Source organism: Porphyrobacter sp. MBR-155 (assembly GCF_040547625.1).
Classification (GTDB): Bacteria; Pseudomonadota; Alphaproteobacteria; order Sphingomonadales; family Sphingomonadaceae; genus Erythrobacter.
Map to the genome: position 1 here is coordinate 277,813 of NZ_JBEPQB010000002.1, position 54,923 is coordinate 332,735.

Here is a 54,923-nt window from a genome sequence, read left to right on the forward strand (position 1 = left end):
ATAACCTGCACGATACCTATTATGTGGTCGCGCATTTCCACTACGTGCTGTCGATGGGCGCAGTGTTCTCGCTGTTCGCGGGCTTCTACTACTGGTTCCCGAAGATGAGCGGTCGGATGCATTCCGAACTGCTCAGCCACCTGCACTTCTGGACGTTCTTCATCGGCGTGAACGTGATCTTCTTCCCGCAGCATTTCCTCGGGATGCAGGGGATGCCGCGCCGTTATCCCGATTACCCTGAGGCCTTCACCTTCTGGCACGAAGTCAGCACCTACGGCTATTACATCATGGCCGGGTCGATGATCTTCTTCTTCGTCAACATCGGCTATGCGCTGCTGGCAGGCCGCAAGGCGGGGGCCAATCCGTGGGGCGAAGGCGCGACGACGCTTGAATGGACGCTGTCGAGCCCGCCGCCCTATCACCAGTTCGAAACGCTGCCGGTGATCGAGGATCACCACGACTACCACGATCACCGCCCGGCAACGGTTTGATCGCCATGCGGTGGCGGGGTGCATAGGCTCCCCATACCGAACGGCACAACAATCGGCAGGGGCGCGGCGGCAATGCCGCGCTCTTCGCCAATGAGACACTAGAAGATTATGGACACCGCCTCGCCCCCGATCAGCCCGACCAGCGCCGCCGCAACCGCGGCTGCGCTCCCGGCGGAATGGCGTGATTTTTTCACGCTGACCAAGCCGCGGGTGATGACGCTGGTGATCTTCACCGCGATCTGCGGCGTGCTGGCGGCGCCGGGCAGCATTCATCCGGTGCTGGGCTTCACCGCTATTCTAGCGATTTCGATGGGTGCGGGCGGTTCAGCCGCGCTCAACCATTGGTGGGAAGCCGATCTTGATGCCGGGATGAAGCGCACCATGAACCGCCCGCTACCCGCCGGGCGGATGCGGCGTGAGGATGCGCGCGATTTCGGGGTTTTCCTGTCTGCCGTGTCGGTGTGCCTGATGGGCGTCGCCATCGGCTGGCTGGCAGCGGCGCTGCTGCTGGGCGCGATCATCTATTACGCGGTGATCTACACCATGTGGCTGAAACCGCGCACTCCGCAGAACATCGTCATCGGCGGCGGCGCGGGCGCGTTTCCGCCGCTGATCGGCTGGGTCGCGGTGACAGGTGAGATTACCGCGATGCCGGTGCTGCTGTTCGCCATCATCTTCTTCTGGACGCCGCCGCATTTCTGGGCGCTGGCGCTGTTCGTGCAGTCTGATTACGCCAAGGTCGGCATCCCGATGCTGCCGGTGGTCGCGGGCGAGAAAGTCACGCGCCGCCAGATCATGATCTACACCCTGCTGCTAACCCCGGTAGCGATCGCGCCGTGGGCGATTGGCGGGACGGGCTGGATCTATGGCTCGGTCGCGGTGGTCTTGTCGGCCTTGTTCATCGCGCTGGCGCTTCCGGTGGGATCGCGGATGAAGGCGGCGGACGATAAAATGCTGCCCGAAAAGCGCTTGTTCAAATACTCGATCGTCTATCTGTTCGTGCTGTTTGCCGCTTTGGTGGCAGACCGCGTGGCGGCCTATCAGGGATGGATCGCATGACACCCGAAGAAGAAACCGAATACCGCCGCCGCCAGAAAAGCCGCAATCTTGTGGTCGCGGGTACGCTATTGTTCTTCGTGGTGTTGTTCTACGCAATCACCATGGTGCGGATTGGAGACGGTTGATGGCAACGCACCCGCCCGTAATGCAGGCAAATGAAACCACGCGGAGCAATGTGCGTGTCGGCGTGCTGGCGTTCTTGGGCGCGGTGTTCATGCTCGGCCTCGGCTATGCATCGGTGCCGCTCTATCGGCTGTTTTGTCAGGTCACCGGGTTCGGCGGCACCACGCAGGTGGCAAGCGAGGCCGAGGCCGCGCGCGCCGCTGTGAATGCGACCGGGCAGAAAATCTCGATCCGCTTCGATGCCTCCACTTCGAGCGATATGCCGTGGACGTTCCGCCCGAGTCAGGCGACCGACACCATCACCATTGGTGAACGCGACATCGCCACCTATGTCGCCCGCAATGAAAGTTCGCGCTCCATCACCGGGATGGCGACCTTCAATGTGACACCGGTGCAGGCGGGCCAGTATTTCAACAAGATCCAGTGCTTCTGCTTCACCGAACAAACCCTCGCGCCGGGGCAGGAAGTGATCATGCCGGTATTGTATTACGTCGATCCGGCGATGCTGAACGATCCGAATATGCAGGGCGTTGAGCAAATCACGCTGAGCTATACTTTTCACCGCACGGATGATCCGGTAACTCCGGCGTCTGCGCGCACCAACTGAACCTTTACGCAACCCAGGGACGGGACCGACCAATGGCTGGCAAGGCAAACCACGATTATCACATCCTTGAACCCGATATCTGGCCGTTGATCGGCTCGATTTCGGCGCTGACTTTCACTAGCGGCATGGTGCTGAGCTTTTACCCCGATCTGTTCGGGATGGCATCCAAAGTCGTGGTGTGGGCGGGGCTGGCAGGATTGCTCGCTACGTTCTTCATGTGGTTCCGCAATGTTGTGATCGAAGCCCAGCGCGGCGATCATACTCCGGTGGTGCAGCTGCATATGCGGTATGGGATGATCTTGTTCATCGCGTCCGAAGTGATGTTCTTCGTCGGCTGGTTCTGGAGCTTTTTCGATTTCGCGCTGTTCCCGACTCCGCTGCAATTCGATCATGAAACTGGCGCGACGACGAGCCTGTTCGGCCAAGCGGGCGCTGTTGCGGCCTTCATTCCCGAAGGCATGGAAGTGCTCGATCCCTTCGCGCTGCCGCTGCTCAACACGCTGATCCTGCTGTGTTCGGGCACCACGGTTACATGGGCGCATCATTCGCTGATCCACGGTGATCGTGAAGGGCTGAAGCAGGGCCTGTGGGCGACGATTGCGTTGGGCGTGCTGTTCAGCTCGATCCAGGCCTATGAATATGCGGTCGCGCCGTTCGGCTTTGGCGGCAACACCTATTCATCCGCGTTTTACATGGCGACTGGCTTCCACGGGTTCCACGTGCTGATCGGCACGATCTTCCTCAGCGTGTGCCTGTACCGCGCCTATATCGGCCACTTCACCCCGCGCCAGCATTTCGGTTTCGAAGCCGCTGCCTGGTATTGGCACTTTGTCGATGTGGTGTGGCTGTTCCTGTTCGTCGCCGTCTATGTGTGGGGCGGCTGGGGCGCTGAATTCCATTGATGGATGCGGATGACAGTCCGAATGAAACGAAGGGGCAGCCGGGATTATTCTCGGCTGCCCTTTCCGGTTTGTGCCCCCGCTGCGGCGCGAGGACGCTGTTTGCCGCGCCTGCGCGGCTGGCTGGTGAATGCACGGAGTGCGGGCTGAATTTCCTCAGCCTTGAACGCGGCGGGCGGTTTATCGGCGTGGTGACGATGCTGCTGGCGCTGGCGCTGATCCTCGCTGCGCTGGGCGTTGACGAATGGCTGCGCCCGCCCTTGTGGGCCTCGCTGCTGTTCTGGGTGCCGGTGACGGCGGGTGCGGTGATTTTTGCGCTGCGGTTTTACAAGGCCATGTGGGTCTATCACCAATACGAGGAACGCCAGCCATGAACGCCCGCCTGCCGATTATCCCGACGATTATCGTCTTGGCGGCGGTCGCCACCATGATTGCGCTCGGCGTGTGGCAGCTGGGGCGCAAGGCCGAGAAAGAGGCACTGATCGCTCGATACGAGGTGGCGGCGGGTGAAGGCGAGGTGGCGCTGTTCCCGCTGGAGGGCGAGGGCGAGGAAGTGTTGTTCCGCCGCAGTTTACTTGGGTGCAATGCGGTCGAGAGCATCGAAGCGGTCTCCGGCACCTCGGCTGAGGGCCAGAAAGGCTGGGTGCACCGGGCGAGGTGTGTGGAGGGCTTGCACGCTGTTGTTCCCGTTGACCTTGGCTTCAGCCGCGATCTTGCCAAGCCTGCCTTCACCGGCGGTCTCATCAGCGGCGTGATCGCCCCGGGGCCACGGCTCGTGGCAGATCCTCCTATGGCCGGGCTGCAAGCGATGGCCAAGCCCGATCCGGCTGACCTGCCCAACAACCATCTCGCCTATGCCGGGCAGTGGTTCTTTTTCGCGCTGACCGCGCTGGTCATCTACGTGCTGGCATTGCGCCGCCGTCGCCGCTAGGCGCTGTTCGCATATGCAATACGTATCGACACGCGGCAGCGCACCGGCGCTCGATTTCGAAGGGGTGACGCTGGCGGGGCTCGCCAGCGATGGGGGGCTGTATCTGCCAGCCGAATGGCCGCGGTTCAGCGCAGCCGAGATCCGCGATATGCGCGGGCTCGCCTATCCCGATCTGGCCGCGCGGATCATGGCACCCTTCGTCACGCCCAGCCTTTCCGAGGATGAACTGCTGGCGCTGTGCCACACGGTTTATGGCGATTTCGGCCACGCTGCCGTTACCCCGCTGGTGCAGCTGGATCAGCAACACTGGCTGCTCGAACTGTTCCATGGCCCGACGCTGGCGTTCAAGGACGTGGCGCTGCAATTGCTCGGGCGGCTGTTCGAAACCTTCCTTGAACGGCGCGGCGAACGCATCACCATTGTCGGCGCGACCAGCGGGGATACCGGCTCTGCCGCGATACAGGCGGTCGCGGGGCTTGATCGTGTGGAAATCTTCATGCTCCACCCCAAGGGCCGGGTCAGCGATGTGCAGCGCCGCCAGATGACCACGGTGCGCGCGCCCAATGTCCACAATCTTGCGATTGCTGGCAGCTTTGACGACGCGCAGGCCCATGTGAAGCGGATGTTCAACGACCCGCAAGTGACCCATGCGCTGAACCTCGGCGCGGTCAATTCGATCAACTGGGCGCGGCTGATGGCGCAGGTGGTGTATTACTTTGCGTCCGCGCTGCAACTCGGCGCGCCGGATCGGACTGTTGCTTACTCTGTGCCGACCGGCAATTTCGGCGACGTGTTTGCAGGCTATGTCGCGGCGAAGATGGGCCTGCCGATTGAACGGCTGATCGTCGCCACCAACATCAACGACATTCTCCACCGCGCCTTGACCAGCGGCGATTATTCGGCGGGCGGGGTCACGCCCACGATCACCCCGTCGATGGATATTCAGGTGAGTTCCAATTTCGAACGGTTGCTGTTCGATGGCGCGGGCCGTGACGGCGCGGCGCTGGCGGCGCAGATGCGCGGGTTTGAAGCGTCCAAGGCAATGCAGCTCACCAACGCGCAGGCGCAAAGCGCGGCGGCGCTGTTCACCAGCGCGCGCGCCGATCAGGTCGAAACCGCGCGGGCGCTGCAATGGGCGTTCCGCCACGCCGGGCAGGTGATCGATCCGCATACCGGGGTCGGGCTGCACTGCGCGCGGGCGGTGGCCGATGCCGGGGTCGTGCCCGCTGGCGTGCCGCTGGTGACGCTGGCGACGGCGCATCCGGCCAAGTTCCCCGACGCGGTAGAACGCGCCATCGGTGTGCGCCCGTCGCTGCCAGCGCGCGTGGGCGACTTGTTCGGGCGGGCGGAAAGCTTCACCGAACTGGCGGGCGATTATGCCACCACCCGCGATTATGTGCTGGAGAACGCTGCGGGATCGCAGGCGTAATGGACGCGCAATTCTCGCTCATGCTGAGCCTGTCGAAGCATGGACAGGGCCGAGCGAGCGTCCTTCGACAAGCTCAGGACGAGCGGGGGACGGATCGTGGCTGACCTCGTCCAGCAGCCGCTGGTGATGGAATGCACCGGTTGGCCAAATGCAGAAGGCGCGTACCGCCTGCTCGACAGCGGGGCCGGGCGCAAGTGGGAGGCGTTTGGCCCCCACGCCTTCATCCGTCCCGAACCCCAGGCCCTGTGGCAGCCCCGCGTAGCCGAATGGCCCGCAGCGGGCGAATTCATCCCAGGATCGGACGAGGATGGCGGCGGGCGCTGGCAATTCAGCGAAAACTTGCCCGAAGACGGCTGGCCGCTGGCGTGGGATGATGTGCGCTTCACCGCCAAGCCCACACCCTTCCGCCACCTGCAATTCTTCCCCGATATGGCCCCGGTGTGGGAATGGATGCGCCAATGCGCGAGTCCCCGCGACGGCGGGGATCCCAAGCAACCAGCGCCCACGCCGCCGGAGGCTCCCGCCTTCGCGGGAGCGCACGAGTTTCTCAATCTGTTCGGCTACACCGGCCTTGGCAGCCTCGCGCTGTCGCGGCACGGCAAGGTGGCCCATGTCGATGCCTCGAAGAAATCCGTGGCGCAGGCGCGGGAAAATGCCGTGCTTTCGGGGATGGAGGATCGCCCGATCCGCTGGCTGGTGGACGACGCGGCGAAGTTCACTGCGCGCGAAGTGCGGCGCGGGCGGCGTTATGACGGGATCATCCTTGATCCGCCGAAGTTCGGGCGCGGGCCGGATGGTGAGGTGTGGCGGCTGGAAGAACACCTGCCCGGCCTGATCGCGGATTGCGCCAAGCTGCTCGATGCCGACAGCCGCTTCCTGTTCCTCACCGTCTATGCCGTGCGGATGAGCAGCCTTGCGATTGCGGGCCTGCTGGCCGAGGCATTGGCCCACCTGCCCGGCCAGATCGAACACGGCGACCTTGCCGTGCGCGAGGAAGGTGAGGGCGGCAGGCTGCTCCCCACCGCAATCTTCGCGCGCTGGAGCAATCCCGGCTAAAGGCGGCGCACCATGACCGATTCGCTCACCCTCGAAGTTGCCGACCTTGAAGCCGATGTCCTCACCGGCATCTATTCCGAGGAGACGGGCAAGCCGCAGCCGCTGCGGATCACCATCACCGCGCGTTACACGGTGGCCGATCACTACGATCCTGACACCCCGCTTGATGCGTCCAAGAATTACATGGATCTGAAATTTGCCGCCACTGACGGTCTGCCGCAGGGCGTGCATTTCAAGCTGATCGAGGCGGTGGCCGATCACATCTGCGAAACGCTGTTCGTGCAGGACGCGCGGGTTGAGGCGGTGACGGTCAAGATCGTCAAGCTCGCGATTGCCGAGGCGAACGAGAAGATCGGCATCACCCTCCACCGTGAACGCCCCACCGGCCCGGCGGTGTAAGGCGATGATGCGGCAGATCGTGGTTGGCCTGCTGCCCGATGCTGCGCTGGATGCGGCAGGCGCGTTCATGGCGTTCCACCTCGAACCTGCGCGTGCGTTGCTGAATCAGCCCGATTGCACCGCGCTGGCGATCATCCTGCCGCCCGCGGCGCATGATCACCGTGATTGGCGGCTGGCGCTGGCGCGCGATCTGGCGCGCGAGGCCGCGCCCCGGCGGGTCAATGTGGTGGCCGGGTCGCCCGGAGAGACTCTCGATCAGACGCTGCGTTTTTTGGCAGATGCGCCCGGCGTGACGGGGCAGTATATGGTGTGCCATGACTGACAGCCTGCAATCCGCTCTGCTGCGCGACCGCGCTACGGCTAGGCCGCTGGTCGACAGCTTTCAGCGCCGGATCACCTATCTGCGGCTGTCGGTGACTGACCGCTGCGACCTGCGCTGTTCCTACTGCATGCCCGAACGCATGACCTTCCTGCCCAAGGCCGATGTGCTGACGCTGGAGGAACTCTACGATCTCGCCACAGGCTTCATCGCGCGCGGGGTGACGAAGATCCGTATCACTGGCGGCGAACCACTGGTGCGTCGTGACATCATTGATCTGTTCAGCGCGCTGGGGCGGCGCTTGGGGCATGGTCTGGACGAATTGACGCTGACCACCAACGGCACGCAGTTGGCACAACACGCCGAGGCTTTGGCCAAGGCCGGGGTGCGGCGGGTGAATGTGTCGCTCGATACGCTCGACCACGCGAAGTTTGCGGCGCTGACCCGGCGCGATGCGCTGCGCCAAGTGCTCGAAGGGATCGCCGCAGCCAAGGCGGCGGGGCTGAAGGTCAAACTCAACGTCGTGGCGCTGAAGGGCGTCAACGAGCACGAACTGCCCGATCTGATCGGCTGGGCGCATGGGCAAGGCCACGATGTCACCCTGATCGAAGTGATGCCGCTGGGCGATGTCGAGGAGGAACGGCTCGACCAATATCTGCGGCTGGATGATGTGCGCGCGCGGTTGGAGCAGCGCTGGACGCTGACCGAAAGCCAATACGCCACCGGCGGCCCGGCGCGCTATGTCGATGTGGCGGAGACCGGCGGCAGGCTTGGCTTCATCACCCCGCACACCAGCAATTTCTGCGCAGGGTGCAACCGGCTGCGGGTGACGGCGACCGGGCAGCTTTACCCCTGCCTTGGCGGGGGTGAGCAGGTTGACCTGCGCGCGGCATTGCGGTCCGGCGATCCGCAAGCGAACCTCACCGCCGCGCTCGATGAAGCGCTGAGGATCAAGCCTGAGAGGCACCATTTCCGCATGGATCAACGCGGGGCCGATCCGGCGCTGCCGCGCCATATGTCGATGACGGGGGGTTGAGCGTGATTACAGTGGTTCTGCTCGGCAAGCTGGCCGATCTGGCGGGCGCGCCGACGTTGACGCTGCCCGCACCATCTTCTGCGCCGCTTGACTGGGACGGGGTGATTGCCGCTTTGCCGCCCGCGCTGGCCGCAGCGGCGGGCGATCCGCGCAACCGGGTGGCGCTGAACGGCGCGCTGCTGGCGGACAAGCTGGCCTTGCACGCCGCGGACGGCGATGAAATCGCGCTGCTGCCGCCGGTATCGGGCGGCTGATCCGATGCGCGACATTCGCTTGCTCACGCAAACTTTTTTCCCCGGCACGCTGATCGGGCCGTTCACGCAGGCCAATCCGGGGCTGGGCGGGGTGTGCACCTTCGTGGGCGAGGTGCGGCCCGACAGCGAAGTCGAGGCGCTCGAACTCAGCCATTACGAACCGCTGACCCTGCCGGGGATGCACGCGCTGGCAGACCGGGCGTTTGACCGTTTTACGTTGATGGGCCTGCTGATGGTGCACCGCGTCGGCGTGCTTCATCCGGGCGAGCCGATTGTCTGCGTTTCGGCCGCCGCGCGCCACCGCCGCGATGCGATCGACGCGGTCGATTTCTGCATGGATCACCTCAAAAGCGCCGCGTGGTTCTGGAAGCGTGAGAAGCGCGCCGATGGCTGGCACTGGATCGAACCGCGCGCGGATGACACCCGCGATCTGGCGCGTTGGTGATGGCGGTTTGATTCGGGTCAAAGCAGGCGTGCTCGCCGCCCGGTAATCTTCCTTCCAACAGCAAGGAGGATCACGAATGAGCCACATCGTCCATGATCGTATCGCGCGCGGTGATGCCCGCGTTGTGGTGCAGCCCGCTGGAGCCAATCCGCGCCATCAGGTTGAGGCTGATCGCAATTTCGGTCTGCCTTCCGCGCTCTATATTGCGACGATTGCCTGCTATTTCGGGTTTCTGGTGATTGTCGGCAGCGCCTTTGCCAATCCGGTGCTGGTGATCCCGATGGCGATTATTGTGGTGCTGATTGTCGCGGCTTTTGGAGTCCCAGCGGTGTGGGCAAGGCTGCGCGATAATTCGTCAGCGCCGCAGACTCTCGGCGAATTCGAAACGCGCGGGATCATGACCAATACCGGACGGCTGCGTCCCCGCGATGCGACCATTCAGGTGCTGATCCTGCCGGTGCTGCTAGTGGTCTGGGGGCTGGCCGTGGCGGTGGTCGCCGCGATCGTCACCTGAGGCGCCGGGTCAACAATTTCTCCCCGACTGGGGCGGTGAGTTTCGGCTTACCGCCCCGATATTTCGAGCAGCAGTTCCGGGTTTTGCAGCGCGATGCCGCGTTTGCCCTCACGCCGGATCGCACCCATGTCTTCCAATTCTCCCAGCTTGCGGCTGACCGTTTCGATGGTCAGGCCCAGCATATTGCCGATCTCACCTCGGGTGAGCGGCAGTTCGAATTGCTTTGCAAGGTGGCACGAGCTTTCACTCGCTGCCACTGCGAAATCGTGCAGCAGCGCCGCCAGCCGGGCCTCTGCGCTGGCATGGCCGGTCAGTTCAAGCAGGCTGCGGGTCGCCAGCAAATCGGCCTGACTGCGGCGTAGCAGCGCGCGGGCGAGCGCGGGGTATTCCTCAATCGCACGCTCGATGTCGCGCCGGGCAAAGGTGCACAACCGGCTTTCGGTCAACGCCACCACATCATGATGCGCAAACGGCGCAAACAGCTCGCCGATGAAGCCCGACGGATGGACCAGCGCAAGGATCTGTTCGTTGCCATCCTGATCAACCGCTGACACTTTCAATGCGCCGGTTTGCAGCGTGGCGCAGGCGGCGTCTTCGTCGCCCGCGGCGAACAGCATCTCACCGCGTTTGAGCACGCGGGTGCGCCCGGCGGCGGCCATCGCGTCGCGTTCTTCGGGGGTCAGCACCGCGCAAGCGGCGGTTTCCCTTACCGGACAGGTGTTGCACGCAAGGTTCATGATCCGATAATATCCCACAATTGTGCGATGCCTGCGTCTTGCCGGGCGATTAGCGCCGCCACGTCTGTCTGCGTTGCCACCAGCGCCGGATCGGGGGAGAGCGATGTGGCAGCATCGGCGGCGAGCAAATCAAGTTCGGCGAGCACCGCCGATGTCGCACCGCGCTGCGATGTCAGATCGGCCATCGCCACCAGCGCGGCGGCGCGGGCATTGCTTTCGACCGATTGTCCAGCGGCAGCGGGCGCGATTTTGGCGATGTTCGCCTCACGCTGCAAAAACCCGGCATGCGCCGTTGCCGCTTTATCGCGCAAGGAGGCGAGGGTGGCCGGACTGGTCGCCGGGCGAATCGGGGTGGGTGCGTCAGGCGCGGCCGTGACCGGCAACGCCCCCGTTTCAAACGGGCGCAGCGCCAGCGAGGGATAGCGCGTCTTATCAGCGGCACAGCCAGACAGGACTGCAATCAGCCCGAACAGCATGGAAATGTTGACAAGAGCGCGCATCATGATCCCATGTCGCGTTACCACACCGCCTGCAAGTGGCAAAGGCGACTGTCGGAATCTGTCATCATGCGTTTTGGTGAGGTTTGAAGCGCTGAGGCGTTGACTTGCTGGTGCCATTCCCCTAACGGCACCCATCTTTCCGGGGCTGCATTGTCGCACGCCTCGCACTGCTGTTCGGTTGGCGTGGCGTTTGTCTGCCCACCCGGTCACTGCACCAGATTGAGAGTATATAGCATGTTCGCGATAGTGCGCACGGGCGGCAAGCAATACCGGGTTGCCGCCGGAGACAAGATTGCCGTTGAAAAGCTTGCTGGCGAAGCCGGTGAGACCATCACCCTGAGCGATATCCTGCTCGCCGGTGAAGGCGAAGAACTGGCCGATGCTGCCAAGGTGACCGTTTCGGCGGAAATCATCGCGCAGGCCAAGAGCGAAAAGGTGATCGTCTTCAAAAAGCGTCGCCGCCACAATTATCGCCGCAAGAACGGCCACCGCCAGCAGATGACACTGCTGCGGATCACTGCCGTGGGTGCGGGCGAAGCCAAGGCTCCGGCCAAGAAGGCCGCCGCCAAGAAGACCAAGAGCGAAGCACCGGCTGAAGCCGCTGCCTCGGCTGAATAAGGAGCACCCGAACCATGGCACATAAAAAAGCAGGCGGTTCATCGCGCAACGGTCGCGATTCGGCCGGTCGTCGTCTCGGCGTGAAGAAGTTCGGCGGTCAGGAAGTGATCGGCGGCAACATTATCATCCGTCAACGCGGCACCCGCGTGTACCCGGGCGTGAATGTCGGCATCGGCAAGGATCACACCCTCTATGCGCTCGATGCGGGCGTGGTGCGATTCCATGCAGGCAAGCTTGGCCGCAAATACGTCTCTGTCGACGTGATGGCCGAAGCCGCCGAATAAGCGGACGATTCGAAAAAGGGATCGTCCGGCAAGGATGGTCCCGGTTGGTGAAACACCAGCCACGCAGAGGGAGATGGGACCGTCCTCAATTTTGAGGGGGTTCGTCTCCTTTTTTGCATTCTCCCTCGCAATTGCCGTGGAATTGCCAAATTTCATGGCCATAGCCTGCCTTGCGCAGCTTTTGGTGGCGGCGCGGGGGGCGAGGAAGGAATTGCTCGTGTTCTACCGTAGTCACAGGTTGCTGCTCCGGCCGATCTGGCCCGAAGATACGCAGGCGCTGTTCGCCGGCATCGCCGATGAAGGCGTGGTGCGTAATCTTGCGCGCGCGCCCTGGCCCTATGAAGAACGCCATGCGCGCGACTTTGCGGAGCGTCCTGTAGATCCGTTCCACCCGCGTTTCCTGATCACCCGCGCCCGCGATGCGGCGGTGGTGGGCGGCGTTGGCATTGATGCGGTCGCCGGCGCGCCGGGTGTGGTTGAGATGGGTTACTGGATCGCACGCCCGCATTGGGGGCAGGGTTATGCCACCGAAGCGGGGGCAGCGGTGCTCGCCATCGCCCGCACGCTCGGCCACCGCGAAGTGCGCGCGGGCCATTTCCTCGATAATCCGGCGTCGGGCCGGGTGCTGCGCAAGCTTGGGTTTGAGCCGACCGGGCGGGTGGAGGAACGCTTTTCCTGCGGGCGTGGTGAAAGCGCGCCAACGCTGGAATATGCGATCACGCTGGCGGATGGCGCCGGGGTGCATCAGCGCGCGGCGTAATACCAAAGCACGATGAGCGCGGCTCATCGTGCTTTGGTTAAGCCCGTGCGGCGCTTGAGCATCCCAGCGCGTGATGCGTCAGCATCTTAGCGCGCTGCCATAAGTGCGGCGGGGACACGGTGTGACAGCACCTTGTTCGCAGGCGCAAAAGTGACTACGCGCTCGCACCAATGCAACCGCGCAAGCGCCTCACTCCCGAAGAATCGCGCAGTTCCGCGCTATCAGCGGCGCGCGCGCTGTTGATCGAAAGCGGGCCGCAATCGGTGACGCTCAAGGCCGTGTCTGCGCGGATTGGCCGCACGCACGCCAATCTGCTGCACCATTTCGGTTCGGCAGCAGGCCTGCAACAGGCGCTGGCCGAACATCTCACGCGATCAGTATGCGCGACGATCATTGATGCCGTTCACGCCACTCGTGCCGGGCAGGGAAGTCCGCGCGAGGTGGTGGATCTCGCCTTTGACGCCTTCGACCGCGAAGGCGCAGGGGCGCTCACCAGCTGGATGCTGCTGACCGGCAATGAAGATGCGCTCGACCCGATCATCAGCACGATCCACGATCTAGTCGATGAACTTGCCGCAGGCGAAGACGATCAGTCGGGCGACCAGAAAATCCACCGCGACACGCTGACCCTGGTGCTGATGGCGCTGGGCGATGCGTTGATCGGTGGGCCACTGGCGAAATCGCTGGGCCTGCCGCGCGATGCTGCGCGTGAACGGGCGACGGCGATGCTCGAAGCCAGTCTCGCCGATTTTCAGCAGGCTTAGCCCTCGGGCGCAAGCAACCCGGCGCTTTGCCACGAGGGCAGGGTCGCCGGATCAAGGCTTTCCACCCGCAGGTGATCGACCGCCAGCCCAAGATCGGGATAGGCCGCCCGTTGGCGCGCTTCGTCCGACGCCGCCATCGGCACTACCACCAGCCGCCGGTTGACCTTTTGCCGCCAATTCATCCGTGCGGTGTTTTCCTGCCCGACATAGCAGCCCTTGGTGAAGCTGACCCCGTTGAGTTCCACCGCGTTGGTTTCCAGCCACAGGATATCGCCCAACTCGCCGCGCCCCTCTGGCACGCCGAGCGCCAGGCGGTGGGCGAGCCACGCCGCGTCCGCGCTTGCGCCGCCATTGGCCGGGGCGAGCCAGCGGTATCCCAATGCGGGCAGGCGCGGATCGGGGGCAGCGCCGGGCTGCGCCTGCGCGCTCCAATGCACCGCCAGCGTTCCGTCGCGGGTAATCGCGATCTTGCGCCGCAGCCGATAGAGCGTCAGTCGCTTGGCGAGGTCATCCGCGCCTGCCGCCTCGCAATCGAGCAGCAGATCGGCCCCGTCGTCCCACACCAGAAAATCGAACAGATGCTTGCCCTGCGCGCTCAGCAGCGCGGCATAGCAGGGCAGCGGCCCGGTCACGTCATTGGTGACGAGGCCTTGGACGAAGGCGGCGACGTCTTCGCCTTCGCCTTGCGGGGACAGGCGGATCACGGCGCGGTTGGTGAGGAGGGTTGATGTCATGCGTGACAGATAGGATCGCGCGTGGCTAAGGGGAAGGGATGACCGACCGCTTTACGATCCGCCGCCCCGATGACTGGCACCTGCATTTCCGCGATGGCGCGGTGATGCGCGATGTGGTGCCTTTTACCGCGCGGCAGTTTGGCCGGGCGATCGTGATGCCCAACCTCACCCCGCCGGTGACGAGTGCTGCGCTGGCGGCGGCCTATCGGGATCGGATCATCGCGGCGGTGCCAGCGGGCCTGCGGTTCACTCCGCTGATGACCTGTTACCTCACCGATTCGACCGATCCCGATGATCTGGCGCGCGGGGCGGCAGACGGCGTGTTCACCGCGGCGAAACTCTATCCCGCCAACGCCACCACCAATTCCGCCGCCGGGGTCAGCAATATCGAAAACCTCTACCCGGTGCTCGCGCGGATGGAGGCGGAGGACATCGTGCTGTGCATCCACGGCGAAGTGACCGATCACGATGTTGACGTATTCGACCGCGAAAAAGAGTTTATCGAAAGACACTTACGGTCGATTATTGCGACTTTTCCGAAGTTGCGGGTGGTGTTTGAACACATCACCACCGGCGACGCGGTCGATTTCGTGATGGCCGCCGGCGCGCAGGTTGCCGCGACCATCACCCCGCAGCATCTCCACATCAATCGCAACGCGATGCTGGTGGGGGGGATGCAGCCGCACAATTACTGCCTGCCGGTGGCCAAGCGTGAAACGCACCGGCTGGCGCTGCGGGCGGCAGCGACAAGCGGTTCGCCGCAATTCTTCCTTGGCACCGACAGCGCCCCGCACCTCAAACGCGACAAGGAAAGCGCCTGCGGCTGCGCGGGGATTTTCGGCGCGCCTTTTGCGCTCGAAAGTTACCTCACGGTGTTTGACGAGGAGGGCGCGCTGGAACGGTTCGAAGGCTTTGCGTCATTGCACGGCCCGGCGTTTTACAAGCTCCCGGTGAACGAAGAGAGCGTCACGCTGGAACGCGCCGAAGTGGCGGTGCCGCCGGTGCTGCAAGTGACGGGTGAGGACATCGTGCCGTTTCATGCGGGCACCACGCTCGGCTGGCGGTTGGTGGGTTAGGCCGCAGGCACGACCCTTGCTTTGCGGTGCTTGGCCAACAGGTCGACAACAAAGATCGCCACTGCAATCCAGATCAGCACAAAACTGATCAGCTGAACCGGTTCAAGCGGTTGCCGAAACACGGTCAGGCCCAGAAAGAACACGATTGTCGGCGCGAGATATTGAATGAAGCCGAGCGTCGAATAATCCATCCGCCGCGCAGCCAGCGCGAACAACAGCAGCGGGATGGCGGTGACAACGCCCGAAAAGATGATCAGCCCGCTCATCACCGGTTCGTGGCCGAAGGATGATCCCGCAGGGCTGGCCGCATACCATGCCGCGATGCCGATTGCGGGCAGCAACAGGATCGCGCTTTCAATCGTCAGACCGGGCAGCGATCCCACCGAAACCTGTTTACGTACAAGGCCATAAAAGCCAAAGCTTAGCCCGAGTGTCAGGCTGATCCACAGGCTGGTGAGCGCGCCCGCCGCGAGCAGCGCGACCGCTGTAAGCGCAATCGCCACCGCCAGCCACTGCCAGCGCGACAGCCGCTCACCCAGAAACAGCGTGCCCAGCAGCACGTTGATCAGCGGGTTGAGGTAATAACCGATGCTGGCGGCATAGACCTCCCCCGCCATGATCGCCCAGATATAGACGAACCAGTTGACCCCGATCAGCACCGCGCTGGCCATCAGCGCGAGCATGGTGCGCGGGCTTTTCAGCGCCGTCAGCAGATCGGGAAACTGCCGCCGGAACGCGACGATGATCAGGCACAGCGGCAGCGTCCAGATGATCCGCCAGCCGACGAATTCGAACGGCGGCACGGTTTTCACCAGCAGCAGATAGAGCGGCAGAAAGCCCCAGATGATGTAAGCCCCCAGCGCTGGGAGCAGCCCCGAAGCGGGCGAGGCCGCTGATGCGGGGGAGGAAGCAGCGGCTGTCATCGGAAGCCTGCCGTTAGGGGCCGCACCCGCCCTGCGCAAGCCAAGATAGCGCCACCGCCGAATGAATGGTGGCTGTCAGCAGTATTGCACAGCCGTTCATATTTACCGCCATATAAATGAACAATACCAGCTCGCGGCCATTCCCACCAAGTGGTCGCCAGCGCGGGGCGGGGGGCTTCGCGGGAAACGCCTTCGGTTACTTTCGGGTATCCGGAGGCGTTTTCATGTCCGGCGCAGGTTGCCATGCGCGGGGGAAAATTAACCATCCTGTGTCATGGCGAACCGATGCGTCCTGCCATTCTGCCCCTGCTGTGCCTGATGATTGCCCCGATGATTGCCACCTGTTCGGGGGCGAAGACCGATCACGCGCTTGATACCACCGCAATCGCGCCGGACCCGGTGATCGCGCGCGCGCTCAACGATCCGCTGATGAGCGATCCCGATCTTGCCAGCCGCAACGAAGCCAATTCCGTGATCGGTTTTGTTGACAGTAGCGCCTTACCGGTGCTGCCCGCCACATCGCAGCAGGCCCGCGCCGCGCGTGAGGCTGCGCGGCTTGAACTGCTCGAAAGCGGCAGCATTGCTGATCTGCCCCGCGCCCAAGATGATCCGCGCGATGGCCCGCGCGGAAAGCCGCTTGGCCCGATGGCCGGTGCAGCGGACTTCATCGCCGCACTCGGCGCTCCGGCACGCTGCGCCGCGCGCCTGAACGACGATTTTGCCTTCGCGGCCAACTTGCCGCAAGTCGCCGCGATTATGCCGCGCGGGATGGTGGTGCAGGCAGCCGGAGCGGACATCGCGCCCTGCCGCATCCGTATCATCCGTTATCAGACCGCGGCCGCGCCCGAAGACCTATTGCAATATCACTATGCCCGCGCGGTGCAGGCCGGCCTTGATGCCGCGCGCCATGCAGTGCCCGAAGATATCATTGCCGCCGCTGGCAAGGATGGAGAGACGCTGATCGTCCATGTCCGTCCGGGCGTTCACGGATTGAGTAGCGTTGATCTGCTCTACCGTGCGCCCTGATTCGGGTGGCGCATCAGGGCCGCAACCCCACGCCGATATTGGCACGCGGCTGGTCGCGTTCGGTGCTGGCGACCGGATAGGCGCAGTAATCTGCCGCGTAATAGGCTGCCGGTCGGTGATTGCCCGATAACCCAATCCCCCCAAACGGAGCCTTGGACGATGCGCCGTTGGTCGGCCCGTTCCAGTTGATGATCCCGGCGCGGATATTGGCCCAGAACCGCCCGTAATCATCGGGCGTGCCGCCGATCAATGATGCCGAGAGGCCAAAGCGGGTATTGTTCGCCTCGGCAATGGCGGTGTCGAGATCGGGCACGCGGATGACCTGCAAAAGCGGGCCGAACAGTTCGATATCGGGCCGGTCAGGCACATCGGTAACATCGATGATGCCGGGGGTGAGGAACGGCAAATCGGGAACGCTGCGGCGCATATGCAGCAGCGGGCGGCCACCGGCGGTCATCAACGCGACAAAGCTTTCCGACAGGCGGTCTGCTGTATCATTATCAATCACCGGCCCCATGAACGGCTGCGGTTCGCCCAGCGGATCGCCCACCATCAGCTTGCGCGTCAGCGGCAGCAATTCGGCCATCAGATCATCATGGATGCTGTCTTTCACGATCAACCGGCGCGCGGCGGTGCAGCGTTGGCCCGCGCTGGTAAAGGCGCTTTGCACGATCAGCGCGGCCGCATCGGCCAGATGGGGCGTGTCGATCACCACGATCGGGTTGTTGCCACCCATTTCCAGCGCGAGGATCTTGCCCGGATTGGCGGATAGCTTGCGGTTGATCGCAAGCCCGACATTGGCCGATCCGGTGAATAACACGCCATCAATTCCGGGATGCGAGACCAGCGCCCGGCCTTCGTCCGGTCCGCCGATCACGAGTTGGATCACGTCTTCGGGCACGCCAGCGGTATGGAAACAGGCAACCAGCGCTTCACCCACCGCGGGGGTTTTCTCCGACGGTTTGAACAACACCGCGTTGCCCGCGATCAACGCAGGCACGATATGGCCATTGGGCAGGTGCGCTGGGAAGTTATAGGGGCCAAGCACCGCCATCACCCCATGCGGTTTGTGCCGCACTGCGGCGCTGGCATTCAGACCAGCGTCGAATTTCTTCTTGCCGGTGCGTTCGGCATAGGCCTGAACCGAGGTATCGACCTTGTTCACCACCGCATCCACTTCGGCGCGCGATTCCCACAAGGGCTTGCCTGCTTCGCGCGCGATCAGTTCGGCCAGCGGTTCGGCCTGTCGGCGGACTTCGTTGGCGAAGGTGCGCAGCACTTCGATCCGGTTGGTAAGCGGCTGTGCCGCCCAGGCGGGCCAGGCACGACGAGCGGCACTGACCGCGGCATCGACATCGCCAAGCGTCCCGCGCCACAATTCCTCACCGCTGGCCGGTTCATAGGAAATGAGGGTGTTGTCGCTCACTCTGCCGATCCCCGCCTGCCTGCTGCTGCTGCTGCAAATTTGTGGGAGCGCGGTATCGCGGATAGGCTTGAAAAGAAAGGGGGCAGGCGGATAGGGGGAATAACCGAGGTCACTAGATCACCCTGCGTGTCCGGCAGGCACAGGCGACGCGCCGTGCGCTGCGCCCATCCGGCGCAGGGCGGCGACCTTGGCATGAAGCGGTGCCCAATCATCGCTTTCGTCGATGGCGGCCCAGATCGCTTCGACATCATCGATCATCAAGGTTTGCGGGGCGGGATCGGCCCAGTATTCATGCTGCGTTTCTGCGGGCTGATAGCTGGCGAGCAGTTCGCCCAAGGCACCATCAACCGCGCCGCGCCCGCCTCTGTGTGCAAAGAAAAACGCATCGGGCTGCGCCTTGGTTTCGCGCAGGTGCGCTTCGCAGGCGGCGATCAGCTGGGTGTCGTGTTCAATCCCCTGCGGCTCCAGCCCCAGCCGCCAGCACCACCGCCGCGCCACCGCCGCCATATAGAGCGGCCCGAACCGTTCGAGCGCGGCAATCAGCGGGGCGCTGTCTGCCAGCATTCGCAGCGCGACGGCGAACTGTCCGCAATTCCAGTGCAGCGACTCGGGCTGGCGGCCAAAGGCATACAGCCCCGCATGGTCGAAATAGGCGGCGGTGAACCCCGGGTCCCATTCGGCCAGCCAGCGCCACGGGCCGTAATCGAAACTTTCGCCCGTCACGTTCATGTTATCGGTGTTGAGCACCCCGTGGACAAAGCCTGCGACCATGTAGCTGGCGGCGAGATCAGCCATGCGTTCGACGACGTGGTGCATCAGTTGCACCGCCGGTTCATCGCGCGCGGGCGCATCGTCTGGCGGGGGTGGGCCGGGGAACTGGGTGAGGCAGTAATCGACCAGCTGCGCCATTTCGCCCGGCAGTTCGAGCGCGAGCAACCGCTGGAACGTGCCGATGCGGATGTGTGAATGCGACAGCCGCACCATCACCGCTGATCGCGTGGGAGATGGCTCGTCACTCCGCCACAAGTCTTCGCCGGTCTCGATCACCGACAGGGTTTTCGATGTGTTGACCCCCAATGCCTCGAGCATTTCGGTGGCCAGAATCTCGCGCACCGCGCCTTTCAGTGTCAACCGCCCGTCACCGCTGCGGCTGTGCGGGGTGGTGCCCGATCCCTTGGTGCCCAGATCCATCAGCAGTCCCGCGCCATCGCGCAGCTGCGCAAACAGAAACCCGCGCCCGTCGCCGATTTCGGGGTTATACACGCGGAACTGGTGCCCGTGGTATCTGAGCGCGATCGGTTGCGGCAGATTGCCGGGCAGGGCTGCAAACCGCCCGAAATGCGCCGCCCATGCCGCATCATCCAGCCCGGCAAGGCCGACGCTGGCCGCTGCCCGATCATTGCGGAACCTGATTCGGGTATCAGGAAAGTCCGCCGGGGCGACAGGATCGCCCAGCCAGCCTGCCAATTCGAGGATGGCTGGGTCGGGGCAATAGTCTTTGGCCCAATCGGGGTGTTGCACAGGCTCGCTCATCCCGCGATAGTGGGGGCAAGCACAGCGGGGCGCAAGCCGCGCCCGCCAGCTAGGCAAACAACGACCAAAGGGATTAACGCCGTTCATGGCTGCACAATACGAAGATCGCTTCTGGGACAGCAGCGACGGGCTCACCCTGCATTACCGCAATTATCCCGGGCCTGAGGGGGGAACGGCGCTGCCGGTGCTGTGCATGCATGGCCTGACCCGCAATGCTCGCGATTTTGCCGGGCTGGCAGACGAACTTGCCGCCACCCGCCGGGTGATCGTGCCCGAAATGCGCGGGCGCGGGCAAAGCGATTATGCGCCCGATTCCGATACCTACACCCCCGCCACCTATGTCGCGGATGTGGAAAAGCTGCTGGCCGAACAGGGCATCACCCGTTTCATCGCAATCGGCACGTCGATGGGCGGTTTGATGACGATGCTGATGGCACCCGCCCAGCCGGGGCGCATGGCGGCGGTGGTGATGAACGATATCGGGCCAGAGGTTGACGCGAGCGGCCTTGCGCGGATTTCGGGCTATGTCGGGCAAGGGCGCAGCTACCCCACCTGGGTGCACGCCGCGCGCGGGCTGGCCGAAGCCCATTCGGCGGCAGCTCCCGATTACACGCTCGACCAATGGCTCGAAATGGCCAAGCGCACGATGGTCGTCACCCAGAACGGGCGCATCGGCTTTGATTACGACATGGCGATTGCCGAACCTTTCGCCAAACCCGGCAACGCCGCTCCGCCCAACCTGTGGCTGGCGTTTGAGGCGTTGCGCGGCGTGCCGATGTTGTTGGTGCGCGGCGGATTGTCCGATCTGCTGAGCGCGGAAACGGTCAAGCAGATGGCGGCGCGCAACCCGGCGATGACCACGATCACGGTGCCGCGTGTCGGCCATGCCCCGACCTTGGACGAGCCCGAAGTGCGCGCGGCAATTAACGCGCTGCTGGACGGGGTTGAATGACCACAGCGTCCGGGGCCGTTCCCGGAATCCGGCCCCGCATCCTGCACTGCCATTCTACGTTCGCGGCCGGGGGCAAGGAGGTGCGCTGCGCCCGGTTGATGAATGCGTTTGGCGCGGCGCTGGAACACGTGGTGGTATCGGCCCAGCCCGAAGCGATGGGCGCACGCGCGCTGATCGATACCCGCATCAAGGCCAGCTTTCCCGATGATTTCCCGGCGCTGACCGGCTGGCCCACGCCGGGGCGGCTGGCGGGGATCGCGAGGGCGTTGAAAGGCTACGACCTGATCTGCACCTATAACTGGGGCGCGATGGACGTGGTGATGGCGCACCGCGCCTTCGCGCGCGCAATGGGCCTGCCCCCGCTGGTGCATCACGAAGACGGGTTCAACGAGGATGAGGCGCACGGGTTGAAGACCAGCCGCAACCTCTACCGCCGCGCCGCCTTGATGGGGGCAAACCGCCTGATCGTGCCCAGCACCGGGCTGGAACGCATCGCTCTGGAAGTGTGGCACCAGCCGCGCGCCAGAGTGGAGCGGATTGCCAACGGGATCGACACCGCCGCCTTTGCCAAACCGCCCCAGCCGCGCGCTTTGCCGCTGGCAAAAGGCGCAGGCCAGCGCTGGGTCGGCACGCTGGCGGGTTTGCGCGCGGTCAAGCAATTGCCGCTGCTGGTTGAGGCGGTGGCGGGCCTGCCGGACGAATGGCATCTGGTCATCTGCGGCGAAGGGCCGGAGCGTGAGGTTATCCTTGCCGCTGCCGAAGCCCACGCCATCAGCCACCGGGTGCACCTGCCCGGCGCGGTGGCTGATCCGGCGCGCATCATCGGGCTGTTCGACATTTTTGCGCTGTCGTCAGCGTCCGAACAATTCCCGCTTTCCGTGGTCGAAGCCATGGCGGCCGCGCTGCCTGTGGCTGCGCCCGATGTCGGGGATATCCGGGTGATGGTGGGCGAAGCCAATCAGGCATTTATCACCGCCCCCGGCTCCGCGCAGTCGCTGCGCGCGGCGCTTACCCAACTTGCCGCTGATGCGGATTTGCGCGCCCGGATCGGCGCGGCCAATCAGGCCAAGGCGCGCGAGCAATACGACTTTGCCGCCATGCTCGCCCGTTACCGCGCGGTCTATGGCGATGCGATGGGGCGCGGGCTGTGACGCGGCGCGCTTCATCCCCGGTTCAAATCGCCTGCGCCACATCAGCACGGCACTGGCACATGGCACTGGGCATCGCCGCACCGCCGCCATTGCGCGCAGCGCGGCACCTGCCTAAAGAGCCGCACTGATCTGCTTGCCAAAGTGCAAGGCAATTCTTGAACGAGGAACACAGGCCCGGTGGCGCGCATCCCGACCAATACCCCTTCTGTCCCGGCGGCTTCAGCCGAGGATGAAGTCCTGATCCGTGAGATTGACGAGGCTGTGCGCGAAGATGCCGTGCTCGATTTCTTCAAGAACCACGGGGCCAAACTGCTGGGCGGGATCATCCTGCTAATCGCCGGCCTTGGCGCCTATCTGGCGTGGGACAGCTACCGTGAAGGTGAACTGGAATCGCAATCCGAAACGCTGATCTCGGCGCTCGATTCTGCCGACCAGGGCGATTTCAAGGCTGCCGGTGACAAGGTTGCGCCGTTGCTGGCCGATGGATCGTCAGCGGGTGCGCGCACCGCTGCGCGGTTTGTGCAGGCGGGCGCGGCGCTGGAACAAGGCGACACGGCCAAGGCGACCGCTTTGTTCAAGGCAATCGCCGCAGACGCCGATGCGCCGCCTGCGCTGCGCGATCTGGCGCGGGTGCGCGACGTCAGCACCAATTTCGACACGATGAAGCCCGCTGATGTCGTCGCGCAGCTTGGCGACCTCGCCAAGCCCGGCAATCCGTGGTTCGGCAGCGCCGGGGAACTGGTGGCGATGGCGCATCTGGAAAGCGGCAACCGCGCTGAAGCAGGGAAGCTGTTTGCCGAAATTGCCAAGGATGAAGAACAGCCCGAAACCTTGCGATCGCGCGTGCGCCAGATGGCGGGCCTGCTGGGCGTGGATGCGATTGTGGATGTCGACAAATTGCTCAAGGATGAAGGCGTGATCGTTTCCGAGGGGAATGGCGCAGTTGTCGCCAATTAACGGGTTAGGGTTGAAACGGACGGTTATGACAAACACGAAAATTGCACGCGCCGCTTTGTTGGCGGGCATTCTGGCGATGGGGCTGACTGGCTGCAAGGGCGGGTTGTTCGGCGGCGGGGGTGACAAGACCACGCCAACGGTGGGCAACCGCACGCCGATCCTTTCACGCATTGAAAGCGGGGCGGAGGTTGATCCGGCGCTGGCTGGGATCACCGTGGTGCTGCCGCCCGCACGCGCCAATGCCGAATGGGCGCAGGTCGGCGGTGCGGCGAGCAAGTCTTACGGCCACCTTGCCCTTGCGGAAAACCCGGCGAAGGCATGGACCGCAAGGGTTGCCGGGTCGAGCAATCGTATGCGCCTTGCCGCAGCCCCTGTGGTGGGCGGTAACAAGCTGTTCGCTGTTGGCACCGATGGCGTGATTACCGCCTTTGACAAGAATACCGGCGCGCGGCTGTGGATGACCGACGATAAGAACATCACCAAGGATCAGGCACCATCCGCCTTTGGCGGTGGGGTGAGCTTTCAGGAAGGCAAGCTCTACGCCACCGATGGGGTGGGCTATGTCAGAGCATTGAATGCCGATACTGGCGAAGTGTTGTGGGAGGTCAAACCTGCAGGCCCCTTGCGCGGATCGCCAACGATCGCGTTTGGGCAGTTGTTCGTGATGACGCAGGACAACCAGATCATCTCCTTGAACCTTAATGACGGGTCGCAAGTCTGGGACGAATCCGGGTCAACCACGCAATCGGGCGTGTTCGGGGTGGCTGCCCCCGCCGCCGGGCAAGGCACGGTGATCGCGGGCTATTCCAGCGGGGAACTGTCCGCCTATCGCTATGAAAACGGGCGCACGCTGTGGTCGGATGCGCTGGCGCGCACCAATATCTCGACCACGGTTGGCACTGTGACAGACATTGATGCCGATCCGATCATCGATTCGGGCCGGGTCTATGCGCTGGGGCAGGGCGGCCGGATGGCGGCCTATGAACTGGTGACGGGTCAGCGCATCTGGGAACTGAATCTGGCCGGCATTTCCACCCCGGCAATTGCGGGCGAGTGGATATTTACCCTCACCGATGATGCGCGCCTGCTGGCGATTTCGCGTTCGAATGGGCGGGTGCGGTGGATAACGCAGTTGCAGCGCTGGAAAAACGAGAAGAAAAAGGAAAACCCGATTTTCTGGACTGGCCCGGTGCTGGCGGGCGGCCAATTGTGGGTTGCAAGTTCGCGCGGTGAAGTGTGGAAGATCAGCGCAGGCGAAGGTTCGTCCGCGCTGTTCGATGACATTGGACAGCCTGTCAGCCTGCCGCCGTTGGTGGCCGATGGCTATCTGTATCTGTTGGACGATAGCGGCACGATCCACGCCTGGCGCTGATTTCCAACAGCGGTTTTGGCCGGATTCTGGCTAGACCGGGGTTAGACCCCTGCTAGACCCCGGTTAGGGTGGGGTTAGGTCGTCCTTGACCCGCCTTTGGCCGGGTTTAGGGCGGTATATACCAAGGCGTTAACCCTTATGCTGTAGGGCCGCAGCACTATGACAGCGCTGCGTCCGCCCCGTCCAACTGCGCCCGGCGCGCCGCCGCCAAACCTCCCGCCGAGCGATGTTTCGGCAGGGGTCGGATTGGCGGGCCTTGCCGGGCTGTTTGTATGGATTGCGCTGTGCCGATCCTACCCTGAGATTGCCGATGCCTTGGGATTGCAGGGCAGTGTGGCGCGCGCGCCGGGCGTGTTATCCGGCCCCTACGCCGCGCTCGCCGCGATTGTGTTTACGGCGCTGCCGATGGTGGCTTGGTCGGTGCTGGTCGACAAGGTGCACCGGCGGCCATCGACCGGAATCGACTGGGATCAGGCCCGACCGCTGGCAGAAATTCTGCCGATTTCAGTGGTCAAATTGTGCGGGTTATGGGCAACATGGGCGCTGCTCGCGGCATTTTACGGCCTCGCCCGGTGGTATTGGAACGGGTCGTACCTGTTCGCGATGGAGGTGCTGACCTTCGCCGTATTGCCGCTGGTAATGCTTTCGATTCCTTACGTTATCTGGCTCGACCGGCATCTGGTGAACCCGCGCGACGGCACCTGGTATTTCGGCGTATTTCTGCTCGGCGGCGGGGTGATCGGGCGCGAGGCATGGGACGGCGCGCAAATCGTCAAGCACTGGCGGGCATGGGCGATCAAAGGCTTTTTCGGCGCCTTCATGATCTCGATTCTGCCCCCCGGTTTTGCCCAGGTGGTGGAAGCTGATGCTGCACAAGTCATTGGCAATCCTGTGCAATTTGCGATGGCACTGGTGACGTTGCTGTTCGTGATCGACGTGCAGATTGGCACGGTCGGCTACTTGCTGACACTGCGCCCGCTGGATGCGCATATCCGATCTGGCAATCCGCTGCTGGCGGGCTGGCTGGCGGCGCTGATCTGCTATCCGCCGTTTGTGTGGGGCATAATCGGCCCTGATAATCAGGTTCTTAGCTACGAAACGGGCACGCCCGGCTGGGCGCACTGGTTTGCCGGGAGCGAGGCTTTGCTGTGGGCATGGGGCGGGCTGCTGACCGTGCTGACGGGTGCCTATGCCTGGGCAACCGTGGCGTTTGGCATCCGCTTTTCCAACCTCACCTATCGCGGGGTGCTGACCAACGGGCCATACCGGTTCACCCGCCACCCGGCTTATCTGGCGAAAAATCTGTTCTGGTGGGCTTCGGTGTTGCCGTTTCTGGTGACCTCCGGACCGGTTGCTGACGCGGTGCGCAACAGTTTTTTCCTGTTGATTGTCAATGCAATATACTATTGGCGGGCACGCACCGAAGAAGCGCACCTGCTCGCCGAAGACCCCAAATATGTCGAATATCACGCGTGGATGGCGCAGCACGGCTTGATCACCGCCCCGCTGGTGCGATTGAAGCGGATGATCAGCGGAGGCAGGCGCGCGCCGTCTGCGGCGGCTGGCCCGTTCCCGGCGGAATAGGCGCTTACATCAAGGCCGCGCCCTCATCGGTGTGATATTTGATCGCTTCGACTATCTTGATATCAAGCTGCGCAATCGCCGCGCCGAATGCCGCCATGTGGGGCGTGGCAAAATGTGCGGCAAGCGCGGCGTCGTCCTGCCATTTTTCGACAATATGTAGCACGCCGGGATCAAGCGCATCCTGCGCGAAATTGTAAGCGATGCAGCCGTCTTCGGCGTTCGAGGCCGCCACCATATCGGCAATTGCCGCGCGCGCTGCATCCACTGCGCCAGCGCCCACTTTTGCCTTGGCCAATACGATTAGCATGATGTTATCCTTCACTAAAATGATTGTTCGTAAACGCGGGTAATATCGCCGTTCCATTCCCCGTGATAGGCATCGAGCAGCCGCTGGGCCGGAACCTTGCCGCTGGCAACGATTTCATCGAGTGTTTCCAAAAAGCCCGTTTCATTATCGCCCGAGGAGTTAAACCGCGCGCGTGCTGCCAACCCTTTGTGAGCAATCGCCAAAGCCTCGCGTCCGATATCGCGCAACGTGCCGCCGCCGGGGACGGGCGCGTCCAAAGCCAGCCGCGGGGCATCATTGCGCAGCGCCTCGCGCTCTTCCATCGTCCAGCCCTTGACCAGATCCCATGCCGCATCGAGCGCGCCCTGGTCGTAAAGCAGCCCGACCCAGAACGCTGGCAGCGCGCAGATCCGGTTCCACGGCCCGCCATCGGCGCCGCGCATTTCGAGGAAACTTTTCAGCCGCACTTCGGGAAAGGCGGTGGACAGGTGATCCCACCAATCGCTCTGCGTTGGACGTTCACCCGGCAGGACAGACAGTTTCCCGTCGAGAAAATCGCGGAACGAAAGCCCCGCAGCGTCAATGTATTTGCCCTCGCGGAACACGAAATACATTGGCACATCAAGCATATACCGTGCCCAGCGCTCATAACCGAAGCCTTCTTCGAACACGAAGGGCAGCATCCCCGTGCGCGCCGGATCGGTGTCTGACCAGATGTGCGATCGGTATGACAGGAACCCGTTGGGCTTGCCCTCGGTGAAGGGCGAATTGGCGAACAGTGCGGTCGCCAGCGGTTGCAGCGCGAGCCCGACGCGGAATTTCTGCACCATGTCGGCCTCGGATTGATAATCGAGATTGACCTGAATGGTGCAGGTGCGCAGCATCATGTCGAGGCCCATGCTGCCCACGCGCGGCATATGCCGCAGCATGATGTCATAGCGACCCTTGGGCATGATCGGCAGTTCTTCTCGGGTCTTGTCGGGCCACATGCCGAGGCCGAGATAGCTCACCCCGCATTTCTCGCCGACCGCTTTCACCTGCTCCAGATGCCGCCCGGTTTCCGCGCAGGTCTGGTGCAGATTTTCCAGCGGCGCACCCGATAATTCGAGCTGTCCGGCGGGTTCGAGGCTGACGGCTCCATCCTCGCCTTTGAGCGCGATAACGTGTCCGCCTTCTTCAACCGGCGACCACCCGAATTGTTCGAGGCCTTTCAGCAGGTCACGGATGCCGCAGGGTTCGTCATAGGACGGCGCGCGGTGGTCGGCGCGCTTATACACCAGTTTTTCGTGCTCGGTGCCGATGCGCCAGTCGGCAGGGGGCTTTTCGCCGCCCACCATGGGCGCGACCAATTGGTCGAGGCTTTCGATGATTGGATCGTCTGCCGTGCTGGTTTCGCGTGTGCTCATCGAAGATGCCCTCTTTGGCCGGTTGCCATAGAAAACTGATATGCTGGTGGAAAGCGAAAACGCGTTTGCCTGCGCGAAGCGGTGCTACCAATCGCCTGCGCTCGCCATCCACACCGCGAGCGCAGCGATAGCGGCGGTTTCGCCGCGCAGGATTCGCGGGCCGAGCGTGATCGGGCGGGCTGCGGGATGGGCACGGATAGCGGCGCGCTCGGCATCGTCGAACCCGCCTTCGGGGCCGGTGAGGATGGCGGCGGGGCCGGAATGGGCCGTGAAGGCCTGTGCTGCGGGCTCACCCCCGTTCTCGTCGGCAAAGAACAGCGCGCGGTCATCCGGCCAATTGGTAAGCAGCGCGTCAAGTTTTACCGGTTCGGCGAGTTCGGGCAGCGCCGTGCGGGCGCATTGTTCGGCAGCCTCGGTGGTGATCGCGCGGGCGCGATCAAGGTTGAGCTTATCGGCAACGCAGCGCCGGGTGATCAGCGGCTGAATGCGCGCCGCGCCCAGCTCGGTCGCCTTTTCCAGCACAAGATCGAAACGGTCTTTCTTGAGCAGCGCCGGGCAGAGCCACAGATCGGGCACGGCTTCACGCGGGCGGAGTTGTTCAACCACTTCGAGCGCAACCTCGCGCTTGCCCACATCGCTGACCCGCGCGGCCCATTCGCCGGTGATATCGTCGCACAGGATCACCGTGTCGCCCACGCCTGCACGCATGACGCGGGCGAGATAATGCGCGGGCTTGCCTTCTATTCGCAACCCCGCGCCGGGACGCAGTTGCTCGGTCACGAACAGGCGCGGGGCGCTTTTCGGAGGCCATGCTGGGGTTGCGGGCATGGCTTTGCACTAGGCGCTCCGGGCGCTAGGGAGCAAGCCATGAGCGAACACATCGTCCCCGATAGTGAGCATCGCGGCATCGTCGCGCGCCTTCCGCAGCTTCCGCGTGACTTGGCGCAGCTGGCGCGGTTCGACCGGCCGATTGGGTGGTGGCTGTTGTTCTGGCCCTGCGTGTTCGGCGCGTGGCTGGCGGGTGCAGGGGCGCAATTCGCGCTGCTGGGCTGGCTGCTGCTGGGCGCCATTGCGATGCGCGGCGCGGGGTGTGTCTATAATGACATTGTCGATGCCGAACTTGACGCCAAGGTGGCACGCACCGCCGCTCGTCCGGTGGCGAGCGGGCGGGTATCGAAGAAGCTGGCATGGGGGTGGCTGCTGGCCTTGTGCCTGATCGGCCTGATCGTGCTGTTGCAACTACGCTGGCAGGCGCAGGTGGTGGCGCTGGGCAGCCTTGCGCTGGTCGCCGCCTATCCCTTCATGAAGCGCATCACCTGGTGGCCGCAGGCGTGGCTGGGGATGGTGTTCAACTGGGGGTTGCTGGTCGGGTGGACGCAATTGCGGCTGGACAATTGGGACGCGCTTGCGGCGGTCTATGCCGGGTGCATCGCCTGGGTGATCGGATACGATACGATCTACGCCCTGCAAGACCGTGAGGATGATGCGATGGTCGGCATCCGGTCCTCGGCGCTGGCGATGGGCGCGCGGGTGCAGGCTGGAATCGCCGGCTTCTATGCCGCTGCAATCGTGCTGTGGGGGCTGGCCATCTGGCTGTATCGGCCCGATCCTCTGGCGCTGCTCGCGCTGCTGCCGGTGGCGGGGCATCTGGCGTGGCAGGCGGCAACGCTCGATACAGACGATCCCGCCAATCCGCTCACCCGGTTCCGGTCGAACCGCTGGGCCGGGGCGCTGATGGCGGCGGCGTGTTTCGTGGTGGGGAACGCCTAGGTTCATTGCAGCGGGGGCTGTCCCCCACCGACGCCTGACCAGGATCGACAAACTGCACGCGCGCCGATCAACTGCGTGTGCTACCCCACCAATACAGCTTTCCCTCCGCTACTAATGCTCTAAGATCAGGTTCGCAAATATCGGTTTAACAGGGGACTATCATGCTCGAACTCAGCGGCGTCAGCCACGTCTATCCCAACGGCACCCGCGCGCTTGACGATGTGACGCTGTCGATCCCCAAGGGCATGTTCGGTCTGCTCGGCCCCAATGGTGCGGGCAAATCGACGCTGATGCGCACCATCGCCTGCCTGCAAGCGCCGACGGCGGGCAGCATCCGGTTTGGTGAGATTGATGTGTTGGCGCAGCCCGATGCGCTGCGCCGCACGCTCGGCTATCTGCCGCAGGATTTCGGCGTTTATCCGCGCGTTTCGGCCTACCAGATGCTTGATCACATGGCGGTGCTGAAAGGCATTCGTGATGCCAAGGATCGGCGCGGCGTGGTCGAGAACCTGCTCAACCAGACCAACCTGTGGGCGGTGCGCGGTAAGGCGATTGCGGGCTTTTCGGGCGGGATGCGCCAGCGGTTCGGGATTGCGCAGGCGCTGATCGGTGATCCGGCGTTGATCATCGTCGATGAACCCACCGCCGGGCTTGATCCCGAAGAACGCAACCGGTTCCTCAACCTGCTCGCCGGGATTGGTGAGAATGTGGTGGTGATCCTGTCGACCCATATCGTCGATGATGTGGCTGATCTGTGCCCGCGCATGGCGGTGCTGGCAGAGGGGCGCGTGCAATTGGAAGGGCCGCCGCGCGATTTGATCGGATCGATCGCCGGGCGGGTGTGGCAACGCACCATCGCGCATCAGCAATTGCCCGATATGCAGGCCGCGCACGAGGTGATCTCGCACCGCTTCTTTGCCGGAGAAATCGTGGTTCACGTGCTCAGCGACACGCAGCCCGAAGGTTTCGCCCCGGTCACGGGCGGGCTGGAGGATGTGTATTTCGCCACGCTGGCGCAAACCCGCCGCCCTGTCGCCGCCGCTGCTGCGGCCTGATGGGAGCGCCCGCCATGTTGACCGCCTCCATCGCCACATTTGAAATCCGTTACCAATTGAAAAACCCGGTGTTCTGGGTGGCGGTAGCGATCTTTTTCCTCATCGGTTTCGGGGTCGCGGCCAGTAATAATGTCAGCATCGGCACGCCGGGTGCGGTGCATGAAAACTCGCCGTTTGCGATCACCATTGCGCTTGCGTTGCTGGGGTTGTTTTACCTGTTCGTGATCACCTCTTTCGTCGCCAATGCGGTGGTGCGCGATGATGTGACTGGGTTCGGGCCGATGATCCGCGCCACCCCGGTGGGACGCAGCCAGTTTCTGGCCGGGCGGTTCGTGGGTGGGCTGGTGATCGCGATCCTCGGCTACATGGCGGTGCCGCTGGGCATTGCGCTGGGATCAGCGATGCCGTGGGTTGATCCGGAAACTGTGGGGCCGGGCGGATTTGCCACCTATGCCTGGCCGTTCCTTGTCATCGCCATCCCCAACTTGATCCTGTCATCGGCGCTGCTGTTCAGTCTCGCCACGATCACGCGGTCGATGCTGGCGAGCTATATCGGCGTGCTCATTCTGGTGATGGGTTATCTTACCACCAGCGCCGTGCTGGGCAATGAGCCTGAATATCAGGACGCGCTCGCCCGGTTTGAACCGATGGCGCTTGGCGCGATTGGCGAAATTTCGCGCTACTGGACGGCGGCAGAGATGAACACGCGGGCGATCCCGTTCGAAGGTAATCTGCTGATCAACCGGTTGCTGGTGCTGGGCTGTTCGGCGCTGTTCCTTGGCCTTGCCTGGTGGCGATTCAGCATGACTGAACGCGCGCCGTCGCGCTGGCGGCAGCGGCGGCTGGCGAAGCAGGCAAGCCGCGCGGCCAAGGCTGAGGCGGTGCAGCCACAGGTTCTTACAGCGCCTGCACGCCGCAGCTTTGGCACCGGCCACGCGCTGGCGAGTTTCTGGACGCGGTTGAAGACTGAAACCATGCTGGTGATCAAAAGTCCCGGCCTGATCGTGCTGCTGCTGATCGCGCTGGCGTTTACGGCCTTTGGCCTCGTGTTCTCGCAAACGACCTACGGCACGCCGTCCTATCCGCTGACCGCCAACGTTATCACGTCGGTCATCGGCGGCATGGCCCTGTTCACGCTGATCGTCGCGGTATTTTACGGCGGCGAGCTGGTCTGGCGTGAGCGTGACGTGAAGATCAATGAAATCATCGACGCCGCGCCTGTGCCCGGCTGGGTGATGTTCGTGCCCAAGATTCTGGCGATATTCGCGGTGTTGTTGGCGATGTCGCTGACAGGGATGGTGGCCGGCGTGTTGTATCAAATCGTACTGGGCGCGCCGAGCATTGATGTCGGCTTATATCTCAGCGCCTATGTCCTGCCGCAGAGCATTGACCTGCTGCTGCTGGCGGTGCTGGCGGTGTTTTTTCAGGTGCTCAGCCCCAACAAATATATCGGTTGGGGCCTGTTTCTGGTGTGGTTCGTCAGCCGCATTTTCCTGTCGAACCTTGGCTATACCAACATGCTCTATTTGTTCGGCGGCGGGCCGGGCGAACCGCTCAGCGACATGAACGGCACCGGCGGGTTCTGGGTCGGCGGGCTGATTGCGCGGGCCTATTGGGCGTGTTTCGGGCTGCTGCTGCTGGTGATGGCGCATTGGGCCTGGCCGCGCGGCACGGTGGCGGCGGTGTGGCCCCGGCTAAAGGGCATGGGGCGGCGCATCACGCTGGCATCGGGTGCCACGGCGCTGGCAGCCGTCGGCGGGATGATCGGCACAGGGCTTGTCATCCACCAAAATATCAAGGTGCTCAACACCTATCAGACCGCTGATGAGCGCGAGGCGCAGGCCGCAGATTATGAACGCAAATATCTCAAATACGAAAGCCTGCCGCGTCCGGTCGTCACCGATGTTGAATTTGCCGTGGACGTCTATCCCGATGAACGGCGGATGGAGGTGGCTGGCCATTATCTGATGCGCAACGATACTGCGCAGCCGATTGCCGAACTGCACGTGCGGCAGGGCGATGATGCGCTGGAATTCACCCGGCTGGAGATTGCCGGAGCCACGCTGACCAGCCATGACGCGGAGTTTGACTACCGCATTTACCGGTTTGATACGCCGCTGGCTCCGGGGGCGACCACGCGGCTTGATTTCAGTTCGCGGCTGTGGCGGCGCGGTTTCGCCAATGGCGCGGCGGCGACCGATATTGTCGATAACGGCACCTTTGTGAACAACGGAGCCTTCGCTCCGATAATCGGCATGGACAGGCGCGGGCTGTTGCAGGATCGCACCGTGCGCCGCCGCCAAGGCCTGCCCGATGAACTGCGCACCGCCAAGCTGGAAGATACTGCGGCGCAGAACCGTAACTACATCAGCGCAGACTGGGTCAATTCGCGCATCACCATCAGCACTGCCGCCGATCAGGTGCCGATTGCGCCGGGCAACAAGGTGTCCGATCAAGTGAAGGGCGGTCGCCGTATCGCGGTGTTTGAAAGCCCGGCCCCGATCCTCAATTTCTTCTCGGTGCAATCGGCGCGCTATGCCGTGGCTGAGGACACTTTCGGGGACGTGCAATTGTCGGTCTATCACGATCCGCGCCATGCGTGGAACGTGCCTGCGATGTTGGCGGCGATGAAGACCTCGCTTGGATACTTCACCGAAAATTTCGGCCCGTATCAGTTCGGCTATGCGCGAATTATCGAATTCCCGGGATATGCGGGATTTGCGCAGGCGTTTGCAGGGACGATGCCCTATTCGGAAAGCATCGGCTTTGCCGCCGATGTGCGCGACCCGGAAACCATCGATTATGTCTCCTACGTCACCGCGCACGAGTTGGGCCACCAATACTGGGCGCATCAGGTGGTCGGCGGCGATATGCAGGGATCGACCCTGCTGTCCGAAACGCTGGCGCAATACAGCGCGCTGATGGTGATGGAAGAACTGTATGGCGCGGACAAGATCCGGCGGTTCCTGAAATATGAACTCGATCAATATCTCCGCGGGCGCAAAACCGATGTGCTGGACGAACAGCCGCTGCTGCGGGTCGAGAATCAGGGGCACATCCATTACCGCAAGGGGGCATTGGTGATGTATCTGCTCCAGCATCGGCTCGGCGAAGATGCGGTCAACCGCGCGCTGGCCCGGTTGATTACCCGCTACAAGTTCAAGGGCGCGCCGTACCCGCGCAGCCTCGATCTGATTGCCGAATTGCGCAAAGAAGCGATCACGCCCGAAGATCAGGCGCTGATCACTGATCTGTTCGAGCGGATCACGATCTATGACCTGAAAGCGAAAGAGGCAGTGACCACGCAGTTGGTCGATGGCCGCTGGAGCACCCGCATCACCATCGAAGCAGGCAAGTTTTACGCTGACGGTAAGGGCAAGGAGACGCCGGCGAAACTGGCCGAAGATATCGAAGTCGGCCTGTTCACCGCGCGGCCCGAAACAAGCGCGTTCGATCGCGCGAACGTGCTGTCGATGAAACGCTCACCGATCCGTGCGGGTCGTCAGGTGATCGAAGTGGTGACTGCCAAGAAGCCGCTGTTTGCCGGGGTTGATCCCTACAACTTCTATATCGACCGGGATTCGGACGATAATCTGGTGCCGGTGAGTTAACTCTCAGGCCCCTAACCTTCAGGCCCCAGCGCCGGGTCAAGATCGCGCGGGCGGGCGAAATGCACCAGCTTGGCGCAGTAGCGTTTGAGATCAGCCCAGTGGTCGATATCGCATTCGAGCACGGCGTAGGTCGCGGTGGGGAACTTCACCACCGCCTCGCGGAACAGGTCGTTTTCCTTGCCCGGCGCGACCAGTTCCAGCAACACGTCTTGCAATCCCGGATTGTGCCCGCAAATCAGCAGCGCCTGCGCCTCATCCGCGCCGCTGCCAGCATGGGCCTCAATCGTTTCGGCGATGGAGTCAAAACTGGCGAGGTAAAGGCGCTGGTCGAAGACCGGGGTGACGGCTGGCAGCGCCGCGTCGAGCGTCTGTTTAACTCGCACCGCCGGGCTGGCGATCAGCCTGTCCCATGTCACGCCGTGATCGCGGATATGATCGCCGATCACCTTTGCGCCCTGCCGTCCGCGCGCATTCAGGCCGCGGTCGAAATCGCGCTGGCTGGTGTCGTCCCAATCGGACTTGGCGTGACGCAGGAGGCCGAGAATCTTCATGGCAGCAAGGCTCCTCGCACGGGGACGGCGTCGATGCCTCCAACACCAGCGGCGACGCGTTGTAAAGCCTGTTCCAGCGTGACGCGCAGCACCGGGGTGCCCGGCGGAAAGGCTGATAGCAGCCGCGTGGGAAAGGCGGGTGACAGCACCACGAAATGCCCCGCGTCATCCTTGCTGCGGATCAACCGCCCGAAGGCCTGGGCCAGCTTGGCACGGATGATCCGGTCGTCATACTTGCTCCCGCCACCCGCCGCGCGGCGCGCCTTGTGGAGAATGTCGGGGCGCGGCCACGGCACCTGTTCCAGCACCACGCAGCGCAAGGAATGCCCCGGCACATCCACCCCGTCGCGCAGCGCATCGGTGCCGATCAGGCTGGCACGCGGATCATCGCGGAAAATGTCGACCAGCGTGCCGGTGTCGATCGGATCGACGTGCTGGGCATAGACCGGCAGGCCAGCCCGCGCGAGCCGATCGGCAATCCGGCCATAGACCGCGCGCAGCCGCCGGATCGCAGTAAACAGGCCTAGCACCCCGCCGTCCGACGCCTCGATCAGCCGCGCGTAAGCCCCGGCGAGTGCGGGCAAATCGCCCTTCTTGATGTCGGTGATGATCAGCACCTCGGCGCGGGCGGCGTAATCGAACGGACTGTCCGCCGCCGACAGCAGCGGCGCGCTGTCGATATGCGCCGCGCCGGATCGCGCAATCGCGCTCGCCCAGTGATCATCATCACTCGCACGGTCGGTCAGTGTGGCGCTGGTCAGCAGCACCCCGTGCGCGGGTTCGAGCACGACGCGGGCAAACGGCTTCATCGGGTCGAGCCAGCGGCGGTGGATCGCGACATCGAATTCGCGCGCGTCGGAACGGTCAACCGCCAGCCAATCGACGTATTCGGGGTCAGCCGGGCCGCCGAGCCGGTCAAGCAGCGCCTCCCACGCGGTGATCAGATCGATCCGCCATGTCAGCGCAAAGCGCGCGCCTTCGATGCGGGCGCGGCCTTGGGTGTCGAGCCAGTCGGGCGGATCGGCAAGGATCGCCTCCAATCGCCCGCCGAGCCGGATCAGCGGCACGCGAATGGCGGCGAGCGCCTCGCCCGCGGCTCCGGCGGCTTCGATCACGTCTCCGGGCAGGCCCGCCGCTTCGGTCTCTATGGCGTAGCCTGCGTCGATCCCGCCGCTTTCATCGCGGGCATAGGTCGCAGCGCGCACCGCGCCGAGCAGCGCCTCAACCGGGCCGAAGGGTGCGTTATCGGTGAGCCGTTGCAACCAGCCTTCCGACGGCAGCGTCAGCCCCGCCTTGCACGCGGCGGCAATGGCTTCGGCCCCGGCCTCGTCATAGCTGGCAAGATCGGCGAGCCGTGCGGCAAGGCCCCGCCTGCGCCCGCGCGCCTCGCGCTCCGGCCCGATGATCCAGCGCCGCAGTTCGATCGCTTCCTGCCCAGAAAGCGTCGCCGCAAAGGTCGAATCTGCCGCGTCGAACACGTGATGGCCTTCATCGAAGATCAGCCGCGTCGGGCGCTGCGCCGGATCTCTGGCCCGCGCGGCATTGACCATCACCAGCGCATGATTGGCGATCACCAGATCGGCCTGCGCGCTATCCCGCGCGGCGCGTTCGATGAAGCATTTGCGGTAATGCGGACACCCGGCGTAGATGCATTCGCCCCGGCTGTCGGTCAGCGCCGCGATGCCGCGCTTGCGAAACAGCGTGCCAAGCCAGCCGGGCAGGTCGCCTCCGACCATGTCGCCATCGCGGGTATAAGCGCCCCAGCGCGCCACCAATTGCGCCAAAATCGCCGCGCGGCCTGCAAATCCGCCTTGCAGCGCGTCCTCAAGGTTCAGCAGGCAGAGGTAATTTTCACGCCCCTTGCGCACCACCACCGGGGGCGATCCATCGGCGCGCCGCGCAGGCCACGCCCGGCGGCTTTCGGCGCGCAGTTGGCGTTGCAGGTTCTTGGTGAAGGTCGATACCCATACCGTGCCGCCGCTTTGCGCCGCCCACAGCGATGCAGGCGCAAGATAGCCTAGCGTTTTGCCGATCCCGGTGCCTGCCTGAGCGAGGGCAAGGTGGGGTCTACCGGGGGCCAAGCGCGGGGCAAAGACGCGCGCGGCATCCTGCGCATAGGCGCGCTGTCCATCGCGCTGTTCGGCCCCTGCGCCGGTCAGCCGCGCCAGTTGATCGGCCACGGCGGGCGCCGTCAGTTCGACCTGCCGGGGCGCGGGGCGTTCGGCGGCATCCTCCCATTCGGGCAGGCGGGCAAACAGCCAGCGTTCGGCCTGTTCAGGCTTGGCAATGTGGGGTTTGAGCACTTGCGCCCACGGCCAGCGCAGCCGTTCGAGCGATTGCAGCGCGCTCCACGCGCCTTCGCGTTCGCACCATTCGGGATCGCGGCACGCGGCAACCAGCGCGCCTGCCGCGCGTTGCAGCAGTTCGGGCACGCCCTCGTCACCCACAGGCATAGGCAAGCCGAGCGCCTCAGCCAGCCCGCGCGGGGTCGGCACGCAGAACCGCGCTGGGTGGATGAAGGCGAAGGCTTCGAGCAGGTCGAGCCCTGACAGATCGGGATAGCCCAAACGGCTCGCTACCAAAGGCGCATTGATCAGCAGCACGGGGGTATCGGCGGCGGCCATGATCGCATCGCCTTTCGACACGGCATTGGTCGGCCCACCGGCGGCGCGCAGCCAATGGCCGCCGTGGCTGGCATGGAGCGCGGGCAGGCTGATGGGATCGGGCAGGGCAGCGAGGGGCGTCACGCCGCCTTGAATGGGCGAGGCAGGCGCGAATGTAAACGCACGCTTGCAACCAAGGCGAGGTTGCCTAATAGCCCGCCCACTATGACCATCACGCCCGAAGCTCTCATCACCGCCGCGCAATCCTCCAAGGCCTGGCCGTTTCAGGAGGCGCAGCGGCTTGCCAAGCGGTTGCCGCAGGGGAAGCCCGGCGGAGTGCTGTTTGAAACCGGCTATGGCCCGTCAGGCCTGCCGCATATCGGCACATTTCAGGAAGTACTGCGCACCACGCTGGTGCGCCGCGCCTATGAAGCGCTGACCGGACAGCCCACCCGGCTGGTGGCGTTTTCGGATGATATGGACGGCTTGCGCAAGGTGCCCGACAATGTGCCGAACAAGGATATGCTGGCGCGGCACATGGGCCTGCCGTTAAGCCGCATTCCCAACCCGTTTGGCACCGAATACGAAAGTTTCGCCGCGCATAACAACGCGATGCTGCGCGAATTTCTCGACCAGTTCGGGTTTGAATACGAGTTCGTCAGCTCGTCTGATTGCTACAATTCGGGCCGGTTCGATGACGCGCTGAAGGGCGTGCTCGCCAATTTCGGTGCGATCATGGACATCATGCTGCCGACCTTGGGCGAAGAACGCCGTCAGACCTATTCGCCGGTCATGCCGATTTCGCCAACCACCGGTGCGGTGTTGCAGGTGTCGATTGCCGTGGTGGACGCCGCCGCCGGGATTATCCGCTTCACCGATGAAGACGGCAACACCGTCGAACAATCCGCCTTGGGCGGCATGGCCAAGTGCCAATGGAAGGTCGATTGGGCGATGCGCTGGGTCGCGCTGGGCGTCGATTACGAGATGTATGGCAAGGATTTGACCGACAGCGGCATTCAATCGGGTAAAATCGCCCGCGTGCTTGGCGGACACAAGCCCGAAGGCCTGATCTACGAGCTGTTCCTCGATGCCAAGGGTGAGAAGATTTCCAAGTCCAAGGGCAACGGCCTGACCATCGATGAATGGCTGCAATACGGCAGCGAGGAATCGCTGGGCTATTACATCTTCGCCAATCCCAAGAGCGCCAAGCAATTGCACGCGGGCGTGATCCCCAAGGCGGTGGACGATTACTGGCAGTTCCGCGCGGCCTTGCCGGGGCAGGAAATCGACAAGCAATTGGGCAACCCGGTGTGGCACCTGCTGCGCACGAATGAACGGCACGAAGGCGCACAGGCACCGGGTGCGGGCGATACGCTGCCGGTGCCGTTCAGCCTGCTGCTGAACCTTGTGGGTGTGCTGGGCGCAGGTGCGACGCGCGAAGCGGTGTGGTCATACCTTGGCAATTATGTTGCGGATGCCGATCCGGCGGTGCATCCGGCGCTGGACGTGCTGGTGGGCAAGGCGCTCGCCTATAACCGCGATTTTGTCGCGCCAACATTGCACAAGCGCGCGCCGGTGGGCGGCGAAGTCGCGGCGTTGCAGGCGCTCGATGCTGCGCTGGCTGACGCCGATCCGGCCACCAGTGCCGAGGATTTGCAGACCATCGTCTATGAAATCGGCAAGCAGGAAGCCTTCGGGTTCGACAATCTGCGCGATTGGTTCAAGGCGCTGTACGAAACCCTGCTGGGCAGCGAACAAGGCCCGCGCATGGGCAGCTTCATCGCGCTTTACGGCAGCGCACCAACCCGGCAATTGATCGCAGAGGCGCTCGACCGACGGTGATTCCCCGCGCAGGTGCGATACCATTTGGTGATGACGTATTTCGCGCCCCGTTCCACCGGCAACCCGGCGTGCAACGTGGCATCGTTGGGGCAACCATCGGGCAGGGCGTTGTTCCAGATCAGCAGCACACCGGGCTGAGGCGTGATTTCAATACCGAGCGCGCTGAACATCGTCGCGCCGCCTGCCTCGACCGCATCGTTTGCGATTGGGCAGACGGCTTCATTATCAGCAAGCCGCGCGCCCCAACGCGCGCGAGGGCGTGGTAACGTCAGAACCTGACGGGAAGCGAAATCACCAGGGCATAGTCGGGGCTGTCCTCTGTCAGCCCGAACCGCGCGGCGATATCGAGCAGTACGCCGCGATGGAGCAGTGAGGAGGCCCCGGTTGTCAGAAACGCGACTGTCCGGCTTGACCCGTCGACCGGCATGCCGCCGAACCGGAATGGTGAATGGAATTGCTGATCGAAAGTGAAGCGCAGCGACGTTTCCGGGCTGGCTGCAAGCAGCGTGCCGAGCGAAACGCCCACAACATCGCCCGGATCGATCGCCTGCTCGGCGAAGAATGAATCATAGGAAACGCTGCCCACGAAAACCAGCGGGTCCTGTCGCTTGATCGCGGTGAGCGACCCGCCGAGCGAGGCGAAGCCGCCGCCAAGCGCCACGCCATCGTCTTCGAACTTTCCGCTGCCCGTGTTCCATCTCAGCCGCCCGACCAGATCGGGCAACCATCCCCGCTCGCGCAGCAGCGTATGCGCCAGTGCCACGCTCACGTCACCGAACGCCGAACGCGATTGGCTGGTAGCGCCGATCGGGCCGAAGCCAACCTTGGTGACAAGCGAGCGATCGACGAACTGATAGGGAAGGCTGATTTCGATCTGAGAATCGAGCGGCAGCCCCATGCGCAGCGACAGTCCGGCGATATATTGGTTGCGGCGCTGTTCTGCGGTGCCGATCAGTGTCGCATCGTCCTCGAAGATAAAGGTAGGTGCGGAATTCACCTGGCGCACAAATCCGAATTGCGGCGTGATCTCGATTGCACCGCCGGGCAGCAACAGCGCACCGGCCTGGACCAATGTACGCTCAAGCGCGCGATCGGCATCGGCACCGGTGTAGGCCGGCGCTGGATCGGGCGCGCCCGATGCGATGACCGGATCTGTGTTCGTAGGCGCCATTTGCGGTGCGCGCGCGGCTTGCAATTGCGGACCGGTTTGCCCGGCCAGCGCCAATTCAAGCTGCTCGACCCGGGCGAGAAGATCAGCGATGATTGCGTCGCGCTGCGCAAGTTCGTGCTGTAGCAGTTGCGCGCTATCGTCCCTATCGGCTTCCTGCGCCGTGGCCGGGTATGGCAGCGCTGCAAGCAGCGCGGCGCATATCGCAGCCATCATCATATCCTGGCGTTTCATCGCTTGCCCCCCCAAAGCGCTTGCACCATCAGCGCAGCATCACGAAATCGCTGTCTTGCGGCGTGAGCCTGTGCGCAGTGCTCGCTTGGCCCGGCCGGGTGACGACAAAGCCGATGCGCCCCAGATTCTCGTCGTCGATCCACGCATCTTCGAACCGCGCGATCGGCATGGTGCGGTTGCCGAAGGCCGGGTCTGCCAGCAGCACGCGGTTGCCCCTGACACCGCGAAAGATCACAAAGTGGCGATAGCCCTGCAGTTCGACCGGGACCATCACCGGTGCCATCTGTAGGAGCTGATCTAGATCTAGCTGGCCATAGCCGATCCCCTCATAGCCGCGGGCATCGACGAAACGCTTCAGGTCGAGCAGCGAAAAGCCGAGCCGTGCCCTGATGATTTGTGGATTGGCGAGATATTCCGCCCGGCTGATGAGGCTGGTGGCGATTTCGCGCTCGCTCACCGGGTCGTCGAACTGGTGGTTCAAAATCGTTGCCAGCGCCGCCGCGCCGCAGCTGATGTCCCATTGCTGGAGGACGACGTTCTCGCGCCGCAATTCGAGCAGTGAGGTAACCGGCGCTTGCGCACTCGCTACTGCTGGCGAGCCTGCAAGTAGCGCGCAGGCGAGTCCGCACGCCGCCATGCAGCGCGTGCTGGCCGGGCCAGATTGCAACCGGCCCCGGGGAAGCGCGAACTGGCTTCCCCGCAGGCCGTGCTGCTTCAGCAGATCGAGCACAAGAACTCGATAGACGGGCTGTTGAATGCAGCGCTCCACGGCCCTTCGTTGCCCGAGGCATCAGATCCTGTTGGCGAGCGGTCGAAGTTGGGGTGGAAATCCCCGGGCGCGGCGTTGTCGAACCCTGTGAATATCACCTTGCCGTTGGGCAGCCCCAGATCGCCAGCGGTGATCCGGTCAAGTTCGGTGAGCGAAAGCTGCACGGGATGCGGTTGCGCATCGGGTGCCACAGCCGCCTCTTCTGCGACGGGCGCTGGTGCCGGTTCTTGCTGTTCGGCGGCGAGTGTCTGGCCGTAGAGCAGAAAGCCTGAGGCGATCAGTGCGGTATGAATGATTTTCATGATAAGCTCCTTTGATTTTAGGTTCAACGATGGATGCCGCCAGCCCGCCGCGACGCGCAGCAGGCTGGCGGCAGGCAATCAGCAGAATGCAAGGCAGATCGAATTGGGCACGGTGCTCGGCACCGCAGTGCCGAGGTGGCCGGCGTGATCGATCAGGCCCTTATCCGCGTTGCTGTTGTGGTGCAGGCTGAATCCCGCAGCGATCAGCGCGGCCCAAGGCTGGGTCGCCACATTGTCACGACCGAGTCCGGCGGTGACGCGATCCAATTGATCCGGCGAAAGTTGCACCTGAACAATAGGTGCACGCGGATTCGACTCAGCTACCGCAGGTGCGGGCAGAATAGTCAAAACCGGTTGCAATGGATCGGGGCCAGCCTGCGGCTCGCTAGCAAGTAATTGTCCGGAAAACAAAATTCCGGCAGCAATTGGAATGTATTGAATGATTTTCATCTTGAGTCCCCCCTCTGCTTGTTTGCAACGGAAGCGACCCACGCACGCCACATTAAGTGGTTGTGCTCAGTTGATATACATCATTCAAATATAGCGGGCAACATGATTTTGTAATTCAGTTGCAATTTAGAAACAATCTATACTTGTAAGGTTCTTAGCTGCACGCACGCTGGCACCGACGCGGGCGAGGGCGCTCTGATCGGGGGCGGGGGCGGGCGCGGTCATGGCGCACGGCCTAGTAAGCCGCGCCGGGCGCGCAAGTATCGCCGCGCATTGCCCTGCGGCGCAGGCGTGCTAGGCACGCCAATACGGGGGATCATGGGAGCAATGGTATGAGCCTTAATCCAAAAACCAAATATTCGGGCCTCGCAATGACGTTGCACTGGCTGGTAGCGATTGCGGTGATCGTGACCTGGAGAATTGCCGAAGCGGCCGAACTGGCCCCGACGCGTGAGGCGCGCGGCGAGATCATGGGCAATCACTTTGCGCTGGGCGTGGTGATCTTTTTGCTGGTGGCCACACGGTTTATCTGGCGGCAGATGAACCCGCCGCCCGCGCAGATCGCCAGCCACGCCCCGTGGGAAAAGATGCTCGCCAAGGCGACCCATCTGGCAATGTACACGCTGTTGCTGGTGATGCCGCTGGTGGGGTGGTTTGCGATGTCGACCTATGGTTCGCCGATCAGTGTGTGGGGCGTGGTGGAAGTGCCTGCGCTGCCAGTGCCGGTGAACCCCGATCTGGCCGGAGAGATATTTGATCTTCACGCCATCGCCGGAACCACTTTACTGGTGCTGATTGCGGTGCATGTGCTGGCGGCCTTGAAGCATACCTTCATCGACAAGGATGGAACGCTGTTCCGGATGCTGCCGTTTGGATCGGTCAAGCGCTGACGCGGCACGAAAAACCCCGCCGGATCGCTCCGGCGGGGTGTGATCAGCAGCGCTGATCCGCTTACCAGAAGAAGTCGTAGATGGTGTCCACCACTTCGCCTGTGGCCATGTCGACAAGCAGCACGTCGTCATAATAACGCACCCACTGATAGGGGGCATAAGCGGGCGGCAAGCGATAGGAATAAGGGTCGCTGATAAAGAACCGCGGCTGGTAAAACGCGCTGTGAAGGAAGAAGCCGATTTGCAAGCGGCTATAACGGTGAGAGCGGTACGGCGCATAATACGCACCGGGGCGATAAATATATCGGTTGGCACGCCGGTAATCGGCCCAGTTGTAGCTGCGGTTGCCGCGCCAGCCTCGATCCCACCGGCGGTAATCGCGGCGATCTGAATCGCGGTAGTTATTGCGATCTCCGCGACGGTAATCACTGCGATCTCCGCGACGGAAGTCACTGCGATCCCCTCTGCGGAAATCGCTGCGATCATTGTTCCAACGCTGCCGGTCGTTGCGATAATCGGCGAGATGCCGATTGGCGCGTTGATCAGTGCGATTTTCGATCCGATTGGCCCGGAAATCGCCGCGCCGTTCAATACGGTTGGCCCGCGCTTCGCTGCGACGATCAACGCGGACGGCGGCGCGATCCCGACCGCGCTGATTGAGTTGGCTAGCACGGATATCACCGCGTCGTTCGACCCGATTAGCGCGCGCTTCGCTGCGGCGTTCAACCCGCTGCGCTCGCGCCTGACCTTGACGTTGGCGGTTTTGCGCCCGCGCCTGTTTACGTTCGCTGCGGTTTTCGCTACGCACGTGCGGGCGCTCGGCACGGGCCTGCGCGCGCGCCTCGCTGCCCCTGTCAGCCCGGTTCTGCGCTTCGGCAGGTGTGGCGGGTAGCGATAAGGTGAGTGCGAGCGCCAAAGCTGCCAGCGATCCACCCTTGAAGAAAAGGTTTGTCATCGTTGTTGCCTCCAGTGTCGCCGATCCACCACAAGCGGCTAGTTGATGAGTCGGACATAGCCTGTCGAGACTGTCGCAGGGATGAACCATCGCATAAATGTTCAGAAAAAATGTCAATAATATGAATGGCGTTTCAAATCGAGACAGAGCAACTTGACTGCCAATGGCGCGCGCCCAAAGGCGAAAAGGCCATGTTTGAAACGCTCGACGCTGTTCGCACCGATTGCCTCACCCGCCTGATCCGCGCGGCGCGTGATCGCAAATCACCGATGCAAACGCCGGTTATTGTTACTGGTGATGTCGATGCGCGGGTAATGGTGCTGCGCGCCTTCGATCGCGAGTCGGGTAGGCTGCGCCTGCATACCGATGCGCGCTCCCCCAAGGCGCAGGTAATCGCAGCCGATCCGCGCGTGGCGGTGTTATTTTATGACAGGGACGCCAAAATCCAGATCCGCGCGCGCGGGACAGGGCAGATAATCACCACCGGGCCGCAGCTGGACAGCGCCTGGGCAACCAGCACCAATTTCGCGCGGCGGTGTTATCTGGGGGAAGGGCCGGGCGCGCCTTCGCAGCACCCCACTTCAGGCCTGCCGTCGGAGTTTGAGGGGGTTGAGCCTGACGATGCGCAGTTAATTCCCGCGCGTGAGAACTTCGCCTTGCTGATGATCACCATCACCGCGCTCGATTGGCTGTATCTGGCCCACACCGGCCACATCCGCGCACAGTTTACCCGCGCGGATGGGGGTGCAGAGTGGCAGGGGCGCTGGGTCACGCCGTGAGTTGGCGCGGTTGCGCTGCCCCCACCTCAAAGCGGGGGCAGGCTCCCGGCAATCCTACCGCGTCAGCTTCTTGTAAGCCAACCGGGTCGGGCGATCTGCCGCATCGCCCAGGCGGCGGCGCTTGTCTTCTTCGTAGGCTTCGAAGTTGCCTTCGAACCATTCGACATGGCTGTTGCCTTCAAACGCGAGGATGTGCGTGGCGAGGCGATCGAGGAAGAAGCGATCGTGGCTGATTACCACCGCGCAGCCCGCAAAGTTTTCAATCGCGTCTTCCAATGCGCCCAGCGTTTCGACGTCAAGGTCATTGGTCGGTTCATCGAGCAGCAGCACGTTGCCGCCTTGCTTCAGCATTTTGGCCATGTGCACGCGGTTGCGCTCACCGCCCGATAGTTTGCCGACGTTTTTCTGCTGATCCGCGCCCTTGAAGTTGAACGCACCTACATAGGCGCGGGTCGAGGTTTCCTGCTTGTTGACCGTCATGTAATCGTGTCCGCCGGAGATTTCCTGCCACACGTTGTTGTCTGGATTCAGATGGTCGCGGCTCTGGTCAACATAGCCAAGGTGCACGGTGCTGCCGATCTCGATCGTGCCGCTGTCGGGTTGTTCCTTGCCAGTGATGATCTTGAACAGCGTGGATTTGCCCGCGCCGTTAGGGCCGATGATGCCAACGATGCCGCCCGGGGGCAGCATGAACGACAGGTTTTCGAACAACAGCTTGTCGCCGTAAGCTTTGGTCAGGCCCTTGGCCTCGATCACCTTGCTGCCCAATCGCTCGGGCACCTGAATCACGATCTGCGCCTTGCCGAGCGAACGATTATCCTGCGCGTTCTGCAATTCTTCAAACTTGCGGACACGCGCCTTGGACTTGGTCTGACGCGCGGCAGGGGTCTGGCGAATCCATTCGAGCTCGCGCTGCAGGGCCTTCTGCTTGCCGGATTCCTCGCGACTTTCCTGCTCCAGCCGCTTGGCTTTCTTTTCGAGGTAGGTCGAATAATTGCCTTCGTAGGGGTAGTAGCTGCCCCGATCGAGTTCGAGGATCCATTCAACCACATTATCGAGGAAGTAACGGTCGTGGGTGATCATCAACACCGCGCCGGCATATTCCTTGAGATGGTTTTCCAGCCACTGCACGCTTTCTGCATCAAGGTGGTTGGTGGGTTCATCCAACAGCAGGATCGAAGGTTTCTGGATCAGCAGCCGGGTGAGCGCGACGCGGCGTTTTTCCCCGCCCGACAGGCTTTCCACGCCCATATCGCCCGGCGGGCAGCGCAGGGCCTCCATCGCGACTTCAAGCTGGTTGTCGAGCGTCCAGCCGTCAACCGCGTCGATCTTGTCCTGCAATTCGCCCATTTCCGCGCCGAGTGTTTCAAAATCGGCGTCCGGTTCACACATCAGCGCGCTGATTTCGTTGAAACGGTCAACCATGTCGGCGACCCCGCGCGCGCCGTCCTTGACGTTTTCGAGCACGGTCTTGGTCAGATCGAGTTCTGGCTCCTGTTCCAGATAGCCGACGGTGATGTTCTCACCCGGCCAGGCTTCGCCGGTGAAGTCCTTGTCGACCCCCGCCATGATCTTCATCAGCGTCGATTTGCCCGCGCCATTGGGGCCGACGATGCCGATCTTCGCGCCCTGATAGAATTGCAGCGAGATATTGGCGAGCACCGGCTTTTGGGCACCGGGGAAGGTTTTGGTCATGTCCTTCATGACAAAGGCATATTGCGCGGCCATCGGATCAGTCCTTTTGGGATCGAAAAATCGGGTTGGGAGGTTTGGCTGCGCAGATAGGGAAGGGCAGAGGCAAGGGCAAGCGGCTAGACTCGTGCCCCGCGCGGCGATAGCAACGCTGCCCATGAACCGCACCATCACCGCGCTGTCAGCGCTTTCGCTCGTTGTCCTGTCCACTGCCGCTGTTGCCGAGTCTCCCACGCTGGAGGCGCAGGCCGACATCGCGCTGGAAAGCGACCGTGTCGCATGGGACTTCGTCGAGGGGATCACCACAGAAGTCGGCCCGCGTCAGGCCGGGACCGAGGCTGAGGCGCGCGCCCGCGCATGGGCGATGGCGTGGCTGACGGCCAAGGGCTTTGCCAATGTCGCGGATGAGCCGTTCATGATGGACACCTGGGTGCCCGGTGACATCGCCCGCGCCCGCGTGACCGCACCGTTCGCTCAGGATATGGTTGTCCTGCCGCTCGGCAATTCTGCCGCAACGCCTGTTGGCGGGATCGAAGCTGAAGTGGTGTTCTTCCGCACGGTGGACGACCTGCGCGCCGCGCCCGAAGGCAGCCTGAAAGGCAAGATTGCCTATATCAGCCACCAGATGCGCCCGGCGCAGGATGGCTCGCACTATGGCTTCGCCGGGCCTGCACGCTGGGTTGGTGCAGGGATCGCGGCAAGCAAGGGCGCGATTGCCACTGTCATCAAGTCGGTCGGCACCGATTACCACCGCAACCCGCACACCGGCGGCACCAGCTTTCCTGAAGGTGTGAAGCCGACCCCGGCAGGCGCGCTGAGCCTGCCCGATGCCGAGAACCTTGAACGGATGTTCGCCCGCGCTGGGGGCCGTCCCGTCACCATGAAGCTCGAAATGAACCCGCGCCAGATCGGCCAGACCCAAAGCGGCAACGTGGTGGCCGAGATAGTGGGGCGCAATCCGTCGCTCCCGCCGGTGCTGCTCGCTTGCCATATCGACAGCTGGTGGAATGCGCCCGGCGCGTTTGACGATGGCGCGGGCTGCGGGATCATCGCAGCGGCAGCGTTTCACGTGAAACATTCAGGCCAGCCCCTGCGCACCATCCGTATTTTGATGGCAGGCGCGGAGGAAACCGGCCTCTGGGGCAGCCAAGCCTATAGCAAGGCGCACCTGGACGAGCCTATCGCTGTTGGAATCGAGAGCGATTTCGGCGCTGACCGGATCTGGCGCTTTGACAGCAATTTCCGTGAGACCAACCCCGCCTTGCACAAACGCATCGCCAGCGCGGTCGCCCGGTTTGGCGTATCAACCAGCAACGAAGTCGCCACCGGCGGGGCCGATCTCAACATCGTGCGCGATCAGAAGGGCGCGTTGGTAGATTTGCAACAGGACGGCACCCGTTATTTCGATCTGCACCACACGCCCGACGACACGCTCGACAAGATCGACAAGGCCCAGCTGCGTCAGAACGTCGCGGTGTGGACGCAGGTGGTCGGCATCCTCGCCAATCAGGAAACCGCAATCCTGACCGGCACCCCGATCCCCGCCGCGCCGCCGATCATGCAGGCGCAGTAATTATTCAGACGGATTGCCGGGGCTCAACAGCGGCCATGATCCGCAGGAAATTGCCGCCAATCAGTTTTGCAATGTCAGGCTCCCCCATCCCGCCGCGCAGCAATCCGGCCACATAATGGGGCAGGCGGGCATAGGTATCGAACACGGGTTTGTAATTGGCATCCATATCCGTGCCCATGCAGACGTGATCGATGCCGACCGCGTCGACCAATTCGAACGTCCGGGTAACGAAGCCGCGCAGATCGGTGATACCGATCCCCGCCGGCCACGCCCCCAGCAGACCGCCGCCGGTTTCGGCCACGGCCAACGCCAGGTCGCGTGAAACAAAGCGGGGATGGTCGATCCCGCCAGCCTTCGCCGGGTGGATATGGACATGGCTGGCCATGACCGGCCGGGATGAGGCCTTGATTATCCCGAAAGCGGTGGCTTCGGATGCGTGGGCGACGTCGATCAGCATCCCGGCATCGTTCATGGCTTTGACCACTGCGATACCTGCCGGGGTAATGCCATTGTGAACCGGGGTGCCGGTGATGATGTCGCCCAGTTCATTGGTGCGGTAATGCATCAGCGTGACGGATCGCACGCCATCAGCATAAGATTGCGCCACGCGATCGGCCCTGCCTTCGAGGAAATCCCCGCCTTCAACCGTGAACAGCGCGCCGGGTTTGCCAGCTTTGCGCGCGGCGGCAAAATCACTCACCGACCTGACCGGATAGACCAGCCCGCTGTCCACCAACTGCTGTAAGTTGGCAATTTGCCGCTGATAGCTGGCCCATGCTTCGCCGGGTTCAAAATCACGAACCGCGGCGAGCCCTTCATCGACAAAGCCAATCGCCTGAAAATCGGCCACGGCGGCAAAGGCTGCCGCTGTCAGCCCTCCGGCCTGCATATCGCCGATGCTGCGGCTTTCGAAGGAGCCCAATATGACCGCCGCACGCGACATTCCCGAAACATTCTCTGCTCCGCTAACGAAGGTTCTCCCCGGATGGGCATGGGCATCAATCGACGGATATTTTTCCAGCAATGACCGCGCCGTTGCCAGTTCGTCCGCAGTGAAATCGTAACCCAAAGGAACCAGCGCAGGGTGTTTAAGCCGATAGGCGGCTGCGCCAAACCCGCCAGCCACCACAGCCGCCCCGCCAATCAGAAAATTGCGTTTTGTCATCAGAGCCATTGCGCGCTTCGATCCCTACTTTTTGAGTATTGAGGTCATTTCAGCGCTGGGCTTTGGCTTGCGGGCTATAGGCCCAGCATTCCAGTTCAACCCGCCCGCCATAGGCGAGGCCGGTCGACCCAAAGGCGCTGCGGGCGGGCAAGCGATCCGGCTTGAAATAGCCGACATAGACGGCGTTGAACGCTGGCCAATCATTCATGTCGGCAAGCATCACCGTGCATTTGACGACATCATCAAACCCTAGGCCATGCCGCGCCAAAACCGCGCCGATATTGTCCATGGTCTGGCGGGTTTCGCCCGCGATCCCGCCCGCCGCCAGCGTTGTTTCCCCCGGAGCAACGCCGATCTGGCCCGATAGATACAGCATGTCGCCCACTCGCACCGCTTCGGAAAATGGCATCCCTTCGGCAGCGTGATAGATCGGCTCCCCGGCATTCGACGCGGCGGGGGCAAGGGCGGCGGCCGCCGCCATGGCGGCGCCGGTGGCGTAAAGGAACAAGCGATTGGTTGGCATGAAAGGTTCTCCTTCCTATCGGGTTTCGGGCGGTGTGCCCTGTTTCAGAAGGCGCAGTCCCAACGCATAGACAAGCACCAGAACGGTAATCCCCGCAAACGACCATTTCAGGGTCGTGAAGATGCTCGCCATCCAGGCCAGCGCCACCGGCTGATCCGGGTGCAGGCTAAGAAGCATGAAAACCGTGGCATTTTCCAGAATGTCTAAACTGAACAACAGCAGCGGCGGCGCGAACGGCCAGCGGGCGTGTTCCAGCCGGGTGGTGCGGGTGACAAGCGCAATCGCCCAGACGAACAACAGCGTATAGCTGATCGGATAGGCGATATCCGCCGTGACCAGAAACATCCGGTAGGAACTGCGGGCAGCATCCGAAAAGGCACCGATATTCGCAAACGCCTCTGCCGGGGTATAGGCAAACATCAGATCGAGCGGCCCCGCGCCGGGGGTCGTCAACAATTCGGCCCCAATGCGCGGCATCACACCATAGCGAATGCCCCCGCAGATCAGGGCGACGATCACCAACCGCCTGATAGTTGCCGCCGCGATCAGCCTGTCGAATAGAGCCATTGTCGATCCCTCCTCCGACGAGCTTAGAGAGATCGGAGGGCAAAGGAAACAATCGGGCGATCCGGAATGGCCGTACGCGAATCAGGCACCACTTCGGTGATCCCAGGGCGGCAAAACCGCAAGCGCACAATCCGTTACGACAAACAGCGATATCGCGAACGTCACCTCGTCAAAAATGCCTTTTGCCGCCTCAAGGAGTTGGCTTCGCCGCCCTTCGGGTCCGCCGTGTCGCCACACGCTACGACAAGCTTGCCGCCACTTCCTATCAGGTGTGGCGCTCGCCACCGCTGCCGCCTTCTGGCTCTGAATGAGTCTGGACTCTAATAGTGATGTAAAATTATAAAAATCTATATTCATATGAACATGTAACCTTACCAAAATTCAAACGAACCACTTTTTATAAGGGATATGGATGTCGAATTTTTTGAATTAACAACTGGAAGCATTTATATTAGAATATAGTATGAAATACGTATGCGAGGAAATAAGCATGGGCTCTGGTAATATTTATGACAAAAAAGTCAGTCTTGTCTTACAAGGCGGCGGTGCACTTGGTAGTTATCAAGCCGGTGTTTATGAGGCGATTGCGACATCGCGTTACTGCCCTGACTGGGTCGCAGGCATTTCAATTGGCGCTATCAACGCTGCCTTGATTGCCGGGAATCCCCCCGAACACCGGGTCGCGCGACTGCGCGAATTTTGGGAGACGATTACCGCTCCATCATCGATGTGGCCCACTGATCTCAAGGATCCGTGGTCTGCCTGGCAAAAGAAATTGGGTGGGCAGGCCGCGTTGATGTTTGGTCAGCCCGGATTTTTCACGCCGAACAACCTGTTCGATTGGCTCGGCGCGACCCAACCGGTCAGCTACTACAAGACTGAAGAACTCAAGACCACGCTGGAGCGGCTGGTCGATTTTGACCGCATCAATCATGCTGAAGGGGTTCGCCTTAGCGTGGGCGCGGTGAATATTCGCACGGCTCGTTTCGCCTATTTCGATAGCGCGGAAATTCCACTGAGGGCCGAACATATCATGGCCAGCGGCGCTCTGCCCCCCGGGTTCCCGCCGGTCGAGATCGATGGCGAATTCTATTGGGACGGTGGGCTGGTTTCCAACACTCCGCTGCAATACGTTCTCGATTACATGCCAAGGCGCAGTCGGTTGACCTTTCAGGTCGATGTTTTTCAGGCCGCGGGCCAGACACCAACCAGTCTGGAAGAGGTTGCCGAGCGCCAGAATGATATTCGTTATGCCAGCCGCACACGCGACAATACCAACAACTTCAAACAAAGGCACGAGGTGCGCTACGCGATCAACGAATTGATAAACACTCTGCCGGAAAACCTTCGCGAGACGCCCGAAGCCAAGCGGCTGCGCAGTTTGGGCTGTGTCACAACGATGGACATCGCCCAGATCATCTATCGTCCATTTTCCCCTCAAGGTGCGGCAAAGGATTATGAATTTACCCGCCCGACAATGCTCCGCCGTTGGAAGCAAGGGCTGCGCGATGCCACCGCTACGCTGGAAGCGGCCCCGTGGTTGAAACCCGCTGAGCCACACGAGGGGGTGCGGGTGTTCGATGTGATGCACGAACGGCTGGTGGCACAAAACGCCGGGAAGTCTGGCAATGATCGAGATGTCAGTGATGTTCAGCCCGTCATGGAGACAAAACCGGCATGACATCTTCCCGTGATGCAAGTGCCCCCCGCCTGCCTGATACAGCCTTTGCGATGCCTTTGGTCAGCCCGTCCTATCCGCGTGGCCCCTACCGCTATACCAACCGCGAACACATGATTGTCACCTATCGCACCGATCCTGCCGCGATCGAGCAAGCGGTGCCCGAACCTTTGGTGGCCGATCAGCCGTTGGTCAGGCTGGAATTCATGCGCATGGACGCCAGCACCGGTTTTGGCCGCTATTCAGGCGCCGCGCAGCATATTCCGGTGCAGCTGAATGGCCTGCAGGGCGCCTATACCCACAACATGTTTCTGGATGTGCACGCGCCAATTTCCGGTGGCCGGGAATTGTGGGGGTTCCCGCAGAAACTGGCCAGCCCTTGCCTCAAGGTCGCGCATGACACGCTGCTGGGAACGCTGGATTACGGGCCGGAACGGGTTGCCCGGGCGACCATGGGCTACAAGCACCGGGCGATTGATGAAGGGTCGGCATTGGCGATGCTGGGTGAGCCGGGGTTCCTGCTCAAGATCATCCCGCATGTCGATGGCACGCCGCGCGTGTGCGAGCTGGTGCAATATTATCGCCGCGATATTGTGTTGAAGGGGGCATGGACCGGGCCGGCATCGCTTGATCTGCAACCCCACGCGCTAGCCCCGCTGGCTGATCTGCCGGTATTGGAAGTTGTATCGTCGGTGCATCTGATCGCCGATTTCACCCTCGAACTGGGAGTGGTTGTCCATGATTACCTCGCCTGATCACCGCCTGCCAGGATTCATCACATGAAGGCCGCCGATATCCGCGCGCACGCATTTTCGATGCCGCTGCATTCACCGAGCTATCCGCCCGGCCCCTATCGTTTCATGGACCGCGAATATCTGATCATCACCTATCGGACTGATCCGGAGGCGCTGAAACGGGTGGTGCCAGCGCCGCTTGAATGCGACGCCCCGATTGTGAAATACGAATTTATCCGGATGCCGGACAGCACCGGGTTTGGCGACTATACTGAATCGGGCCAGGTTATTCCGGTATCGTTCAAGGGTCAGCAGGGCGGCTATGTCCATGCGATGTTTCTTGACGATGACCCCCCGATCGCGGGCGGACGCGAATTGTGGGGCTTTCCCAAGAAATTGGCTACGCCCACCCTGATCACAGCGCACGATACCTTGCTGGGCACGCTTGATTATGGCCCGGTGCGGATTGCCACCGGCAGCATGGGCTACAAGCATCAGGCGCTCGACAGTGCCAAGGCGCTGGCCGCATTGGGCGAGCCGGGATTCCTGCTCAAGATCATTCCCCATGTCGACGGCACGCCGCGGATCTGCGAACTCGTGCGCTATTACCTGTCGGACGTAACGCTCAAAGGGGCGTGGAGCGGGCCGGCCGCGCTGGAATTGCACCCCCATGCTCTGGCTCCGGTTGCCGATCTGCCGGTATTGGAGATCCTTTCAGCAGTGCATCTGGTTGCTGACCTCACCCTTAATCTTGGCGAAGTTGTGCATGACTATCTCGCCAAATGACACCCGATCGAAGGAAATTTGCATGAACCGTTTCAAGGATAAAGTCGCGATCGTCACCGGGGCTGCCAGTGGTATTGGCAAGGAAATTGCCCATGCCTTTGCGCGCGAAGGGGCAATCGTGGCGATTGCCGATCTCAAATTGGACGCAGCGCAGGCTGCGGCGCAGGACATCATCGCACAGGGCGGCCAGGCCATCGGCGTCGAAATGAATGTGACCGATGAAGCTGCCGTCAACGCCGGGGTTGATCTGGTGCAGAAAACCTATGGCCGGATCGACATCTTGGTCAGCAATGCCGGTATCCAGATCGTCCATCCGATCGAGGATTATCCCTTTGCCGACTGGAAGAAGATGCTCGCCGTGCATCTCGACGGGGCTTTTCTGACCACCAAGGCCTGTGCCAAACATATGTATGCCGCCGGTTCCGGCTCGATTGTGTATATCGGCTCGGTCCATTCGAAAGAGGCATCCTTGCTCAAATCGGCCTATGTCACCGCCAAACACGGGCTGATAGGCCTGTCCAAAGTGGTCGCCAAGGAAGGCGCAAAACACAATGTGCGCAGCAATGTGGTGTGCCCCGGTTTTGTTCGCACGCCGTTGGTCGACAAGCAGATCCCCGAACAGGCGCAGGCCCTCGGCATCAGCGAAGAAGATGTGATCAAGACCGTCATGCTCAAGGAAACGGTCGATGGCGAATTCACCACGGTCGAGGACGTTGCCGAAGCAGTGCTCTATTTCGCCGGCGCAAAAACCAACGCGTTGACCGGGCAATCGCTGATCGTCAGCCACGGTTGGTTCATGGAATGAACTGCGGGGCCGGTGCGCTGCAGCGTGGCTTGATGGCTTTGGCTGGTTACGCGGCGACGCCAATAAACAAGGTCATCGATCATAGGGGCTGCTCGCCGATTCAGATGATAAGGTGATGGGCACGAGCCCGTTGAATGCCACCTCTGCACCATGTTCGCGCCGCAGTGGTTCTTCAGGGTCATCTGCGGACGCGAAGTTCACGGATGCGAAGTGACCATGCCCGCTCATATGCGCCACGTTCCGGGCGATAGCGTCGAGGTTGGCGGTTCTCTCGGCACGCTGCTCGAGGAAGCGGGCCGCCCGCACCACCACCCATTCGGGCCCCTTTGCCATGTCGGCGACGAACCAGATGTTGGGGTCGACCTGCGGGTTGGAATGCGACGACATGATTTCGTAGCCGCGCTCCTTCAGGTCGTTCCTCATCACCTGCACGGCGAAATCGTGCAGTTCCCAGTCGGTCATCACCACGGGTTCGTCGGTGACGAGCATCGAGGGATTGATGCGCTTGCCGTCGCGCAGGTCGATCATACGCCACGGGCGGCGGGAGGCTCGGTTCGAACTCGAGTATCGCTTCTTCGATCCCACCCGCACCCGGACAGAAATCCTCGATGGTGTCATCCAGCGCACTCCGCCCGGTGCCGATCTGCTGATCCGGCAGGCACAACCATTGCCGGACAGGCTGGTTCCCGCCAAAGGCCGCCATTCCGGTTGCTGGAATCGACCTCTAGGCCGCCTATGGCCGCAATTGGGTGGGAAGCTGAAGGGCGGAC

General features: G+C 62.7%; 58 protein-coding genes and 2 pseudogenes (1 of these 60 running past the window's edge). 38 read left to right on the plus strand and 22 right to left on the minus strand.

Features of this window, described 5'->3' with window-relative positions:
* The 15 genes from ctaD to ABIE62_RS03195 form a co-directional block, all read left to right on the plus strand.
* Positions 1–491: the final stretch of a cytochrome c oxidase subunit I gene (ctaD, locus tag ABIE62_RS03125; RefSeq protein ID WP_354323472.1), read on the plus strand. It extends 1,216 nt beyond the left edge of the window; 491 of the gene's 1,707 nt are visible here — the last part of the coding sequence; the start codon falls outside the window, past its left edge; its stop codon occupies positions 489–491.
* A gap of 108 nt (positions 492–599) precedes the next feature.
* The gene (locus ABIE62_RS03130) at positions 600–1,550 is read left to right on the plus strand and encodes a heme o synthase (protein ID WP_354323474.1); all 951 of its coding nucleotides are present in this window, start codon (positions 600–602) and stop codon (positions 1,548–1,550) included.
* On the plus strand, positions 1,547–1,675 hold the full coding sequence (locus ABIE62_RS03135; protein WP_354323476.1) for a cytochrome c oxidase system small membrane protein: 129 nt from the start codon (positions 1,547–1,549) through the stop codon (positions 1,673–1,675). Before ABIE62_RS03130 ends, ABIE62_RS03135 begins: the two co-directional genes overlap by 4 nt.
* Entirely contained in the window at positions 1,675–2,280 is a 606-nt protein-coding gene (locus ABIE62_RS03140; protein WP_354323477.1) for a cytochrome c oxidase assembly protein, read from the plus strand. Before ABIE62_RS03135 ends, ABIE62_RS03140 begins: the two co-directional genes overlap by 1 nt.
* Positions 2,281–2,312: 32 nt before the next feature.
* Entirely contained in the window at positions 2,313–3,182 is an 870-nt protein-coding gene (locus tag ABIE62_RS03145) for a cytochrome c oxidase subunit 3 (protein WP_354323479.1), read from the plus strand.
* Between the two features lie 68 nt (positions 3,183–3,250).
* Positions 3,251–3,553 (plus strand): DUF983 domain-containing protein, encoded by a 303-nt coding sequence (locus ABIE62_RS03150; protein ID WP_354323481.1) that lies wholly within the window; start codon positions 3,251–3,253, stop codon positions 3,551–3,553.
* Positions 3,550–4,110 carry an SURF1 family cytochrome oxidase biogenesis protein gene (locus ABIE62_RS03155; RefSeq protein WP_354323482.1) on the plus strand — a complete coding sequence of 187 codons (561 nt, stop codon included), beginning with the start codon at positions 3,550–3,552 and terminating at the stop codon, positions 4,108–4,110. Before ABIE62_RS03150 ends, ABIE62_RS03155 begins: the two co-directional genes overlap by 4 nt.
* 13 nt (positions 4,111–4,123) lie before the next feature.
* Positions 4,124–5,539, plus strand: coding sequence for a threonine synthase (gene thrC, locus ABIE62_RS03160; RefSeq protein ID WP_354323483.1), 1,416 nt, complete (start codon positions 4,124–4,126; stop codon positions 5,537–5,539).
* A gap of 96 nt (positions 5,540–5,635) precedes the next feature.
* Positions 5,636–6,595 carry an RsmD family RNA methyltransferase gene (locus tag ABIE62_RS03165; protein ID WP_354323484.1) on the plus strand — a complete coding sequence of 320 codons (960 nt, stop codon included), beginning with the start codon at positions 5,636–5,638 and terminating at the stop codon, positions 6,593–6,595.
* A gap of 12 nt (positions 6,596–6,607) precedes the next feature.
* Positions 6,608–6,994 carry a dihydroneopterin aldolase gene (locus tag ABIE62_RS03170; protein ID WP_354323485.1) on the plus strand — a complete coding sequence of 129 codons (387 nt, stop codon included), beginning with the start codon at positions 6,608–6,610 and terminating at the stop codon, positions 6,992–6,994.
* Positions 6,966–7,316, plus strand: coding sequence for a Rossmann fold domain-containing protein (locus ABIE62_RS03175; protein WP_354323486.1), 351 nt, complete (start codon positions 6,966–6,968; stop codon positions 7,314–7,316). The genes ABIE62_RS03170 and ABIE62_RS03175 overlap by 29 nt, the downstream gene beginning before the upstream one ends.
* Entirely contained in the window at positions 7,309–8,349 is a 1,041-nt protein-coding gene (moaA, locus tag ABIE62_RS03180; RefSeq protein ID WP_354323488.1) for a GTP 3',8-cyclase MoaA, read from the plus strand. Before ABIE62_RS03175 ends, moaA begins: the two co-directional genes overlap by 8 nt.
* Before the next feature lie 2 nt (positions 8,350–8,351).
* Positions 8,352–8,603, plus strand: a complete 252-nt coding sequence (locus ABIE62_RS03185; protein ID WP_354323489.1) for a MoaD/ThiS family protein — start codon at positions 8,352–8,354, stop codon at positions 8,601–8,603.
* A 4-nt stretch (positions 8,604–8,607) separates the two neighbouring features.
* Complete coding sequence (locus ABIE62_RS03190; RefSeq protein WP_354323491.1) at positions 8,608–9,048, plus strand: molybdenum cofactor biosynthesis protein MoaE; 441 nt, start codon at positions 8,608–8,610, stop codon at positions 9,046–9,048.
* A gap of 76 nt (positions 9,049–9,124) precedes the next feature.
* A complete protein-coding gene (locus tag ABIE62_RS03195; protein ID WP_354323492.1) occupies positions 9,125–9,562 on the plus strand; it encodes a hypothetical protein in 438 nt (145 codons plus the stop codon).
* A gap of 47 nt (positions 9,563–9,609) precedes the next feature.
* Here ABIE62_RS03195 and ABIE62_RS03200 read toward each other — a convergent pair whose 3' ends face one another.
* Both ABIE62_RS03200 and ABIE62_RS03205 read right to left on the minus strand, forming a co-directional pair.
* Entirely contained in the window at positions 9,610–10,299 is a 690-nt protein-coding gene (locus ABIE62_RS03200) for a Crp/Fnr family transcriptional regulator (protein ID WP_354323493.1), read from the minus strand.
* Positions 10,296–10,802, minus strand: coding sequence for a hypothetical protein (locus ABIE62_RS03205; RefSeq protein WP_354323495.1), 507 nt, complete (start codon positions 10,800–10,802; stop codon positions 10,296–10,298). The genes ABIE62_RS03200 and ABIE62_RS03205 overlap by 4 nt, the downstream gene beginning before the upstream one ends.
* 231 nt (positions 10,803–11,033) lie before the next feature.
* Between ABIE62_RS03205 and rplU the strand changes: the two genes are divergently transcribed.
* From rplU to ABIE62_RS03225, 4 genes are all read left to right on the plus strand, one after another.
* Entirely contained in the window at positions 11,034–11,417 is a 384-nt protein-coding gene (gene rplU, locus ABIE62_RS03210; protein WP_354323496.1) for a 50S ribosomal protein L21, read from the plus strand.
* Between the two features lie 14 nt (positions 11,418–11,431).
* Positions 11,432–11,701 carry a 50S ribosomal protein L27 gene (rpmA, locus tag ABIE62_RS03215; protein WP_354323497.1) on the plus strand — a complete coding sequence of 90 codons (270 nt, stop codon included), beginning with the start codon at positions 11,432–11,434 and terminating at the stop codon, positions 11,699–11,701.
* 154 nt (positions 11,702–11,855) lie between these two features.
* Positions 11,856–12,461, plus strand: coding sequence for a GNAT family N-acetyltransferase (locus ABIE62_RS03220; RefSeq protein ID WP_354323499.1), 606 nt, complete (start codon positions 11,856–11,858; stop codon positions 12,459–12,461).
* A 170-nt stretch (positions 12,462–12,631) separates the two neighbouring features.
* Complete coding sequence (locus ABIE62_RS03225; RefSeq protein ID WP_354323500.1) at positions 12,632–13,225, plus strand: TetR/AcrR family transcriptional regulator; 594 nt, start codon at positions 12,632–12,634, stop codon at positions 13,223–13,225.
* Here the strand turns inward: ABIE62_RS03225 and ygfZ are convergent.
* A complete protein-coding gene (ygfZ, locus tag ABIE62_RS03230) occupies positions 13,222–13,959 on the minus strand; it encodes a CAF17-like 4Fe-4S cluster assembly/insertion protein YgfZ (RefSeq protein ID WP_354323502.1) in 738 nt (245 codons plus the stop codon). The genes ABIE62_RS03225 and ygfZ overlap by 4 nt on opposite strands.
* A gap of 38 nt (positions 13,960–13,997) precedes the next feature.
* On the opposite strand from ygfZ, the gene pyrC reads away from it, so the two are divergent.
* Complete coding sequence (gene pyrC, locus ABIE62_RS03235; RefSeq protein ID WP_354323503.1) at positions 13,998–15,035, plus strand: dihydroorotase; 1,038 nt, start codon at positions 13,998–14,000, stop codon at positions 15,033–15,035.
* On the opposite strand, the gene rarD is transcribed toward pyrC, so the two are convergent.
* Complete coding sequence (rarD, locus tag ABIE62_RS03240) at positions 15,032–15,958, minus strand: EamA family transporter RarD (protein ID WP_354323505.1); 927 nt, start codon at positions 15,956–15,958, stop codon at positions 15,032–15,034. The two genes, pyrC and rarD, sit on opposite strands and share 4 nt — an antisense overlap.
* A gap of 285 nt (positions 15,959–16,243) precedes the next feature.
* Between rarD and ABIE62_RS03245 the strand changes: the two genes are divergently transcribed.
* On the plus strand, positions 16,244–16,984 hold the full coding sequence (locus ABIE62_RS03245) for a hypothetical protein (RefSeq protein WP_354323506.1): 741 nt from the start codon (positions 16,244–16,246) through the stop codon (positions 16,982–16,984).
* A 13-nt stretch (positions 16,985–16,997) separates the two neighbouring features.
* Here ABIE62_RS03245 and astD read toward each other — a convergent pair whose 3' ends face one another.
* Positions 16,998–18,410 (minus strand): succinylglutamate-semialdehyde dehydrogenase, encoded by a 1,413-nt coding sequence (gene astD / locus ABIE62_RS03250; protein WP_354323508.1) that lies wholly within the window; start codon positions 18,408–18,410, stop codon positions 16,998–17,000.
* Positions 18,411–18,527: 117 nt separating this feature from the next.
* A complete protein-coding gene (locus ABIE62_RS03255) occupies positions 18,528–19,943 on the minus strand; it encodes a protein adenylyltransferase SelO family protein (protein ID WP_354323510.1) in 1,416 nt (471 codons plus the stop codon).
* An 85-nt stretch (positions 19,944–20,028) separates the two neighbouring features.
* Here ABIE62_RS03255 and ABIE62_RS03260 point away from each other — a divergent pair, with 85 nt between their 5' ends.
* The 5 genes from ABIE62_RS03260 (at position 20,029) to ABIE62_RS03280 (ending at position 25,959) form a co-directional block, all read left to right on the plus strand.
* Complete coding sequence (locus ABIE62_RS03260) at positions 20,029–20,895, plus strand: alpha/beta fold hydrolase (RefSeq protein ID WP_354323512.1); 867 nt, start codon at positions 20,029–20,031, stop codon at positions 20,893–20,895.
* Positions 20,892–22,046 carry a glycosyltransferase family 4 protein gene (locus tag ABIE62_RS03265; RefSeq protein ID WP_354323514.1) on the plus strand — a complete coding sequence of 385 codons (1,155 nt, stop codon included), beginning with the start codon at positions 20,892–20,894 and terminating at the stop codon, positions 22,044–22,046. The genes ABIE62_RS03260 and ABIE62_RS03265 overlap by 4 nt, the downstream gene beginning before the upstream one ends.
* A gap of 177 nt (positions 22,047–22,223) precedes the next feature.
* Positions 22,224–23,003: a tetratricopeptide repeat protein gene (locus ABIE62_RS03270; RefSeq protein WP_354323515.1), complete on the plus strand. Its 780-nt coding sequence runs from the start codon at positions 22,224–22,226 to the stop codon at positions 23,001–23,003.
* Between the two features lie 25 nt (positions 23,004–23,028).
* On the plus strand, positions 23,029–24,375 hold the full coding sequence (locus ABIE62_RS03275) for a PQQ-binding-like beta-propeller repeat protein (protein ID WP_354323516.1): 1,347 nt from the start codon (positions 23,029–23,031) through the stop codon (positions 24,373–24,375).
* Between the two features lie 159 nt (positions 24,376–24,534).
* Positions 24,535–25,959, plus strand: a complete 1,425-nt coding sequence (locus ABIE62_RS03280) for a methyltransferase family protein (protein WP_354323517.1) — start codon at positions 24,535–24,537, stop codon at positions 25,957–25,959.
* A 4-nt stretch (positions 25,960–25,963) separates the two neighbouring features.
* On the opposite strand, the gene ABIE62_RS03285 is transcribed toward ABIE62_RS03280, so the two are convergent.
* From ABIE62_RS03285 to ABIE62_RS03295, 3 genes are all read right to left on the minus strand, one after another.
* Positions 25,964–26,266 carry a putative quinol monooxygenase gene (locus ABIE62_RS03285; RefSeq protein ID WP_354323519.1) on the minus strand — a complete coding sequence of 101 codons (303 nt, stop codon included), beginning with the start codon at positions 26,264–26,266 and terminating at the stop codon, positions 25,964–25,966.
* Between the two features lie 14 nt (positions 26,267–26,280).
* The gene (locus ABIE62_RS03290) at positions 26,281–27,651 is read right to left on the minus strand and encodes a glutamate--cysteine ligase (protein WP_354323521.1); all 1,371 of its coding nucleotides are present in this window, start codon (positions 27,649–27,651) and stop codon (positions 26,281–26,283) included.
* Positions 27,652–27,735: 84 nt separating this feature from the next.
* Positions 27,736–28,479: a 16S rRNA (uracil(1498)-N(3))-methyltransferase gene (locus tag ABIE62_RS03295; protein ID WP_354323523.1), complete on the minus strand. Its 744-nt coding sequence runs from the start codon at positions 28,477–28,479 to the stop codon at positions 27,736–27,738.
* A gap of 39 nt (positions 28,480–28,518) precedes the next feature.
* Between ABIE62_RS03295 and ubiA the strand changes: the two genes are divergently transcribed.
* The 3 genes from ubiA to ABIE62_RS03310 all read left to right on the plus strand — a co-directional run bounded on the left by ubiA (position 28,519) and on the right by ABIE62_RS03310 (position 34,087).
* Positions 28,519–29,421 (plus strand): 4-hydroxybenzoate octaprenyltransferase, encoded by a 903-nt coding sequence (gene ubiA, locus ABIE62_RS03300; protein WP_354323524.1) that lies wholly within the window; start codon positions 28,519–28,521, stop codon positions 29,419–29,421.
* Positions 29,422–29,582: 161 nt separating this feature from the next.
* On the plus strand, positions 29,583–30,476 hold the full coding sequence (locus ABIE62_RS03305; protein ID WP_354323526.1) for an ABC transporter ATP-binding protein: 894 nt from the start codon (positions 29,583–29,585) through the stop codon (positions 30,474–30,476).
* A 14-nt stretch (positions 30,477–30,490) separates the two neighbouring features.
* The gene (locus ABIE62_RS03310) at positions 30,491–34,087 is read left to right on the plus strand and encodes an ABC transporter permease/M1 family aminopeptidase (RefSeq protein ID WP_354323528.1); all 3,597 of its coding nucleotides are present in this window, start codon (positions 30,491–30,493) and stop codon (positions 34,085–34,087) included.
* Between the two features lie 11 nt (positions 34,088–34,098).
* Here ABIE62_RS03310 and ABIE62_RS03315 read toward each other — a convergent pair whose 3' ends face one another.
* Together ABIE62_RS03315 and ABIE62_RS03320 are read right to left on the minus strand one after the other, a co-directional pair.
* The gene (locus tag ABIE62_RS03315) at positions 34,099–34,638 is read right to left on the minus strand and encodes a SixA phosphatase family protein (RefSeq protein ID WP_354323530.1); all 540 of its coding nucleotides are present in this window, start codon (positions 34,636–34,638) and stop codon (positions 34,099–34,101) included.
* The gene (locus ABIE62_RS03320) at positions 34,635–37,262 is read right to left on the minus strand and encodes an ATP-dependent DNA helicase (protein ID WP_354323597.1); all 2,628 of its coding nucleotides are present in this window, start codon (positions 37,260–37,262) and stop codon (positions 34,635–34,637) included. Before ABIE62_RS03320 ends, ABIE62_RS03315 begins: the two co-directional genes overlap by 4 nt.
* A gap of 204 nt (positions 37,263–37,466) precedes the next feature.
* Between ABIE62_RS03320 and ABIE62_RS03325 the strand changes: the two genes are divergently transcribed.
* Positions 37,467–39,083 carry a lysine--tRNA ligase gene (locus tag ABIE62_RS03325; RefSeq protein ID WP_354323532.1) on the plus strand — a complete coding sequence of 539 codons (1,617 nt, stop codon included), beginning with the start codon at positions 37,467–37,469 and terminating at the stop codon, positions 39,081–39,083.
* Here the strand turns inward: ABIE62_RS03325 and ABIE62_RS03330 are convergent.
* The 5 genes and pseudogenes from ABIE62_RS03330 to ABIE62_RS03350 form a co-directional block, all read right to left on the minus strand.
* Positions 39,029–39,280: pseudogene (locus ABIE62_RS03330) on the minus strand (hypothetical protein); the annotation flags it as partial. The gene ABIE62_RS03325 and the pseudogene ABIE62_RS03330 sit on opposite strands and share 55 nt — an antisense overlap.
* A 71-nt stretch (positions 39,281–39,351) precedes the next feature.
* On the minus strand, positions 39,352–40,485 hold the full coding sequence (locus ABIE62_RS03335) for a hypothetical protein (protein WP_354323534.1): 1,134 nt from the start codon (positions 40,483–40,485) through the stop codon (positions 39,352–39,354).
* A 28-nt stretch (positions 40,486–40,513) separates the two neighbouring features.
* On the minus strand, positions 40,514–41,215 hold the full coding sequence (locus tag ABIE62_RS03340) for a C39 family peptidase (RefSeq protein ID WP_354323536.1): 702 nt from the start codon (positions 41,213–41,215) through the stop codon (positions 40,514–40,516).
* On the minus strand, positions 41,200–41,556 hold the full coding sequence (locus tag ABIE62_RS03345; protein WP_354323538.1) for a hypothetical protein: 357 nt from the start codon (positions 41,554–41,556) through the stop codon (positions 41,200–41,202). Before ABIE62_RS03345 ends, ABIE62_RS03340 begins: the two co-directional genes overlap by 16 nt.
* 78 nt (positions 41,557–41,634) lie before the next feature.
* Positions 41,635–42,006 (minus strand): hypothetical protein, encoded by a 372-nt coding sequence (locus ABIE62_RS03350; RefSeq protein ID WP_354323540.1) that lies wholly within the window; start codon positions 42,004–42,006, stop codon positions 41,635–41,637.
* Positions 42,007–42,338: 332 nt separating this feature from the next.
* On the opposite strand from ABIE62_RS03350, the gene ABIE62_RS03355 reads away from it, so the two are divergent.
* Positions 42,339–42,896: a cytochrome b gene (locus tag ABIE62_RS03355; RefSeq protein ID WP_354323542.1), complete on the plus strand. Its 558-nt coding sequence runs from the start codon at positions 42,339–42,341 to the stop codon at positions 42,894–42,896.
* A gap of 61 nt (positions 42,897–42,957) precedes the next feature.
* Here the strand turns inward: ABIE62_RS03355 and ABIE62_RS03360 are convergent, their stop codons facing one another.
* Positions 42,958–43,851, minus strand: coding sequence for an RcnB family protein (locus ABIE62_RS03360; protein ID WP_354323544.1), 894 nt, complete (start codon positions 43,849–43,851; stop codon positions 42,958–42,960).
* Between the two features lie 191 nt (positions 43,852–44,042).
* Between ABIE62_RS03360 and ABIE62_RS03365 the strand changes: the two genes are divergently transcribed.
* Positions 44,043–44,630, plus strand: a complete 588-nt coding sequence (locus ABIE62_RS03365) for a pyridoxamine 5'-phosphate oxidase family protein (protein WP_354323545.1) — start codon at positions 44,043–44,045, stop codon at positions 44,628–44,630.
* 54 nt (positions 44,631–44,684) lie between these two features.
* On the opposite strand, the gene ettA is transcribed toward ABIE62_RS03365, so the two are convergent.
* A complete protein-coding gene (gene ettA / locus ABIE62_RS03370; RefSeq protein WP_354323547.1) occupies positions 44,685–46,358 on the minus strand; it encodes an energy-dependent translational throttle protein EttA in 1,674 nt (557 codons plus the stop codon).
* 121 nt (positions 46,359–46,479) lie between these two features.
* Between ettA and ABIE62_RS03375 the strand changes: the two genes are divergently transcribed.
* The gene (locus ABIE62_RS03375; RefSeq protein ID WP_354323548.1) at positions 46,480–47,895 is read left to right on the plus strand and encodes a M20/M25/M40 family metallo-hydrolase; all 1,416 of its coding nucleotides are present in this window, start codon (positions 46,480–46,482) and stop codon (positions 47,893–47,895) included.
* Positions 47,896–47,899: 4 nt separating this feature from the next.
* Here the strand turns inward: ABIE62_RS03375 and ABIE62_RS03380 are convergent, their stop codons facing one another.
* The 3 genes from ABIE62_RS03380 to ABIE62_RS03390 are packed head-to-tail and all read right to left on the minus strand — an operon-like array spanning position 47,900 to position 50,150.
* The gene (locus ABIE62_RS03380; RefSeq protein ID WP_354323550.1) at positions 47,900–49,069 is read right to left on the minus strand and encodes a dipeptidase; all 1,170 of its coding nucleotides are present in this window, start codon (positions 49,067–49,069) and stop codon (positions 47,900–47,902) included.
* A gap of 40 nt (positions 49,070–49,109) precedes the next feature.
* Positions 49,110–49,583, minus strand: a complete 474-nt coding sequence (locus ABIE62_RS03385; RefSeq protein WP_354323552.1) for a RidA family protein — start codon at positions 49,581–49,583, stop codon at positions 49,110–49,112.
* Positions 49,584–49,598: 15 nt separating this feature from the next.
* Entirely contained in the window at positions 49,599–50,150 is a 552-nt protein-coding gene (locus ABIE62_RS03390) for a hypothetical protein (protein WP_354323554.1), read from the minus strand.
* A gap of 72 nt (positions 50,151–50,222) precedes the next feature.
* Here ABIE62_RS03390 and ABIE62_RS03395 point away from each other — a divergent pair.
* The 5 genes and pseudogenes from ABIE62_RS03395 to ABIE62_RS03415 form a co-directional block, all read left to right on the plus strand.
* Positions 50,223–50,457, plus strand: a pseudogene (locus tag ABIE62_RS03395) (IS5/IS1182 family transposase); the annotation flags it as partial.
* A gap of 183 nt (positions 50,458–50,640) precedes the next feature.
* Complete coding sequence (locus ABIE62_RS03400; RefSeq protein ID WP_354323556.1) at positions 50,641–51,831, plus strand: DUF3734 domain-containing protein; 1,191 nt, start codon at positions 50,641–50,643, stop codon at positions 51,829–51,831.
* Positions 51,828–52,583, plus strand: coding sequence for an acetoacetate decarboxylase (locus ABIE62_RS03405; RefSeq protein WP_354323557.1), 756 nt, complete (start codon positions 51,828–51,830; stop codon positions 52,581–52,583). Before ABIE62_RS03400 ends, ABIE62_RS03405 begins: the two co-directional genes overlap by 4 nt.
* Before the next feature lie 24 nt (positions 52,584–52,607).
* Positions 52,608–53,348, plus strand: a complete 741-nt coding sequence (locus tag ABIE62_RS03410) for an acetoacetate decarboxylase (RefSeq protein WP_354323559.1) — start codon at positions 52,608–52,610, stop codon at positions 53,346–53,348.
* Between the two features lie 22 nt (positions 53,349–53,370).
* Positions 53,371–54,153, plus strand: coding sequence for a 3-hydroxybutyrate dehydrogenase (locus ABIE62_RS03415; RefSeq protein WP_354323560.1), 783 nt, complete (start codon positions 53,371–53,373; stop codon positions 54,151–54,153).
* Positions 54,154–54,225: 72 nt separating this feature from the next.
* On the opposite strand, the gene ABIE62_RS03420 is transcribed toward ABIE62_RS03415, so the two are convergent.
* A complete protein-coding gene (locus tag ABIE62_RS03420) occupies positions 54,226–54,681 on the minus strand; it encodes a DUF8840 domain-containing protein (protein WP_354323562.1) in 456 nt (151 codons plus the stop codon).
* Positions 54,682–54,923 lie beyond the last annotated feature (242 nt).

Excerpts from the sequence above, each read along its gene's own strand:
- ABIE62_RS03190 (WP_354323491.1), top strand. The coding sequence starts at position 8,608 with ATGCGCGACATTCGCTTGCTCACGCAAACTTTTTTCCCCGGCACGCTG.
- ABIE62_RS03415 (WP_354323560.1), top strand. The coding sequence starts at position 53,371 with ATGAACCGTTTCAAGGATAAAGTCGCGATCGTCACCGGGGCTGCCAGT.
- ABIE62_RS03380 (WP_354323550.1), bottom strand. The coding sequence starts at position 49,069 with ATGGCTCTGATGACAAAACGCAATTTTCTGATTGGCGGGGCGGCTGTG.
- ABIE62_RS03130 (WP_354323474.1), top strand. The coding sequence starts at position 600 with ATGGACACCGCCTCGCCCCCGATCAGCCCGACCAGCGCCGCCGCAACC.
- ABIE62_RS03220 (WP_354323499.1), top strand. The coding sequence starts at position 11,856 with ATGGCCATAGCCTGCCTTGCGCAGCTTTTGGTGGCGGCGCGGGGGGCG.
- moaA (WP_354323488.1), top strand. The coding sequence starts at position 7,309 with ATGACTGACAGCCTGCAATCCGCTCTGCTGCGCGACCGCGCTACGGCT.
- ABIE62_RS03200 (WP_354323493.1), bottom strand. The coding sequence starts at position 10,299 with ATGAACCTTGCGTGCAACACCTGTCCGGTAAGGGAAACCGCCGCTTGC.
- ABIE62_RS03335 (WP_354323534.1), bottom strand. The coding sequence starts at position 40,485 with ATGAAACGCCAGGATATGATGATGGCTGCGATATGCGCCGCGCTGCTT.
- ABIE62_RS03305 (WP_354323526.1), top strand. The coding sequence starts at position 29,583 with ATGCTCGAACTCAGCGGCGTCAGCCACGTCTATCCCAACGGCACCCGC.
- ABIE62_RS03320 (WP_354323597.1), bottom strand. The coding sequence starts at position 37,262 with ATGGCCGCCGCCGATACCCCCGTGCTGCTGATCAATGCGCCTTTGGTA.
- ABIE62_RS03310 (WP_354323528.1), top strand. The coding sequence starts at position 30,491 with ATGTTGACCGCCTCCATCGCCACATTTGAAATCCGTTACCAATTGAAA.
- ABIE62_RS03265 (WP_354323514.1), top strand. The coding sequence starts at position 20,892 with ATGACCACAGCGTCCGGGGCCGTTCCCGGAATCCGGCCCCGCATCCTG.
- ABIE62_RS03255 (WP_354323510.1), bottom strand. The coding sequence starts at position 19,943 with ATGAGCGAGCCTGTGCAACACCCCGATTGGGCCAAAGACTATTGCCCC.
- ABIE62_RS03205 (WP_354323495.1), bottom strand. The coding sequence starts at position 10,802 with ATGATGCGCGCTCTTGTCAACATTTCCATGCTGTTCGGGCTGATTGCA.
- ABIE62_RS03315 (WP_354323530.1), bottom strand. The coding sequence starts at position 34,638 with ATGAAGATTCTCGGCCTCCTGCGTCACGCCAAGTCCGATTGGGACGAC.
- ABIE62_RS03280 (WP_354323517.1), top strand. The coding sequence starts at position 24,535 with ATGACAGCGCTGCGTCCGCCCCGTCCAACTGCGCCCGGCGCGCCGCCG.
- ABIE62_RS03385 (WP_354323552.1), bottom strand. The coding sequence starts at position 49,583 with ATGCCAACCAATCGCTTGTTCCTTTACGCCACCGGCGCCGCCATGGCG.
- ABIE62_RS03145 (WP_354323479.1), top strand. The coding sequence starts at position 2,313 with ATGGCTGGCAAGGCAAACCACGATTATCACATCCTTGAACCCGATATC.
- ABIE62_RS03365 (WP_354323545.1), top strand. The coding sequence starts at position 44,043 with ATGTTTGAAACGCTCGACGCTGTTCGCACCGATTGCCTCACCCGCCTG.
- rplU (WP_354323496.1), top strand. The coding sequence starts at position 11,034 with ATGTTCGCGATAGTGCGCACGGGCGGCAAGCAATACCGGGTTGCCGCC.
- ABIE62_RS03225 (WP_354323500.1), top strand. The coding sequence starts at position 12,632 with ATGCAACCGCGCAAGCGCCTCACTCCCGAAGAATCGCGCAGTTCCGCG.
- ABIE62_RS03350 (WP_354323540.1), bottom strand. The coding sequence starts at position 42,006 with ATGAAAATCATTCAATACATTCCAATTGCTGCCGGAATTTTGTTTTCC.
- ettA (WP_354323547.1), bottom strand. The coding sequence starts at position 46,358 with ATGGCCGCGCAATATGCCTTTGTCATGAAGGACATGACCAAAACCTTC.
- thrC (WP_354323483.1), top strand. The coding sequence starts at position 4,124 with ATGCAATACGTATCGACACGCGGCAGCGCACCGGCGCTCGATTTCGAA.
- ABIE62_RS03285 (WP_354323519.1), bottom strand. The coding sequence starts at position 26,266 with ATGCTAATCGTATTGGCCAAGGCAAAAGTGGGCGCTGGCGCAGTGGAT.
- ygfZ (WP_354323502.1), bottom strand. The coding sequence starts at position 13,959 with ATGACATCAACCCTCCTCACCAACCGCGCCGTGATCCGCCTGTCCCCG.
- ubiA (WP_354323524.1), top strand. The coding sequence starts at position 28,519 with ATGAGCGAACACATCGTCCCCGATAGTGAGCATCGCGGCATCGTCGCG.
- ABIE62_RS03245 (WP_354323506.1), top strand. The coding sequence starts at position 16,244 with ATGCGTCCTGCCATTCTGCCCCTGCTGTGCCTGATGATTGCCCCGATG.
- ABIE62_RS03290 (WP_354323521.1), bottom strand. The coding sequence starts at position 27,651 with ATGAGCACACGCGAAACCAGCACGGCAGACGATCCAATCATCGAAAGC.
- ABIE62_RS03420 (WP_354323562.1), bottom strand. The coding sequence starts at position 54,681 with ATGATCGACCTGCGCGACGGCAAGCGCATCAATCCCTCGATGCTCGTC.
- ABIE62_RS03375 (WP_354323548.1), top strand. The coding sequence starts at position 46,480 with ATGAACCGCACCATCACCGCGCTGTCAGCGCTTTCGCTCGTTGTCCTG.
- ABIE62_RS03325 (WP_354323532.1), top strand. The coding sequence starts at position 37,467 with ATGACCATCACGCCCGAAGCTCTCATCACCGCCGCGCAATCCTCCAAG.
- ABIE62_RS03355 (WP_354323542.1), top strand. The coding sequence starts at position 42,339 with ATGAGCCTTAATCCAAAAACCAAATATTCGGGCCTCGCAATGACGTTG.
- ABIE62_RS03260 (WP_354323512.1), top strand. The coding sequence starts at position 20,029 with ATGGCTGCACAATACGAAGATCGCTTCTGGGACAGCAGCGACGGGCTC.
- ABIE62_RS03410 (WP_354323559.1), top strand. The coding sequence starts at position 52,608 with ATGAAGGCCGCCGATATCCGCGCGCACGCATTTTCGATGCCGCTGCAT.
- ABIE62_RS03140 (WP_354323477.1), top strand. The coding sequence starts at position 1,675 with ATGGCAACGCACCCGCCCGTAATGCAGGCAAATGAAACCACGCGGAGC.
- ABIE62_RS03295 (WP_354323523.1), bottom strand. The coding sequence starts at position 28,479 with ATGCCCGCAACCCCAGCATGGCCTCCGAAAAGCGCCCCGCGCCTGTTC.
- ABIE62_RS03170 (WP_354323485.1), top strand. The coding sequence starts at position 6,608 with ATGACCGATTCGCTCACCCTCGAAGTTGCCGACCTTGAAGCCGATGTC.
- ABIE62_RS03400 (WP_354323556.1), top strand. The coding sequence starts at position 50,641 with ATGGGCTCTGGTAATATTTATGACAAAAAAGTCAGTCTTGTCTTACAA.
- ABIE62_RS03390 (WP_354323554.1), bottom strand. The coding sequence starts at position 50,150 with ATGGCTCTATTCGACAGGCTGATCGCGGCGGCAACTATCAGGCGGTTG.
- ABIE62_RS03195 (WP_354323492.1), top strand. The coding sequence starts at position 9,125 with ATGAGCCACATCGTCCATGATCGTATCGCGCGCGGTGATGCCCGCGTT.
- pyrC (WP_354323503.1), top strand. The coding sequence starts at position 13,998 with ATGACCGACCGCTTTACGATCCGCCGCCCCGATGACTGGCACCTGCAT.
- rarD (WP_354323505.1), bottom strand. The coding sequence starts at position 15,958 with ATGACAGCCGCTGCTTCCTCCCCCGCATCAGCGGCCTCGCCCGCTTCG.
- ABIE62_RS03360 (WP_354323544.1), bottom strand. The coding sequence starts at position 43,851 with ATGACAAACCTTTTCTTCAAGGGTGGATCGCTGGCAGCTTTGGCGCTC.
- ABIE62_RS03155 (WP_354323482.1), top strand. The coding sequence starts at position 3,550 with ATGAACGCCCGCCTGCCGATTATCCCGACGATTATCGTCTTGGCGGCG.
- rpmA (WP_354323497.1), top strand. The coding sequence starts at position 11,432 with ATGGCACATAAAAAAGCAGGCGGTTCATCGCGCAACGGTCGCGATTCG.
- ABIE62_RS03275 (WP_354323516.1), top strand. The coding sequence starts at position 23,029 with ATGACAAACACGAAAATTGCACGCGCCGCTTTGTTGGCGGGCATTCTG.
- ABIE62_RS03135 (WP_354323476.1), top strand. The coding sequence starts at position 1,547 with ATGACACCCGAAGAAGAAACCGAATACCGCCGCCGCCAGAAAAGCCGC.
- ABIE62_RS03345 (WP_354323538.1), bottom strand. The coding sequence starts at position 41,556 with ATGAAAATCATTCATACCGCACTGATCGCCTCAGGCTTTCTGCTCTAC.
- ABIE62_RS03405 (WP_354323557.1), top strand. The coding sequence starts at position 51,828 with ATGACATCTTCCCGTGATGCAAGTGCCCCCCGCCTGCCTGATACAGCC.